Source organism: Enterobacter cloacae complex sp. GF14B, assembly GCF_004136805.1.
In the GTDB taxonomy this organism is placed as follows: domain Bacteria; phylum Pseudomonadota; class Gammaproteobacteria; order Enterobacterales; family Enterobacteriaceae; genus Enterobacter; species Enterobacter hormaechei_C.
The window spans coordinates 1-56,427 of sequence record NZ_QFRV01000028.1 but is presented as its reverse complement, the minus strand read 5'-3'; the positions used below and the strand labels follow the sequence as shown (position 1 = coordinate 56,427).

Annotated in this window: 54 protein-coding genes and 1 other RNA gene; 30 read left to right on the top strand and 25 right to left on the bottom strand. The window is 55.0% G+C overall.

Going from position 1 to position 56,427, the window contains the following annotated elements:
• From chuS to ppsR, 5 genes are all read right to left on the bottom strand, one after another.
• Entirely contained in the window at positions 1–1,029 is a 1,029-nt protein-coding gene (gene chuS, locus DD606_RS11540; RefSeq protein WP_022650911.1) for a hematinate-forming heme oxygenase ChuS, read from the bottom strand.
• 35 nt (positions 1,030–1,064) lie between these two features.
• On the bottom strand, positions 1,065–3,047 hold the full coding sequence (locus DD606_RS11535) for a TonB-dependent hemoglobin/transferrin/lactoferrin family receptor (protein ID WP_126296628.1): 1,983 nt from the start codon (positions 3,045–3,047) through the stop codon (positions 1,065–1,067).
• A 76-nt stretch (positions 3,048–3,123) separates the two neighbouring features.
• A complete protein-coding gene (gene hemP, locus DD606_RS11530; protein ID WP_015570723.1) occupies positions 3,124–3,312 on the bottom strand; it encodes a hemin uptake protein HemP in 189 nt (62 codons plus the stop codon).
• Positions 3,313–3,523: 211 nt separating this feature from the next.
• Positions 3,524–4,570 carry a 3-deoxy-7-phosphoheptulonate synthase AroH gene (aroH, locus tag DD606_RS11525; RefSeq protein ID WP_129258660.1) on the bottom strand — a complete coding sequence of 349 codons (1,047 nt, stop codon included), beginning with the start codon at positions 4,568–4,570 and terminating at the stop codon, positions 3,524–3,526.
• Between the two features lie 150 nt (positions 4,571–4,720).
• Positions 4,721–5,554 (bottom strand): posphoenolpyruvate synthetase regulatory kinase/phosphorylase PpsR, encoded by an 834-nt coding sequence (gene ppsR, locus DD606_RS11520; protein WP_017384644.1) that lies wholly within the window; start codon positions 5,552–5,554, stop codon positions 4,721–4,723.
• Between the two features lie 335 nt (positions 5,555–5,889).
• Here ppsR and ppsA point away from each other — a divergent pair, with 335 nt between their 5' ends.
• The 3 genes from ppsA to DD606_RS11505 all read left to right on the top strand — a co-directional run bounded on the left by ppsA (position 5,890) and on the right by DD606_RS11505 (position 12,282).
• Entirely contained in the window at positions 5,890–8,268 is a 2,379-nt protein-coding gene (ppsA, locus tag DD606_RS11515) for a phosphoenolpyruvate synthase (protein WP_045350508.1), read from the top strand.
• Positions 8,269–8,502: 234 nt separating this feature from the next.
• A complete protein-coding gene (locus DD606_RS11510; RefSeq protein ID WP_003857776.1) occupies positions 8,503–9,903 on the top strand; it encodes an MFS transporter in 1,401 nt (466 codons plus the stop codon).
• 3 nt (positions 9,904–9,906) lie between these two features.
• Positions 9,907–12,282, top strand: coding sequence for a glycoside hydrolase family 3 N-terminal domain-containing protein (locus tag DD606_RS11505; RefSeq protein WP_129258658.1), 2,376 nt, complete (start codon positions 9,907–9,909; stop codon positions 12,280–12,282).
• A 5-nt stretch (positions 12,283–12,287) separates the two neighbouring features.
• Here the strand turns inward: DD606_RS11505 and rprA are convergent.
• Together rprA and ydiK are read right to left on the bottom strand one after the other, a co-directional pair.
• Positions 12,288–12,395, bottom strand: an RNA gene (gene rprA, locus DD606_RS11500) — antisense sRNA RprA.
• Between the two features lie 209 nt (positions 12,396–12,604).
• A complete protein-coding gene (gene ydiK / locus DD606_RS11495; RefSeq protein WP_015570721.1) occupies positions 12,605–13,720 on the bottom strand; it encodes an AI-2E family transporter YdiK in 1,116 nt (371 codons plus the stop codon).
• A 199-nt stretch (positions 13,721–13,919) separates the two neighbouring features.
• On the opposite strand from ydiK, the gene DD606_RS11490 reads away from it, so the two are divergent.
• From DD606_RS11490 to DD606_RS11480, 3 genes are all read left to right on the top strand, one after another.
• Complete coding sequence (locus tag DD606_RS11490; protein WP_129258656.1) at positions 13,920–16,976, top strand: FAD-binding and (Fe-S)-binding domain-containing protein; 3,057 nt, start codon at positions 13,920–13,922, stop codon at positions 16,974–16,976.
• A complete protein-coding gene (menI, locus tag DD606_RS11485; protein WP_003857767.1) occupies positions 16,973–17,383 on the top strand; it encodes a 1,4-dihydroxy-2-naphthoyl-CoA hydrolase in 411 nt (136 codons plus the stop codon). Before DD606_RS11490 ends, menI begins: the two co-directional genes overlap by 4 nt.
• A gap of 85 nt (positions 17,384–17,468) precedes the next feature.
• Positions 17,469–17,663 (top strand): YdiH family protein, encoded by a 195-nt coding sequence (locus DD606_RS11480; RefSeq protein ID WP_003857766.1) that lies wholly within the window; start codon positions 17,469–17,471, stop codon positions 17,661–17,663.
• A 46-nt stretch (positions 17,664–17,709) separates the two neighbouring features.
• On the opposite strand, the gene DD606_RS11475 is transcribed toward DD606_RS11480, so the two are convergent.
• Positions 17,710–18,339, bottom strand: coding sequence for a helix-turn-helix domain-containing protein (locus DD606_RS11475; RefSeq protein ID WP_045336603.1), 630 nt, complete (start codon positions 18,337–18,339; stop codon positions 17,710–17,712).
• Positions 18,340–18,416: 77 nt separating this feature from the next.
• Complete coding sequence (locus DD606_RS11470; RefSeq protein WP_003857763.1) at positions 18,417–19,076, bottom strand: winged helix-turn-helix transcriptional regulator; 660 nt, start codon at positions 19,074–19,076, stop codon at positions 18,417–18,419.
• 353 nt (positions 19,077–19,429) lie between these two features.
• Here DD606_RS11470 and DD606_RS11465 point away from each other — a divergent pair, with 353 nt between their 5' ends.
• From DD606_RS11465 to DD606_RS11440, 6 genes are read left to right on the top strand one after another with little or no spacing between them, the layout of a single operon-like run.
• Positions 19,430–19,960 (top strand): fimbrial protein, encoded by a 531-nt coding sequence (locus DD606_RS11465; protein ID WP_022650915.1) that lies wholly within the window; start codon positions 19,430–19,432, stop codon positions 19,958–19,960.
• A 57-nt stretch (positions 19,961–20,017) separates the two neighbouring features.
• The gene (locus DD606_RS11460; RefSeq protein WP_023315939.1) at positions 20,018–20,695 is read left to right on the top strand and encodes a molecular chaperone; all 678 of its coding nucleotides are present in this window, start codon (positions 20,018–20,020) and stop codon (positions 20,693–20,695) included.
• A 27-nt stretch (positions 20,696–20,722) separates the two neighbouring features.
• A complete protein-coding gene (locus DD606_RS11455) occupies positions 20,723–23,266 on the top strand; it encodes a fimbria/pilus outer membrane usher protein (RefSeq protein ID WP_129258654.1) in 2,544 nt (847 codons plus the stop codon).
• A gap of 1 nt (position 23,267) precedes the next feature.
• On the top strand, positions 23,268–24,215 hold the full coding sequence (locus DD606_RS11450) for a fimbrial protein (protein WP_032609044.1): 948 nt from the start codon (positions 23,268–23,270) through the stop codon (positions 24,213–24,215).
• Between the two features lie 11 nt (positions 24,216–24,226).
• Positions 24,227–24,739, top strand: coding sequence for a fimbrial protein (locus tag DD606_RS11445; protein WP_022650916.1), 513 nt, complete (start codon positions 24,227–24,229; stop codon positions 24,737–24,739).
• 41 nt (positions 24,740–24,780) lie between these two features.
• A complete protein-coding gene (locus DD606_RS11440) occupies positions 24,781–25,434 on the top strand; it encodes a LuxR C-terminal-related transcriptional regulator (RefSeq protein WP_023324523.1) in 654 nt (217 codons plus the stop codon).
• A 51-nt stretch (positions 25,435–25,485) separates the two neighbouring features.
• Here DD606_RS11440 and fdhF read toward each other — a convergent pair whose 3' ends face one another.
• From fdhF to ycgZ, 4 genes are all read right to left on the bottom strand, one after another.
• Entirely contained in the window at positions 25,486–27,636 is a 2,151-nt protein-coding gene (gene fdhF / locus DD606_RS11435; protein WP_129258653.1) for a formate dehydrogenase subunit alpha, read from the bottom strand.
• A gap of 193 nt (positions 27,637–27,829) precedes the next feature.
• Complete coding sequence (locus DD606_RS11430) at positions 27,830–28,108, bottom strand: biofilm/acid-resistance regulator YmgB/AriR (protein ID WP_003857748.1); 279 nt, start codon at positions 28,106–28,108, stop codon at positions 27,830–27,832.
• Between the two features lie 29 nt (positions 28,109–28,137).
• Entirely contained in the window at positions 28,138–28,458 is a 321-nt protein-coding gene (locus tag DD606_RS11425) for a hypothetical protein (RefSeq protein ID WP_032658210.1), read from the bottom strand.
• A 4-nt stretch (positions 28,459–28,462) separates the two neighbouring features.
• Entirely contained in the window at positions 28,463–28,702 is a 240-nt protein-coding gene (gene ycgZ, locus DD606_RS11420; protein WP_003857747.1) for a regulatory protein YcgZ, read from the bottom strand.
• A gap of 339 nt (positions 28,703–29,041) precedes the next feature.
• On the opposite strand from ycgZ, the gene DD606_RS11415 reads away from it, so the two are divergent.
• Together DD606_RS11415 and DD606_RS11410 are read left to right on the top strand one after the other, a co-directional pair.
• Positions 29,042–30,262 carry a diguanylate phosphodiesterase gene (locus tag DD606_RS11415; RefSeq protein ID WP_003857746.1) on the top strand — a complete coding sequence of 407 codons (1,221 nt, stop codon included), beginning with the start codon at positions 29,042–29,044 and terminating at the stop codon, positions 30,260–30,262.
• 189 nt (positions 30,263–30,451) lie between these two features.
• The gene (locus DD606_RS11410; RefSeq protein ID WP_003857744.1) at positions 30,452–31,180 is read left to right on the top strand and encodes a MerR family transcriptional regulator; all 729 of its coding nucleotides are present in this window, start codon (positions 30,452–30,454) and stop codon (positions 31,178–31,180) included.
• Between the two features lie 109 nt (positions 31,181–31,289).
• On the opposite strand, the gene DD606_RS11405 is transcribed toward DD606_RS11410, so the two are convergent.
• Complete coding sequence (locus tag DD606_RS11405; protein ID WP_059370751.1) at positions 31,290–31,745, bottom strand: DUF3828 domain-containing protein; 456 nt, start codon at positions 31,743–31,745, stop codon at positions 31,290–31,292.
• Positions 31,746–32,122: 377 nt separating this feature from the next.
• Positions 32,123–32,338 carry a hypothetical protein gene (locus tag DD606_RS11400; RefSeq protein ID WP_255573097.1) on the bottom strand — a complete coding sequence of 72 codons (216 nt, stop codon included), beginning with the start codon at positions 32,336–32,338 and terminating at the stop codon, positions 32,123–32,125.
• Positions 32,339–32,377: 39 nt separating this feature from the next.
• On the opposite strand from DD606_RS11400, the gene sufA reads away from it, so the two are divergent.
• From sufA to DD606_RS11365, 7 genes are all read left to right on the top strand, one after another.
• Entirely contained in the window at positions 32,378–32,746 is a 369-nt protein-coding gene (sufA, locus tag DD606_RS11395) for a Fe-S cluster assembly scaffold SufA (protein ID WP_003857741.1), read from the top strand.
• Between the two features lie 8 nt (positions 32,747–32,754).
• Positions 32,755–34,245: a Fe-S cluster assembly protein SufB gene (gene sufB / locus DD606_RS11390; RefSeq protein ID WP_003857739.1), complete on the top strand. Its 1,491-nt coding sequence runs from the start codon at positions 32,755–32,757 to the stop codon at positions 34,243–34,245.
• A gap of 9 nt (positions 34,246–34,254) precedes the next feature.
• A complete protein-coding gene (gene sufC / locus DD606_RS11385; RefSeq protein ID WP_003857736.1) occupies positions 34,255–35,001 on the top strand; it encodes a Fe-S cluster assembly ATPase SufC in 747 nt (248 codons plus the stop codon).
• Complete coding sequence (gene sufD / locus DD606_RS11380; protein WP_022650922.1) at positions 34,976–36,247, top strand: Fe-S cluster assembly protein SufD; 1,272 nt, start codon at positions 34,976–34,978, stop codon at positions 36,245–36,247. Before sufC ends, sufD begins: the two co-directional genes overlap by 26 nt.
• Positions 36,244–37,464: a cysteine desulfurase SufS gene (gene sufS / locus DD606_RS11375; protein WP_063855503.1), complete on the top strand. Its 1,221-nt coding sequence runs from the start codon at positions 36,244–36,246 to the stop codon at positions 37,462–37,464. The genes sufD and sufS overlap by 4 nt, the downstream gene beginning before the upstream one ends.
• A 14-nt stretch (positions 37,465–37,478) precedes the next feature.
• Positions 37,479–37,895 carry a cysteine desulfuration protein SufE gene (gene sufE, locus DD606_RS11370; RefSeq protein ID WP_003857730.1) on the top strand — a complete coding sequence of 139 codons (417 nt, stop codon included), beginning with the start codon at positions 37,479–37,481 and terminating at the stop codon, positions 37,893–37,895.
• Between the two features lie 97 nt (positions 37,896–37,992).
• Entirely contained in the window at positions 37,993–39,006 is a 1,014-nt protein-coding gene (locus tag DD606_RS11365; RefSeq protein WP_022650923.1) for a L,D-transpeptidase family protein, read from the top strand.
• A gap of 60 nt (positions 39,007–39,066) precedes the next feature.
• Here the strand turns inward: DD606_RS11365 and lpp are convergent, their stop codons facing one another.
• The 4 genes from lpp to DD606_RS11345 all read right to left on the bottom strand — a co-directional run bounded on the left by lpp (position 39,067) and on the right by DD606_RS11345 (position 43,943).
• The gene (lpp, locus tag DD606_RS11360; protein ID WP_001082307.1) at positions 39,067–39,303 is read right to left on the bottom strand and encodes a murein lipoprotein Lpp; all 237 of its coding nucleotides are present in this window, start codon (positions 39,301–39,303) and stop codon (positions 39,067–39,069) included.
• A 312-nt stretch (positions 39,304–39,615) separates the two neighbouring features.
• Positions 39,616–41,037, bottom strand: a complete 1,422-nt coding sequence (gene pykF, locus DD606_RS11355; RefSeq protein ID WP_003857687.1) for a pyruvate kinase PykF — start codon at positions 41,035–41,037, stop codon at positions 39,616–39,618.
• A gap of 377 nt (positions 41,038–41,414) precedes the next feature.
• Entirely contained in the window at positions 41,415–42,560 is a 1,146-nt protein-coding gene (locus tag DD606_RS11350) for a PLP-dependent aspartate aminotransferase family protein (RefSeq protein WP_032609047.1), read from the bottom strand.
• 12 nt (positions 42,561–42,572) lie between these two features.
• Positions 42,573–43,943: a cystathionine beta-synthase gene (locus tag DD606_RS11345; RefSeq protein ID WP_129258649.1), complete on the bottom strand. Its 1,371-nt coding sequence runs from the start codon at positions 43,941–43,943 to the stop codon at positions 42,573–42,575.
• 400 nt (positions 43,944–44,343) lie between these two features.
• On the opposite strand from DD606_RS11345, the gene DD606_RS11340 reads away from it, so the two are divergent.
• The 4 genes from DD606_RS11340 to fumD all read left to right on the top strand — a co-directional run bounded on the left by DD606_RS11340 (position 44,344) and on the right by fumD (position 47,181).
• On the top strand, positions 44,344–45,366 hold the full coding sequence (locus tag DD606_RS11340; RefSeq protein ID WP_022650926.1) for a methionine ABC transporter ATP-binding protein: 1,023 nt from the start codon (positions 44,344–44,346) through the stop codon (positions 45,364–45,366).
• Positions 45,359–46,027, top strand: coding sequence for a methionine ABC transporter permease (locus tag DD606_RS11335; RefSeq protein ID WP_045332075.1), 669 nt, complete (start codon positions 45,359–45,361; stop codon positions 46,025–46,027). Before DD606_RS11340 ends, DD606_RS11335 begins: the two co-directional genes overlap by 8 nt.
• A 23-nt stretch (positions 46,028–46,050) precedes the next feature.
• On the top strand, positions 46,051–46,863 hold the full coding sequence (locus DD606_RS11330) for a MetQ/NlpA family ABC transporter substrate-binding protein (RefSeq protein WP_003857677.1): 813 nt from the start codon (positions 46,051–46,053) through the stop codon (positions 46,861–46,863).
• 108 nt (positions 46,864–46,971) lie between these two features.
• A complete protein-coding gene (gene fumD, locus DD606_RS11325) occupies positions 46,972–47,181 on the top strand; it encodes a fumarate hydratase FumD (protein ID WP_003857676.1) in 210 nt (69 codons plus the stop codon).
• On the opposite strand, the gene DD606_RS11320 is transcribed toward fumD, so the two are convergent.
• The 4 genes from DD606_RS11320 to DD606_RS11305 are packed head-to-tail and all read right to left on the bottom strand — an operon-like array spanning position 47,162 to position 50,225.
• Positions 47,162–47,848: an amino acid ABC transporter permease gene (locus DD606_RS11320; RefSeq protein ID WP_032609051.1), complete on the bottom strand. Its 687-nt coding sequence runs from the start codon at positions 47,846–47,848 to the stop codon at positions 47,162–47,164. The two genes, fumD and DD606_RS11320, sit on opposite strands and share 20 nt — an antisense overlap.
• Entirely contained in the window at positions 47,832–48,578 is a 747-nt protein-coding gene (locus tag DD606_RS11315) for an amino acid ABC transporter permease (protein ID WP_045346414.1), read from the bottom strand. Before DD606_RS11315 ends, DD606_RS11320 begins: the two co-directional genes overlap by 17 nt.
• Complete coding sequence (locus DD606_RS11310) at positions 48,578–49,393, bottom strand: amino acid ABC transporter ATP-binding protein (RefSeq protein WP_023324533.1); 816 nt, start codon at positions 49,391–49,393, stop codon at positions 48,578–48,580. Before DD606_RS11310 ends, DD606_RS11315 begins: the two co-directional genes overlap by 1 nt.
• Before the next feature lies 1 nt (position 49,394).
• Positions 49,395–50,225 carry an ABC transporter substrate-binding protein gene (locus DD606_RS11305; RefSeq protein ID WP_129258647.1) on the bottom strand — a complete coding sequence of 277 codons (831 nt, stop codon included), beginning with the start codon at positions 50,223–50,225 and terminating at the stop codon, positions 49,395–49,397.
• Between the two features lie 245 nt (positions 50,226–50,470).
• Here DD606_RS11305 and DD606_RS25935 point away from each other — a divergent pair, with 245 nt between their 5' ends.
• Together DD606_RS25935 and DD606_RS11300 are read left to right on the top strand one after the other, a co-directional pair.
• On the top strand, positions 50,471–50,638 hold the full coding sequence (locus DD606_RS25935; RefSeq protein ID WP_032653328.1) for a hypothetical protein: 168 nt from the start codon (positions 50,471–50,473) through the stop codon (positions 50,636–50,638).
• A gap of 144 nt (positions 50,639–50,782) precedes the next feature.
• Positions 50,783–52,189: a DUF1996 domain-containing protein gene (locus DD606_RS11300; RefSeq protein WP_063855509.1), complete on the top strand. Its 1,407-nt coding sequence runs from the start codon at positions 50,783–50,785 to the stop codon at positions 52,187–52,189.
• A gap of 56 nt (positions 52,190–52,245) precedes the next feature.
• Here DD606_RS11300 and DD606_RS11295 read toward each other — a convergent pair whose 3' ends face one another.
• Positions 52,246–52,386 (bottom strand): hypothetical protein, encoded by a 141-nt coding sequence (locus DD606_RS11295; RefSeq protein ID WP_003857665.1) that lies wholly within the window; start codon positions 52,384–52,386, stop codon positions 52,246–52,248.
• A gap of 125 nt (positions 52,387–52,511) precedes the next feature.
• Here DD606_RS11295 and DD606_RS11290 point away from each other — a divergent pair, with 125 nt between their 5' ends.
• Positions 52,512–53,294, top strand: a complete 783-nt coding sequence (locus DD606_RS11290) for an MBL fold metallo-hydrolase (RefSeq protein WP_003857664.1) — start codon at positions 52,512–52,514, stop codon at positions 53,292–53,294.
• Positions 53,295–53,366: 72 nt separating this feature from the next.
• Positions 53,367–54,002, top strand: a complete 636-nt coding sequence (locus tag DD606_RS11285) for a carbonic anhydrase (RefSeq protein ID WP_003857662.1) — start codon at positions 53,367–53,369, stop codon at positions 54,000–54,002.
• A gap of 28 nt (positions 54,003–54,030) precedes the next feature.
• On the opposite strand, the gene DD606_RS11280 is transcribed toward DD606_RS11285, so the two are convergent.
• On the bottom strand, positions 54,031–55,626 hold the full coding sequence (locus DD606_RS11280) for an FAD-NAD(P)-binding protein (protein WP_129258645.1): 1,596 nt from the start codon (positions 55,624–55,626) through the stop codon (positions 54,031–54,033).
• 596 nt (positions 55,627–56,222) lie between these two features.
• Here DD606_RS11280 and DD606_RS11275 point away from each other — a divergent pair.
• Positions 56,223–56,427 (top strand): type VI secretion system contractile sheath small subunit (locus DD606_RS11275; protein WP_139158309.1); only part of this gene is annotated, 205 nt, incomplete at its 3' end.

The following is a 56,427-nucleotide window of genomic DNA, read 5'->3' as shown; positions in this document are numbered from 1 at the left end:
TCATGCGGCCAGCCCTTCTGGCGTCAGGGCGTCAATCTGGCGACGCCACTGGCTCTGCTCAGGCTCGCCTTCGGTACGCTGCCCATAGAGCTGGGCGATTTGGGTGCCATCCGCCGCAAACAGCTCCAGGCTGGTGACGTGACCGTCCGCCGTCGGCTTGCGCGTTACCCACGTCTCCGCGACGGCCTCCTCCAGCAGGTGCAGGGTAAAGGTTGGGTTGAAGATGTTCAGCCAGCCTTTCATGGGCGTCAGTTTTTCCACCACACCGGTGAAAATCTGCACGCAGCCGCGGTTGCCGACGAAGATCATGATTTCGTTTCTGTCCTGTCGCGCCGTCTCCAGCAGCTGTGCCAGCGCGCTGTTATCCACCTTACAGGCCAGATCGTCACTCACCAGACGAAACGCCTGCTGGCGGCTCAGGTTATGGCGCTTCAGTAAGCTAAAGAACTGATGCACGTCGGTCATGGCGCGCCACTCTTTCTCCACCGAGCCTGCATCAGCACCGTCGGAATGCGCAGGGGCCTCGACAGCCTTTAGCGCCAGAGCGGGGTTATCGGCAATGATAAAACGGGTCAGCACGTCGCCCCAGGCGGCAACGTCGGTGTGATCCGTGGTGTAGACCTTAAGTAAAGCGTCGCCCTGATGATCGAAGAACTGAATGCTCTGACGTTCGCCGCGGGAGGTCGTTTCACTTATGTGAAACGCGCTCGCCCACTGGTTGAGGAACAAACGCAGATCCAGCGCACGCGGATTTAGCACCAGCCCGGCGTGGCCGCCGAGGTGCTGGTTAGTAAACGCTCCGATCTGTTCATGAACGGCGTATTCGTTACGGCAGATGCATTTGGTTTCCCCCACCGACTCCAGCGCCGCCAGAATCTCACGGATTTCACCGCGCAGCCGCCAGGCGTCGTGTCCCACGCGCGCAAATGCCAGCTCTGCTTCGCTGATGTGCATTAATCCGGCGATATCACGGGCGTACTTACCCGGATGTTCTTCTTTAAGCTCAAGCCAGCGTGTGTAGTGACCCATAATCTTATCCTTCTGAATCGTTGCCCCGAAGGGAATTACCATTGATAACTGACGAAGATCTTGCCGTTGCGGCCATCCTGCGGGATGCCCTGCGGTGACCAGTAGGCTTTGTCGAAGGCGTTCCCCAGCACGAGGGTGGTGGTGATGCCTTTGAACTGCTGCTGACCTTTATAGCTGACGTAGAAATCATTCACTGCGTAGCCAGGCTGCTCGCTGTAGCTGCTGCTGATATGCGTTGAACGTTCGACGAAGGTGCCGATCCAGCCCACGGAGAATCCGCTTTGCGCCACCGGGATATCCAGCTTGCTGGTGACGGTGTCCGGGTTGATGCTGGAGATGTATTCGCCCGTGTCGGTATCTTTCCCGCGCGTGCGGTTGTAGGCCACGTCCAGGTTGAACAGGCTGGTCGCGTAGGTTGCCATCATGTCCCAGCCCCAGATTTTGGCATTTGGTACGTTATAGGACATGGTGGTGGCCGCCGCAAAATCGACGGTAGTGGAGATGTAATCTTTCGCTTTGGTGTCGAAGTAGCTGGCTTTGAACTCCAGCGCGTCGTTGGCGAGCAGCAGATCGTCAAAACGTAGCCCAAAACCGAACTCCTGGGTTTCGTTAGTTTCCGGACGCAGGTTCGGGTTCGGCACCCAGTAGTTGGTGTAGAAGCTGCCGATAGAGAAGTGCTTCGAGTCGTTATACATCTCGCCCATCGTTGGCGCGCGGAAGGCCTGGGCGTAAGAGCCGAACAGCATCAGCCAGTCGGCTGGACTCACGGTTAACCCGGCGCGTGATGACCACTTATCCGCATCCACGTCATCGTAACCGCTGCTGCTGCCGCGGTAGTTGTCGTAACGCGTCCCGCCGAGAAGCGTTACCGGCAGGTCGCGCAGGGTAATCTCATCCTGCAACCAGCCGGAGCTGAAGTCGATTTTAGCGTCCGGGAAGCCGGTGGTCGCGCCGCCAGGGTGTTGCTCCTGACGATAGTATTCCCCGCCGTAGGTCAGCAGGTGCGAGGCGAAGGAGTCGCTGAACAGGCGGGTGCGGTTTTCGACTTTGCCGCCTTTGGTGGTCTGCTTACGGAACTCACCGCTGGCGTCGATGTTCTGGGCGTTGATCCGCGCTTCGGACCAGTAAATTTTCGCATCGGCGTTCAGCCAGTTGTTTCCGGCTGGCGCAATGCGGTAGCCAAGCTGGGCATCGCGCTGAATGGTGGAGCGATCGGTCATCGGGTTACTGCTGCTGGCATCCGTGGTCTGCGGATTTTTCGGCTCCTGCGCGTCGTTGTTGTAGTAGCGCAGGGAGCCGCTCAGCGTCTGCGCCGGATCGATTTTCCAGCTGCCTTTCGCCAGCATATTGTTGATGGATTCGTCGTTTGGCGCCCTCGCGCCGTCACTCTGGCGAATGTCGCCGCGATCGCGGCTGGACCAGGAGACCACACCGTCCAGGGTATCGGTGCGGCCATAGGCGCTGGCGCCCATCCCGATGCTGTGATCGCCCGTTGCACCGGTAGCAAATACGCGATAGCCGCTGTTTTTACCTGCATCCAGCAGATCGCTGGCGTCGACGGTGTCATACGAAATTACGCCGCCCAGCGCGCCGCTGCCGTACAGCAAGGCGGAAGGGCCGCGCACCACTTCGATACGTTTGATCAGCGCCGGATCGAGGAACGTGCTGTTCAGGTGTCCGGTATCGGTGCCCTGGCGCACGCCATCCACCAGCACCAGCACGCCACGGCGGTCATAGCCACGGAGGTTAACGTCCTGACCGTTGGTGCGCCCGGTGCCGTCCAGCGTCAGACCGGGCACCTTGCGCAGCAGGTCGGCAGCGGAGCTGGCGGTCTGGTTTTCCGGCGCGGTGGCGTCAATCACGCTCACCATCATGGGGGCTTCAAAGGCGCTGCGGGCATTGCCGGTGGCGGTGACGGTGATCTCGTCTGCAGCGGCAACCGTAACGCCCGGCAGGGTGCTGACAATCGCCAGCGCCAGAAGAGACGGGCGTAAAGACGCGGATTGCAGGTGTGGCATAGCAACTCTCCATAAGAATTGAAAAGCGCTGGCTGCCTGGGGATCACCTGGGTGGCTGGCGAATGTGTTGTCTGGTTTATTTAGTCAGGATCAGTTTTCCGGCATTGGTCTGGCGCAGCAGGTAGTGCTGGCCGTCATGCTCGATAATGACCCGTCCCTCCTCACCCAACAGGCTTTTACTGTCGATTCGGCGATCGGTGGGAGCAGGGGACGGCGCTGTGTGTGTTTTTGTTGGCGTTGCCGCGCTGTTATCGGTCGGTGACATAATGTTTATAAATAACAATCAATGTAACAATGATAATCATTATCAATAAACTGCAAATTCACAGCAAGCGTTTTTGTGAAAATTGTATGACGGGATCAAATTTGGGGGAGAGATGCGGTCTGACGCCCTCACCCCGACCCTATCCCACGGGGAGAGGGAGAAGGGCACGAATCGTAGGCCGGGTAATGCAAAGCCGCTACCCGGCAAGGGGTTAGAAGCGCGAATCTACCGCAGACGCCAGCATCTCCAGCAGCCGTTCGCTGTCTTCCCAGCTCAGGCACGGGTCGGTGATTGACTGGCCGTAGACCATTTGCTGTCCGGCGACGATCTTCTGCGTGCCTTCTTTGATAAAACTCTCCGCCATAATTCCTGCAATGGCGGTCGAGCCGCTGCGGATCTGCTGGCAAACTTCCTCGCAGACGTCTAGCTGGCGGCGGTGCTGTTTCTGACAATTGCCGTGGCTGAAATCCACCACCAGATGCTCCGGCAGGTCAAATTCCGCCAGCGTTTCGCAAGCGTCGGCAATATCTTCTGCATGGTAATTCGGTTTTTTACCGCCACGCATAATGATATGTCCGAACGGGTTGCCGCTGGTCTGGTAGATGGTCATCTGGCCATTTTTATCCGGCGAGAGGAACATATGGCTGGCGCGTGACGCGCGGATGGCATCTACGGCAATTCGGGTATTACCGTCCGTTCCGTTTTTGAAGCCCACCGGACAGGAGAGCGCCGACGCCATTTCACGGTGGATCTGACTTTCGGTGGTACGCGCGCCAATCGCGCCCCAGCTTATGAGGTCGGCAATAAACTGTCCGGTCACCATATCCAGAAATTCGGTGGCAGTCGGCACGCCCAGCTCGTTAACCTGTAACAGCAGCTTGCGCGCCAGCGCAATACCGTGATTCACCCGGTAGCTACCGTTCAGATCCGGATCGGAAATCAATCCTTTCCAGCCCACGACGGTACGCGGCTTTTCAAAGTAGGTACGCATCACGATCTCCAGGCGATCCTGATACGTGCCGCGCAGCGTCTGAAGGCGTTGTGCATAATCCATTGCCGCGTCCAGGTCGTGGATGGAGCAGGGGCCAATCACCACCAGAAGACGTTTGTCTTCACCATTGAGAATTTTTTCGATGCGGCGACGGGAGGCCGTCACATGGTCCGCCACCTCGGCGGAAACGGGATGCTGCCTGGCCAGTTCAGCCGGTGTGACCAGGCTATCAATGCGCGCGGTGCGCAGTTCGTCGGTTTTGTTCATGGAATGTCTCAGAAATTTTTTGCTTCATCGGCAGACTACCGGGAAGTGATGGGCATCACCTTAAACCAATCCCTGCTGATTTCAAGTTCGGGGCACGTCGCCCCGAGGATGGCATGATAATAACTGAAACTGAATTAATGTACTAGCGTATTAGTACATGCGGCGATTTAGCCCCATGATATCGAGGATCTTGGTGGCAATTTCTTCTACTGAATAGTTGGTACTGTTCAGCCAGGGAATTTGATTTTTCCGGTACAGCGCTTCGACTTCAGAGACTTCCATTCGGCACTGGCGCATCGAGGCGTAGCGGCTGTTCTCGCGACGTTCTTCGCGGATCGCCGCCAGTCGTTCCGGGTTGATGGTCAGCCCAAACAGCTTATGCTGGAGCGGCTTGAGCGCGGCGGGCAGCACCAGGTTATCCATATCATCGGCAATAAAGGGGTAGTTGGCGGCGCGAATGCCAAACTGCATTGCCAGGTATAGGCTGGTGGGAGTTTTACCGCAGCGCGACACGCCGAGCAAAATCACCTGCGCCTGGTCGAGATTGCGCAGCGAGATCCCGTCGTCGTGCGCCAGGGTGTAGTCAATAGCGGCAATACGCGCATCGTATTTGGTCAGGTTACCGGGGTTCAGCCCGTGGGTACGGTGGGCGATCGGCGTCGGATCGAGCTTCAGCTCGCTTTGCAAGGGGGCAACCAGCGCCTGCACGATGTCCTGACAGAAGCCCTCGCTTTGCAGAATGATATTGCGGATCTCAGGGATCACAATGGAATAGAACACCAGCGGACGAACGCCGGTCTGCTGGTAAATGGCGTCGATCTGATCCTTGACCGCTTTGGCCCGGCTCTCATTTTCCACGAACGGCAGCGTGATGCTGTTTATCGATACCGGAAACTGCGACATCACCGCGTGTCCCAGCACCTCGGCGGTAATCGCCGTCCCATCAGAAATATAAAAAACGTGGCGATCGACAGCATTATCCATTTTATCCACCCTGAATAGCGTACGTAATTGCCTGAAAGCATAAATTAAAAAAGTTAATTTCACAGCAAAGAACTTATCTGAATTTAAAATGAAATGGTGTTTTTGATTTTCCTGAAAAGTGGATTTCATTTTTCGATTAGCGGCTTTATTTCTAAGGTTTTTGCCGGAATCTATAGGAATCATCGGGTTAGCGAATGGCGGGAAACTGTCCGAAAAGTTGAAAATTTAAATTGCTTACACGATTCACCGTTTTTTTAGCGGAAATAAATATGCCAGTATAAATACGTAGTCAGGTGTTTCTTACTCCGATCAAATATCACAAAAGGATTGTTTCGATGTCCAACAATGGCTCGTCACCGCTGGTGCTTTGGTATAACCAACTCGGCATGAATGATGTAGACAGAGTTGGGGGCAAAAATGCCTCCCTGGGTGAAATGATTACAAATCTGTCCGGTATGGGTGTCTCCGTACCTAACGGGTTTGCCACAACCGCCGATGCGTTTAACCTGTTTTTAGACCAGAGCGGTGTAAACCAGCGCATTTACGACCTGCTGGATAAAACGGATATTGATGATGTCACCGAGCTTGCCAAAGCCGGCGCGCAAATCCGCCAGTGGATTATCGACACACCTTTCCAGCCGGAACTGGAAAAAGCCATCCATGACGCCTACAACCAGCTCTCCGCTGACGACGCGCAGGCCTCCTTTGCCGTGCGCTCTTCCGCTACCGCAGAAGATATGCCGGATGCCTCTTTCGCCGGGCAGCAGGAAACCTTCCTCAACGTCCAGGGTTACGAGGCGGTACTGGTGGCGGTGAAGCATGTGTTTGCTTCCCTGTTCAACGACCGCGCCATCTCCTATCGCGTCCATCAGGGCTATGACCACCGCGGCGTCGCGCTCTCCGCAGGCGTACAGCGCATGGTGCGCTCCGACGTGGGCTCTTCCGGCGTGATGTTCTCTATCGACACTGAATCCGGCTTCGACCAGGTGGTGTTTATCACCTCCGCATGGGGTCTGGGCGAGATGGTGGTGCAGGGGGCGGTGAACCCTGACGAATTCTATGTGCACAAGCCTACGCTGGCGGCTAACCGTCCGGCAGTGGTACGCCGCACCATGGGCTCGAAAAAAATCCGCATGATCTATGCCCCGACGCAAGAACATGGCAAGCAGGTCACCATTGAAGATGTGCCGCAGGAGCAGCGGGATCGCTTCTCACTGACCGACGCCGAAGTGGAAGAGCTGGCGAAGCAGGCGGTGCAGATTGAAAAACACTATGGCCGTCCGATGGACATCGAGTGGGCCAAAGACGGACACACCGGCAAGCTCTTTATCGTGCAGGCGCGTCCGGAAACCGTCCGTTCACGCGGTCAGGTCATGGAGCGCTACACCCTGCACGCGCAGGGCAAAATTGTCGCGGAAGGCCGCGCAATCGGCCACCGCATCGGTGCCGGTCCGGTGAAAGTGATCCACGACATTAGCGAGATGAACCGCATTCAGCCCGGCGACGTGCTGGTGACCGACATGACCGACCCGGACTGGGAACCGATCATGAAGAAAGCGGCTGCCATCGTCACCAACCGCGGTGGCCGTACCTGTCACGCGGCAATCATTGCCCGTGAGCTGGGGATCCCGGCGGTAGTCGGCTGTGGTGACGCGACCGAACGCATGAAGGACGACCAGAACGTGACGGTCTCCTGTGCCGAAGGCGATACCGGTTACGTGTATGCTGATATCCTCGACTTCAGCGTGAAAAGCTCCAGCGTGGATACCATGCCGGATCTGCCGCTGAAGATCATGATGAACGTCGGCAACCCGGACCGCGCGTTTGACTTCGCCTGCCTGCCGAACGAAGGCGTGGGCCTGGCGCGTCTGGAATTTATCATTAACCGTATGATCGGGGTGCACCCGCGTGCGCTGCTGGAGTTCGACGACCAGGACGCAAAACTGCAAAACGAAATCCGCGAGATGATGAAGGGTTACGACTCGCCGAGAGAGTTCTATGTTGGTCGTCTGACGGAAGGGATCGCCACGCTCGGCGCGGCCTTCTACCCGAAACGCGTGATCGTGCGTCTGTCGGACTTTAAGTCCAACGAATACGCCAACCTGGTGGGCGGCGAACGCTACGAGCCGGAAGAAGAGAACCCGATGCTGGGCTTCCGCGGCGCCGGACGCTACGTGTCGGAAAGCTTCCGCGACTGCTTCGCGCTGGAGTGCGAGGCGGTAAAACGCGTGCGCAACGACATGGGGCTGACCAACGTGGAAATCATGATCCCGTTCGTCCGTACCGTGGATCAGGCGAAGGCAGTGGTAGATGAGCTGGCGCGTCAGGGGCTGAAGCGCGGCGAGAACGGGCTGAAGATCATCATGATGTGTGAAATTCCGTCCAACGCCCTGCTGGCAGAGCAGTTCCTGGAGCACTTCGACGGCTTCTCCATTGGCTCGAATGACATGACGCAGCTGGCGCTCGGCCTGGACCGCGACTCCGGCGTTGTCTCTGAGCTGTTCGATGAGCGTAACGAGGCGGTGAAAGCGCTGCTCTCCATGGCCATCCGCGCGGCGAAGAAACAGGGTAAATATGTCGGGATTTGCGGGCAGGGTCCTTCTGACCATGAAGACTTTGCGGCCTGGCTGATGGACGAGGGAATTGATAGCCTCTCCCTGAACCCGGACACCGTGGTGCAGACCTGGCTGAACCTGGCAGAGCTGAACAAGTAAAACCTGCATAATCTGAAAAAGGCGAGGATATCTGTCCTCGCCTTTTTTATTTTCCTGCGAATATGCTCACCATCACAAATAAAGCAAAAAACCAAATATCATAATTTATCTGTTAATTTAGACAATTGTTAGCGGGCAGGGCGTTGCTAATACTTGAGCCTTACCGCGTTCATCCGTCGGGATGATGCGCGACTGGTTGAAATACGTTTTAACCTGATAAAAAGGCAAATAACAATGACAATCTCCTCTGTATTACGTACCAAAGATAAAATAGGTTATGGCCTCGGCGATATGGCCAGCGCGCTGGTCTGGCAAACGGCAACGTTATTTCTCGCTTATTTCTATACGGACGTATTCGGTTTGCCTGCCGCCATTATGGGCACCATGTTTTTAGTGGTGCGCGTGGTCGATGCGTTTGTCGACCCGTGCATTGGCGCGCTGGTGGACCGCACTCAGACCCGCCACGGTCGTTTTCGTCCCTGGCTGCTCTGGTTTGCCATTCCGTTTGGCGTGAGCTGCCTGATTACCTTCTACGTACCGGATGCCGGGCAGACGGCAAAAATTGTCTATGCCTGCGTAACCTATGCCATCCTGAGTCTGATCTATTCTGCGATTAACGTCCCTTACTGTGCCATGCCCGGCGCGCTGACGCTCGACCCGCGCGAACGCCACTCGCTGCAATCCTGGCGCTTTGGCCTGTCGTTTATCGGCGGGTTGATTGTAACGGTCATCGCGCTGCCGCTGGTCTCATTATTAGGCCAGGGGAATGTGCAAAAAGGCTATTTCTATGCCATGAGCCTGATGGGGCTGCTGGGCATTGTTTTATTCTTCTGCTGCTTCTTTATGACCCGGGAGCGTTACTCGCCGCGCAATGACACCTCCGGTTCGATGCTGACGGATTTAAAACTGCTGGCCGCCAATAGCCAGTGGCGAATTGTTTTTCTGTTTAATATTTTACTGTTAACCGCCGTCGTGACGCGTGGCTCTGCGACCATGTATTACGTTAACTATGTTCTGTTACGTCCGGAACTGGTTTTTGCCTTTATTGTTTCCGGCATGGTGGCCTCCTTAAGCGGCGCATTATTATCTGAACGCCTGCTGGGGAAATTTGACCGGGTGCGTGCCTATCAGTGGACCATTATTTCTTTCGTTATTTTTGGCGCGCTGATTTTCTTCATTCCGCCTTCGCAGGTGTGGCTGATATTCGGTCTGAATATTGTGTTTAGCTTTATTCAGAACCTGACCACGCCGCTGCAATGGACCATGTTCTCCGATGTGGTGGACTACGAAGAACACCGTAGCGGCCGCCGCCTGGACGGGCTGGTCTTTTCTACCGCCCTGTTTGCCATCAAGTTTGGGCTGGCGCTGGGTGGGGCGGTGGTCGGTTGGGTGCTTGGCATGGTGGATTACGCTCCGGGTCAGGCAAACCAGGCGCCTCATGTTCTTGCAACCATCAATGCCCTGTTCACCCTGATCCCCTGCGCGCTGTTCCTCTGCATGGTGGCGCTCCTTGCCATCTACAAACTTAACAGCCGGCTGGTGGACAGCATCGCCCGCGAGCTGGCCAGCAAACGCGATAGTCGAAACGATGCGGGGCAGCTCAGCCCGGCAACCCAATCCGCACTACAGGAGTAAACCATGACTGCGATCTACAAGGACGCGGGACGTCCCGTACACGAGCGTGTCGCTGATTTACTGGCGCGTATGACGCCGGAAGAGAAATTTGCCCAGATGCACGCGTACTGGCTGATCCTCGATGAACACGGCAACCACCGCGAGCGCAGCGATCTGAGCGATGAATTCGCTGGCGTGAGCGAACAGGCGTCCCTCAACGAAAGGCTGAAGCTCGGCGTCGGGCAGATCACCCGCCCGCTCGGCACGCACATTGTTAATGCAAAAACCGGCGTGCGTGCCGCCAACCGCCTGCAACGCATGATGATGGAGGAGACCCGGCTCGGCATTCCGGCGCTGTTTCATGAGGAGTGTCTGGTGGGGCTGCTGTGCAAAGATGCAACCCTGTTCCCGTCGTCGCTAAACTACGGTTCCACCTGGGACCCGGCGCTGGTGCAGCGCGCGGCGGAGCAGATTGGCAAAGAGGCCCGATCCGTCGGGTGCCAGCAGGGGCTGGCCCCGGTGCTGGATGTCTCGCGCGATGTGCGCTGGGGACGGACGGAAGAGACATTTGGGGAAGATCCTTGGCTGGTAGGGGTGATGGCGACGGCGTACGTGAAGGGGTTGCAGGGCGATAAGCGCGATCTGCTGGCGACCCTGAAACATTACGTCGGCCACTCCTTCAGCGAAGGGGCGCGCAACCATGCGCCGGTCCATCTCGGTTTCAGCGAGCTAAACGATACCTTCCTGCTGCCGTTTGAGATGGCGGTGAAGCTGGCCAACGCCGGTTCGGTGATGCCAGCCTATCACGACATTGATAATCAGCCAGGGCACAGCGACCATTTCCTGCTCACTACCGTGCTGCGTGAACAGTGGGGCTTCGACGGCATTATCGTGGCGGATTACGGCGGCGTCAGCCTGCTGCACCAGCACCACGGAATTTCTCACGATCCAGCGGAATCGGCGGCGCTGGCGTTTAACGCCGGGCTGGACGTGGAATTGCCGAAGGATGACTGCGCGCGTCATCTGGCAGAAGCGGTAGAGCGTGGGCTTATCTCAATGGCGAAAGTGGATGAGATTGTGGCGCGCGTGCTAAGTGAAAAATTCCGTCTCGGGCTGTTTGAAAAACCGTACGCCGCCGAAGACGGCATCGATTTGCAGAGTGAGGCGACCCGGCAGGTGGCGCGCGAGGTGGCAACAAAATCGATCACGCTGCTGGAAAATAACGGCATATTACCTCTCGGCGGAAAACCCCGTGTAGCGGTGGTGGGGCCGACGGCTGACGATCCGCTGGCGCTGCTGAGCGGCTACAGCTTCCCGGTTCACCTGATCATCAGCGATATGGTTGAAGAGACCTCACAGGTAACGACGCCGCGCGCGGCGCTGGAGCAGTATCTTGGCGCATCGCAGGTTCGTTACGCGAAAGGGTGCCACATTATCGAAAAACGGATGGCGGGGGCGCCGGTATTTCCGGGCGACAGCGGCGGTAAACCGATGCAGCAATCGCCGGTTTCACAACGTATGGATCTGATCCCCGACGCCGTGAGCGCGGCAAAAGAGAGTGACGTGGTGGTGGCCTGCGTGGGCGACCTTGCCGGGCTGTTCCAGAGCGGCACCGTGGGGGAAGGATCTGATACCGACTCGCTGGATCTGCCAGGCGTGCAGCAACAGCTGCTGGAGGCGCTGGTGGCAACCGGTAAGCCGGTGATTGTCGTCATGACGGGCGGGCGTCCTTATAACCTTCAGGGGCTGGAAGAGAAGGTGGCCGCGCTGATGATGGCCTGGGCGCCGGGGCAGGAAGGGGGCTGGGCGATTGCAGATGTCTTAACCGGCCGCGCGGAGCCGCAGGGCAGGCTGGTAGTGAGCGTGCCGAAAAACGCCGGGGCGATGCCGTACTACTATAACCACAAGCTGAAAAGCGGCGGCACGCCGTTTGCGTTCCATTTCGGCGCACTTTACCCGTTCGGTTACGGTCTCGGCTGGACGCAGTTTCGCTGGGGCGCGGCCCGCCTGGCTGAAAGCCGCGTCCCGATCGACGGAGAGGTGGCGTTAAGCGTCGATATCACCAACACCGGCGAGCGCAGCGGCAGCGAAGTGGTACAGGTGTACGTACGCGATAAGGTCGCCACGCAGGTGCGTCCGCTTCAGGAGCTGAAAGCGTTCCAGCGCGTTACGCTTTCACCGGGAGAAACCGCCACGCTGACCTTTACCCTGCCGGTGGAGATGTTTAATTTCACCCGCCGGGACGGGAAGCGGATTGTCGAGCCAGGGGAATTCGAGCTACAGGTTGGCGCGTCCTCGGCGGATATTCGCGAGGTGGTGAACGTGCTGGTGACCGGGGAAACGCGGGTGCTGGCGGGGGATTGGCGGATGCTTAGTCGCTGTGACATTACACTGGCGTAAAAAGGATAAAAAAAAGCCCATCGTGGGAGATGGGCAAAGACTACACACAGCAATTCGTTGTTTCACTCAGGGGATTTCCATGCTTATAAATCAAGGTGTTGATTTATAACCGTGTCTTAATAGTAGGCATGCCAGGATTTTGAGTCGATCGGATTCGTCTCAATAGTTAAAGGCAGGTAAAGATTTCTTGAAGAGAATGACGGTTTTAGGCAGGAAAAGGCGGGTCTGACCAGTGTGCAGAGAATAAATAGTTTAGCAACGTTTAAGTATTGCTGTGGAGAGTGTAGGCCGGGTAAGCGTTAGCGCCACCCGGCATCCGTTCTTACTGCGCGTTCTTATCTTCCAGCTCTTCAAGTTCGCTTAAGATGACGTCTGGATCGGTTCCCGGCGGCGGTACTTCATGCACCCAGGCGGAGAAGAGACGCCAGGTCACCGCTAGCAGAACCGGACCGATGAACAGGCCAATCATGCCGAAGGCAATTAACCCCCCGATTACCCCGGACAGGATCAGAATCAGCGGCAGGTCAGCGCCCATGCGGATGAGGAGGGGACGGATCACGTTATCCATGGTGCCCACCACGCAACTCCAGACCAGCAGCACCGTGCCCCAGGTCGTATCCCCCGTCCAGTAAAGCCAGATAATGCAGGGAACCAGCACCAGCAGCGGACCGAGCTGCGCCAGACAGGTCATCAGCATGACGACGGTGAAAATGGTGGCATAAGGTACGCCGGAAATCGCCAGCCCGATTCCGCCAAGTACAGCCTGCACCAGCGCTGTGACCACCACACCGAGCGCCACCGCGCGGACGGCCTGGGCTGCCAGCAGCACGGCCGCATCGCCGCGTTTACCTGCCAGTCGGGTGGCGAAATGACGTACCCCCAGCGCAACCTGCTCGCCGCGCCAGTACAGCAGGGCGCTGAAGACCAGCATCAACGTACAATGCATCATGAAGCGACCAATGTGCGCAGCCTGCCCCACAAACCAGGTGGTGGTTGTGCCGATGTACGGACGCACTTTGGCCATCAGGGCGCTACCGCCCATCTCCAGCAGGCTGTGCCAGCCGCTGTACAGTTTTGCGCCCACAACAGGAATACTGTTCAGCCACGCGAGATCCGGCAGCGTCATATCACCGCTGGTGACCGCGCGAATAACCGGGCCGCTACTGTCAACCAGGCTGTTAACCAGTAGTGCAATGGGAATAATAAACAGCAGGAACAACAGCAACGTCATCACCAGCACGGCCAGGCCGCGGCGACCAAACAGCAGTTTCTGCAAACGCAAGAGTAAAGGCCAGGTGGCGACGACGACGGTCGCGGCCCAGGCAAATCCGAGCACGAAAGGACGAACGATCCACAGACACGCAATAATCATAATGGCTAAGAACAGCACCGACAGCAGTATCTGCGCGACATCCCTGGGCTGACGAAGATTGACCATAAACGAAACTTTCCTTAAATGAACACCAGCAAGGCTGATGGGAATATAAACCGCATCTCTCTAATCATTAGTGATTTCAGCGATTTTTGACAGGCGGATTTTGCCCGTAATTCTACGAAGCACATAAGAAAAAAATGTGATAAAACTTTCCAGACACAACGCAAACGATTTCACACTATTCTCATTAGGGTCGACAGCAATGATCCCACAGATTTCTCAGGCACCGGGCGTCGTTCAGCTGGTGCTTAATTTTTTGCAGGCACTGGAGCAACAGGGTTTTACAGGTGACACCGCTACCGATTATGCCGACAGGCTGACGATGGCGACCGATAACAGTATTTACCAGCTTCTTCCCGATGCCGTCGTTTTCCCGCGCTCTACCGCCGATGTGGCGCTCATCGCCCGTCTGGCATCGCAGGAGCGTTTCAGCTCCCTGGTCTTCACCCCGCGTGGCGGCGGGACGGGTACCAATGGGCAGGCGCTGAACCAGGGCATCATCATTGATATGTCCCGCTATATGAACCGCATCATTGAGATCAACCCGGAAGAGGGGTGGGTGCGTGTGGAAGCGGGGGTGATCAAAGATCAGTTGAATCAGTTTTTGAAACCTTACGGCTATTTTTTTGCGCCGGAGCTTTCCACCAGTAACCGCGCGACCATTGGCGGGATGATCAACACCGATGCCTCGGGGCAGGGCTCACTGGTGTACGGCAAAACCTCCGACCACGTTATGGGTGTGCGGGCGGTGCTGCTGGGGGGCGATATCCTCGATACCCAACCGATGCCGATCGAGCTGGCCGAAACGCTGGCAAAAGAGAGCACCACCAGCGGACGGATTTATCGCACCGTGCTGGAGCGCTGCCGCGAAAATCGCGAGCTGATCCTTGACAAATTCCCGAAGCTAAACCGCTTCCTGACGGGCTACGATCTGCGACATGTCTTCAATGACGATATGAGCCAGTTTGATCTTACCCGCGTACTGACCGGGTCAGAAGGGACGCTGGCCTTCATCACCGAAGCGCGTCTGGATATCACCCGGTTGCCAAAGGTGCGCCGTCTGGTGAACGTCAAATACAACTCCTTTGACTCCGCGCTGCGTAATGCACCGTTTATGGTGGAGGCGCGGGCGCTGTCGGTGGAAACCGTCGATTCAAAAGTCCTGAACCTGGCCCGGGAGGATATTGTCTGGCATTCGGTGAGCGAACTGATTACCGACGTGCCGGATAAAGAGATGCTCGGCCTGAACATCGTCGAGTTCGCCGGGGATGACGCAGAGCTGATTGAGAGCCAGGTAAACACGCTCTGCCAGCGTCTGGACGAGCTGATTGCGCAGGGGGAAGGCGGCGTCATTGGCTGGCAGCTGTGTAACGATCTCTCCGGCATCGAGCGAATCTACGCGATGCGTAAAAAGGCGGTGGGGCTGCTCGGCAACGCGAAAGGGGCGGCGAAGCCGATTCCGTTTGCGGAAGATACCTGCGTGCCACCGGAACATCTGGCGGATTATATCGTGGAGTTTCGCGCGCTGCTCGACGGCCATGGTCTGAGCTATGGCATGTTCGGGCACGTTGACGCGGGCGTGCTGCACGTGCGCCCGGCGCTGGACATGTGCGATCCGCAGCAGGAGATCCTGATGAAGGCGATCTCCGACGAGGTCGTGGCCCTGACGGCCAAATACGGCGGTTTGCTGTGGGGCGAGCACGGCAAGGGGTTCCGCGCCGAGTACAGCCCGGCCTTTTTTGGCGAACAGCTCTACGCCGAGCTGCGTAAGGTGAAGGCCGCGTTCGATCCTGATAACCGCCTCAATCCGGGAAAAATCTGCCCGCCAGAGGGCGTTGATGCGCCGATGTTGCAGGTGGATGCCGTTAAGCGCGGCACCTATGACCGCCAAATTCCGATTGCGGTACGCGCTTCCTGGCGCGGCGCGATGGAGTGTAACGGCAACGGGCTGTGCTTTAACTTCGATGTGAAAAGCCCGATGTGTCCGTCGATGAAAATCACCAGCAACCGCATCCACTCCCCAAAAGGGCGTGCCACGCTGGTGCGCGAATGGCTGCGCCTGCTGGCCGACCGCGGCGTTGACCCGCTCAAGCTGGAACAGGAGCTGCCGGAAAAACGCGCCAGCCTGCGCGGGCTTATCGAACGCACCCGCAACAGCTGGCATGCGAACAAAGGCGAATACGATTTCTCGCATGAGGTGAAAGAGGCGATGTCCGGCTGCCTGGCGTGTAAGGCGTGTTCAACCCAGTGCCCAATTAAAATTGACGTACCGGAATTCCGTTCCCGCTTCCTCCAGCTGTACCACACGCGTTATCTGCGCCCGATGCGCGATCATCTGGTAGCAACGGTGGAGAGTTACGCGCCGCTGATGGCCCGTGCGCCAAAAACCTTTAACTTCTTTATCAACCAGCCACTGGTGCGAAAACTGTCTGAAAAACATATCGGCATGGTGGATCTGCCGCTGCTGTCGGTGCCATCGCTCCAGCGTCGGCTGGTGGGGCACCGCTCGGCGAATATGACCCTGGAACAACTGGAAGCATTAAGCCCTGAGCAGAAAGCGAAGGTGGTGCTGGTGGTGCAGGATCCATTTACCAGCTATTACGATGCGCAGGTGGTGGCCGATTTTGTCCGACTGGCCGAGAAAATCGGCTACCAGCCGGTGGTGCTGCCGTTCTCGCCGAACGGCAAGGCGCAGCACATTAAAGGCTTCCTCACCCGCTTTGCGAAAACCGCGCAGAAAACTTCAGATTTTCTGAATCGCGTGGCGCAGCTCGGCATGCCGATGGTGGGCGTCGATCCGGCGCTGGTGCTCTGTTACCGGGACGAATATAAGCAGACTCTCGGCGATAAGCGCGGTGATTTTCAAGTCTTACTGGTACACGAGTGGCTGCCTGCGGTGCTGACGCAAACGCCCCCTCAGGAGGTCAGCGGAGAATCCTGGTACCTGTTTGGGCACTGCACCGAAGTGACGGCGCTGCCGACGGCGCCTGCCCAGTGGGCTTCTATCTTCTCCCGGTTTGGCGCGAAGCTGGAAAGCGTCAACGTGGGCTGCTGCGGTATGGCCGGAACCTACGGCCATGAAGTCAAAAACCACGCTAATTCGCTCGGCATTTACGAGCTGTCATGGCATCAGGCGATGCAGCGCCTGCCACGCAACCGCTGTCTGGCGACGGGCTACTCCTGCCGCAGCCAGGTGAAACGGGTGGAAGGTAACGGCGTCCGCCATCCATTGCAGGCTTTACTGGAGATTATCGGATGATCTGGAAACGTGCGGTCACGCTGGAGGCCTTAAATGCCATGGGCGCGGAGAACATGGTCGGTTTGCTGGACATCCAGTTCACGCGCATTGGCGACAACGAACTGGAAGCGACGATGCCGGTAGACTGCCGTACTCATCAACCGTTTGGCCTGTTACACGGCGGCGCGTCCGTCGTGCTGGCCGAAACGCTGGGATCGGTGGCGGGCTACCTGTGTACGGAAGGAGAGCAGAAGGTGGTGGGTCTGGAGGTCAATGCCAACCACATCCGCTCCGTTCGCAGCGGGCGCGTGCGCGGCGTCTGCCGGGCGCTGCATGCTGGAAGCCGCCATCAGGTGTGGCAGATTGATATCCTGGACGAGCAGGATCGCCTGTGTTGTTCATCAAGGCTGACGACGGCCGTTGTGTAAAGTTTCCGGATGTCTTGCTTTTGGTCAAAAATTAGCCGCCTGATTGTGATATACTGGTCACGTTTTGAACATAAGCGAGGACATCATGGATACTGAAATAACCCCAACACAGCTGGCAATTGAATATTTACGTCGCGATAAAAGCAATCTGTCTCCAGCGCAGTACCTGAAAAAGCTGAAACAGCTTGAGCTGGAATTTACGGATTTGCTGGCGCTCTCTTCAAACGAACTGAAAGAAGAGATCTACTTTGCCTGGCGGTTGGGCGTTCACGTCCATTAAGCAGTGAAGAAAAGGCCGCAAGCGCGGCCTTTTTTGTGTCTGACAGTCAGTATCTGGCAGGCAGTTTATTAATTTTAATCAGCCGGCCTTCTTCCATTTCGATGAACCCGCCCGTTTTCAGGTCAGCCAGGATCCGCATTACGCCGCTGCGGGAAAGCTGGGTTTTATCCCTGATATACCTTTCCGCCGTCACGCTACGTCGGTAGCTGTCATCTTCCTGCATCAGCAGCACGAGCTGCTGGCGAATCATCTCGTACGCGGTTGGCGCGCCTTTCGGCATGACGTTGTGATAAAGCCGGTTATAGACAAACATTAGATGATTAGAAAGCAGCCCCCACAGCGCCTTCTCTTTGATAATTTCAGCCACCCGATCGGTCGTGAGCACACCAATCAGGCAAGGCGTTACCGTTCGAAGGTAGTCGGTAAAATAGATGTCCGTCAGGTTAGCGAGGCCAAACAGGGCGGGACTGCGCGCCGTCGAAAGCATCATGTCGTCGCTTCTTCTGTATATGGCGACCGTGCCGTCAAGAATTAAATAACACATGCTCTGCCCGTTTACCTGGAGATCAAGTTGCTCGCCGGGATCGGTTTTATGCGTGGTGCAGTGCGGCTGTAAATGAGAAATCAGTTCCTGAGCATAGGGAGATCCGCGATGCGATGGTTTGTCAGAAGACATAGCGTTAACCTGGAAAGAGACTGTACTCTCTATAGTGTCGCTCTTCTTTTCCACCTTCTCCAGAGATAAATACAGCCTCAGTATTTACGGGGTAAGTGATGGATCTCTACTAGAACGCCACGCTCCATGGTGATGTATTTCCCCGTCCGCAACTCCGCGAGGATCCGCATAATGCCACTGCGTGAAAGATAGGTGCGGCTTTTGATATAGGCTGCGGCGGTAATGTTTTGTCTAATGGCTTCAGGCTCCTGCATCAACTCAACCAGCTGAAAGCGGATAATGTCATAAGCCGACATTTGCGATATCTGGGCGCAATGTTCGTAAACGCGCGATGCGGTATAGATCAGCAGGTTTGAGAAGTGCTCCCATAAATTCTGTTGTGCGACAACATGATTGAAACGCGCCAGCGAAACGCTGGCCACCTCTGAGGTTTCCAGCGCTCTGACGTACAGGTGCTCAGACGATAACTGGCTGCTCACGCCGAGTATAAATGGCGCAGATTCAGAATTTAAGACGATACCGTCCCCGCGACGGTGCAACGCCACGCTGCCATGCAACAGTAAAAAGCATTGACGGGTATCGCCGGAGCAATAATGGATAATTTCTCCTCTGGCAATAATGCCTCTCTCCGCATGCGGCAAAACATTATCGATTATTTTTTCAATGTGCTTAAAAGGCTTAGCGCCGAGCACTGTTGATTTATCAATTTCTGACTCAGGCGCGAATCGGGTATTCATTTGAGACCTCACTGACTGATGCGATCATTTTTGATCGGCATAAAGAATTATCTTAAAAAACAGCAGGTCAGGGAATGTTAGCAGCGAGTCTAATTATAGACTTATCTTTTTTTAAGTGTTAATTAATTGAAATTGCAACTTTTTTTGTTCAGGTCTAAAAGTAGACTGTGGACATTATTCTTAAGCTATTCCCGAGTGAATATGTTTTTTATTTGTTAAAAGAGGGTCTACAGCTAGACCTCAAAATTGATTGTATGCGGAAAAGGAGTTGTATAAATTTTGACTCGTCGGAAGGGGTTTAATTTCTGCAACTGAATGTCGGTAATAAATAGAGTAATACGGGATATAAAATTATGAATAAGAAATTGATGATGGCAATGTTAGCGGCAGGTTCTGTACTCACTATGACCAATGCATTGGCAGCGGCCGGTACCGTTAATTTTAACGGAAATATTCTGGATTCTGCATGCGACGTTGATGTGGCATCCCAGAATCAGGTGGTGGTATTGGGCGATTATTATAAAACGGAATTCCCGACAACCGGGGCGAGAACGGCTGCGACGCAGTTTAATATTATTTTGAAAAACTGTCCGGTAACGGTCACCAATGCAAAAGTCCGTTTTGATGGCACGCCGGATTTAACCAACGCCAGCCTGCTGGCGATTGATACGTCCGTGGCGGGAGCGGCTACCGGGGTGGCGATTAACCTGATGACGGCAGATAAAGCCGATCTGCCGCTGCACGGCAGCAACAGCTATACCTACGCACTCAGCAGTACGGCTGATAATACGTTGAGCTTCTACGCGCAGTATATTTCCACCGCGGCATCCGTTACCGCGGGCCCGGCTAACTCGGTCGCGAACTTCTCTGTGGTGTACAACTAAGTCAATGGCAGTAATTAGCAGGGGGCCGCCTGGCCCCTTGTTTTATGAGGTAAAAAAATGCGTTTTATCACCACAACGGGCCTGGTTATGGCGCTGTTACCGCTGACGTTAACATCCGCCAGTGCAGGAGTAATTATTGGCGGCACCCGTGTTATTTTTGATGGGGCTAAAAAAGAAGCGTCAATAAATATTACGAATCCTGATAACGGTCCTTATTTAATTCAGTCGTGGATAGATGTTCAGGATGAACAATCGGGTAAAGCGCCTTTTATTATTACTCCTCCGCTGTATCGGCTGGACGGCGGACAAAAAAACCTCGAGCGTATTGTCATGACAGGCTCTCTGCCTCAAGGGCAGGAGAGTTTATTCTGGCTGAACATCAAAGCTATTCCGTCAGCCTCTAAGCAGATGAACTCGCTGCAAATTGCCGTCAAAACGCGCATCAAATTAATTTATCGACCAGAGGCTCTTCGTGCGTCTACCCCCGAGGAGCAGGCCAATAAATTAACCTGGCGTCGTGCGGGAAATACCCTTCTGGTTAATAATCCAACGCCGTACGTTATCAATTTCAATGAAATTACGTTGGGTAATAAGAAACTTGACGATGTCACGTATGTGATGCCTTCGGGCACAGCCCGTTTCCCGTTACCGAATGGAACCAGTGGCAATACGCTGACGTTTAAAGTCATTAACGATTATGGCAGCCCTGGTGAATTACACCGGGCCAGTTTGTGATCCTTACGCGTTAATCAGGTGCTCGTCATGACAACGGCATTGAATACAATGCAGCCTGCGCGCCTGGCAATATTTATTGCCCTCGCGCTTGCTGGTGTCTCTCCCACACTGTATGCCAGTGAGACGTTTAATACGGAACTGGTAGAGCTGGATAATCCCGGAATGGGGAAAGCGGATTTATCTGCCTTTGAATCCGGCTCGCAGGCGCCCGGGACATACCATGTTGATATTATTCTTGACGATCGGCTGCTGGAAACGCGGGATATTCGTTTCATGGCAGTGAAGGATGCTAACGGCAGTGAAACGTTGCAGCCGTGCCTGAGTATCGGGCAGTTAAAAGCGTGGGGCGTGAAAACGGCGCTTTTCCCGCAGCTCGCCGCCGGGGAAGGTGAATGTGCCGATCTCAGGGCGATTCCACAGGCCAGCGCGGATTTCCAGTTTGGCGCTCAGCGTCTGGCGATCAGCATCCCACAGGCGGCCATAGACCTGCCAGCGAGAGGTTACGTTCCGCCGGATATGTGGGATGAAGGCATTACCGCGGCCATGCTCAACTACAGCCTGAGCGGGGCAAACAGCCGGGCAAGAAGCGGGGCAGGCACCCGCAGCGACAGCCAGTATGCAAACCTGCGGCCGGGGATCAACGTCGGTCCCTGGCGGTTACGCAACTACACCACCTGGTCCCGCGATGCGTCCGGCCAGGATAAGTGGGACAACGTCTACACCTTGATGCAGCGCGCGATTATTCCCCTGCAAGCCCAGCTTACGCTCGGAGACAGTTCCGCGCCTGCCGATGTCTTTGACAGCATGCCGTTTCGCGGCGTCCAGCTGGCGTCCGACGACGATATGCTGCCGGATTCCCTGAAAGGCTATGCGCCGGTGGTGCGCGGTATTGCGCGAACTAACGCGCAGGTCGTGGTGCGTCAGAATGGCTATCAAATCTACCAAAGCTACGTGGCGCCGGGCGCGTTTGAGATCGCGGATATGTATCCCACCGGCGGCGCGGGCGATCTTGATGTCACGATCGTCGAAGCCGATGGCAGTGAGCAACATTTCACCCTGCCGTACGCTTCGCTGCCGGTCCTGCAACGGGAGGGGCGACTGAAATATGCCCTTACCGCCGGGCAATATCGCTCGTATAACCGTAGCGTGGAGAAAACCCCCTTCGGGCAACTGACCGGAATTTACGGCCTCCCTCACGGGATCACGCTCTATAGCGGCGTCCAGGGGGCAGATAAGTACCAGTCGGTGGCTCTGGGGATGGGCAAGAACATGGGCGATCTCGGGGCAGTATCCGCAGACGTCACCCAGAGCTGGTCAATGCCGGAGCATACCGCGAAAACAAGCGGTCAGTCGTGGCGGGCCAGATACAGCAAGAATTTTATCACTACCGGGACCAACTTTTCGATTGCCGGGTATCGCTACTCGACCCGCGGCTATTACGGGATGCAGGACGTCCTCGGTTCGTACGGAGACAGCAGCGCGCTTCAGGACAGGCGACGTAACCGTGCCGAGCTGACGATGAGCCAGACGCTGGGGGACAACCTGGGCGCGCTTACCCTCAGTGCGGCGCGGGAAGATTACTGGAATGACGGTAAGTCGATGGCTTCGTGGAGCGTCGGCTATAGCAACTACTGGCACAACATCAGCTATGGCCTGACATGGACCTACAGCAAAAATGTCCGCTCAGCGTCAGAAAACCGCAAAAGCCAAAAAAACGCTGACCACGACCAGCTTCTGTCGTTCAACGTCAGCATTCCGCTGGATAAATTTTTGCCGCAGACATGGGCTAACTATGGCATGAACGCCAGCAGCAATAACGGGACGACGCATAACGTCGGCCTGAACGGGGTGGCACTCGAGAACCGTGCCCTGAGCTGGAACGTCCAGCAGGGATATGGCACAGAGGGCGTGGGGAATACCGGCAACGTGAACGCGGACTATAAAGGCACCTATGGCGAAGTCACGGCAGGTTATGGTTATGACAAAAACAGTGAACGCCTGAATTACGGGCTGCAAGGCGGCATTCTCGCCCATGCTGATGGCATCACGCTTTCCCAGCCGCTGGGGGAGACCAGCGTCTTAATCAAAGCCCCAGGCGCCTACGACGTGGATATCCGCAATCAGCCCGGTGTACGGACAGATTTTCGCGGATATACGGTCGTGAGCAACCTTTCTGTCTACCGGAAAAACGATCTCACCCTCGACCCGGAAACGATGCCGGACGATGTCGAGCTGGAGATCAACACCCGCACGGTGACGCCGACGCGGGGAGCGGTGGTGAGAGCCGATTATCTGCCGAAGTCAGGTCGCCGGGTGCTGATGACCTTGACCGACAACGACCGCGCCGTTCCGTTTGGGGCGGTGGTCACCCTTGTGGGTGATGAAAGCGGCAGTTTTATTGTCGGCGATCGCGGTCAGGTCTATTTAACCGGGATGCGCGAGCAGGGAACGTTAGTCGCCACATGGGGAAGTCAATCCAGCCAGCAATGCCGCGCTGATTTCACGCTGCCGAATCACTCAATGTACGGTGGGATCGCTGATATGCGCGCCACCTGCCGTCAGGAACGCTAACATGAAATGTCTTAACTCGATGCTGCTGCTCTGTTTGCTCGCGGCGGGAAGTATCGCTCGTGCCGGTACCTGCACCACCATCATCCCGCAGCTTTCCACCCTGTCCGTGGGGACGATCAACGTGCAGCGCGATGCGCCTGTCGGCACGGTGGTATTTTCCGGCGCGGCGTCAGCCACAGGCTCCTATCTTACCGGGTGTACGAATCCGCTGATGCTGGGATTCAGCATGCGCTACAACAGCGCCACGTTGAGCAGCTACGGCAACCATGTTTACAACACGAACGTCATCGGGATAGGGATACGCTTTTCCTCCAACGGCTATTTTGAAAACCCGAGCAATACGTTCTCGTACAATGCGCAGACCTCCTATGTGGACTGGTACGGCGGGAGGATTGAGCTGGTGGTGACCGGCCCGGTCTCATCGGGGGCATTAACCCCGGGGGTGATTGGCGTCGTGACGCTTCAGGGAAGCGACGGCCTCTACCGTGACGGTCTGACCACGCAGCTCACCTCCGGCAACATCAATGCCCTGGCGTGCACGGTGAATACGGCCCAGCTGACGTTTCCGATAGGGGATATTCCCGCTTCGGCGTTCGGCACCGTGGTGGGCACCACGCCAGCGGGAGCACAGAACACGCAAAACCTGGGCTTAACCTGCGCCGCCGGAACCAATATTACGGTCTCGCTCAGTGGAATACAGAATCCGGACAGCGCCAATACCAGCGTGATGGCCTTAACCGGGCAGGGAAATGCCGGCACTGCAAAAGGGGTGGGGGTGCAGCTAATCTATAACGGTGCACCGCTGGCGATGAACAGCCGACTATTTTTGCGACAGTCTGCCGGGGGGCAAGAGACGTTGCCATTAACGGCCCGATATTACCAGACGTTAACCCGCGTGGAGTCAGGTTCAGCGAATGCCTCCGCCACCCTGAATTTGACCTACCAGTAGCAGGTAAGAAGATGAAAATAAGATGCAGGACACTGCTGTTACTTGCCTTACTCAGCGGGAAGGTATGCTCCGCTGATAGCGTCAACATCGGTGTGACGGGAAATATCGTGGCGTCGCCATGCATATTTAATGGCGGCAATAACAATCTCGATGTCAATCTGGGCAATATTCAGGCAACCAATATGGCGACGCCGGGCTCAACATCGGATCCGGTGCCTTTCAGTCTGCTGTTTACCCAGTGCCCAACGGGAACGCAGAGTGTGACCGTCGCTTTCACCGGCAGCCCCGATCCTGAGGCGGGCGCGGACTATTTTATGAACAGCGGTTCGGCCACACATGTGGCGATAGCCATGCGCGATGCCCAAACCGGTGCGCTTAAAGGAACAGGCTCCAGCATGACCCAGACCATTGCCGCGGACAGAACCGCGACATTAGCTATGCTGGCCTCGGTAAAATCCATGACGGGGGGCGCCACGCCGGGAAGCATCCGCGCGGTTGTGGTGATGACGATGCAGTACAACTGAATGCCGGTGATAAGCCTTTTTTAAAGACGTTGGTGTGAACTATGTTAAATATTCTGATTCAGGAAACGGATCTGTTTTTTCAGGCTGGGCTACAGAGCTTTTTCGAAGATTTTTTTAAGCATAACTTTCATCGCTCCATCACTTTTCACCTGGCGCTGACCAATGAAAACGTCAGCCAGGCCGATATTATTGTTCTTTCATTATGTCAGGGGGAAACGCTGACCTGTTTTCCGGAATTACTGGCCCGGCAAAAAGGAATTGTGATAGGTCTCGTCGACGATGAGCTGCGCTTTTCGGCGCTGCCTTCCTGCTTTCAGGACATTATTTTTCTTCCTCGCCGGGCATCGCTTGATCGTATTAGCGGCGTTCTGTTTATTGCGTGGTTCACGACGCAATTACCGGGTTACACCTGGAATAAAAAGACCTGTTTCGACTGCCAGCATAAAGGTTTATCCCGGCAACAAATTCGTATTCTGGTCAATTTTTACCGAGGGCTGTCGGTAGTGCAGACCGCTCAGGCGCTGGAGATGAGCGAAAAAACGGTCTTTACCCATAAATATATGATGATGCAAAAATTTAATCTGCGAAGCGATTACGAGCTGATCGTACTGTTGAGAAGGCTGATGGAGAAAAAGAGCCGGCCGAACCTGCTTCGCGATTACCTGGAAAATAATTATGCACAACAAATAGCCTGAAACGGCAGCGGATAGCTGGCCGGGCAGCGATAGCCGCCACCCGGCAAGCATTTAAACGTTAACCGCAGCGATCAACCGCGTCTTCATGGTCTGGTACGCGGAAGCCGCAAAATCCTCCGCCCAGCGCTGGTCCTCGATTGCCTCAAGCTGCACGGCGCAATACTTCGTTTCCGGCGTTCTGGAGATCGGGTCGAGATTATCCTGCGTCAGCTCATTACAGGCGCCAATCCACCACTGGTAGGTCATATAGATTGCTCCCGCATTGATGCGCTCGCTGATGCTGGCGCGGGTGATCACTTTACCCCGGCGTGAACGTACCCAGACCAGCTGGCCTTCGGCAATCCCCCGTTCATCCGCGTCGGCCGGGTTAATTTGCACCCGGCCCGGCTCGTCGGCCAGGCTTTGCAGCGCGGCGCAGTTCCCGGTCATGGAGCGGCAGGAGTAGTGGCCCACTTCGCGCACTGTGCACAGTACCAGCGGGTAATCCGCATCCGGTGTCTCCGCCGGGGCGCGCCAGGGGGCGGCAAATAGCTGGCCTTTGCCAGTGGGGGTGTCGAACTGATTATCCTTGTACAGGTAGGGAGTGCCGGGATGATCGAGGGTTGGACAGGGCCACTGCACATGGCCCATCTCGCCCATTTTTTCGTAGGTCACGCCGTAGAAGAGGGGGCACAGCTCGCGCATTTCGTCCCAGATCTGCTGGTTATCCTCGTAATGCATGGGATAGCCCATTTCCGTGGCCAGCAGGCTGATGATCTCCCAGTCGCGCCTGACATTGCCGCTGGGCTCAATGGCTTTGCCGAAACGCTGAAAGCCGCGATCGGCACAGGTGAACACACCGGCGTGTTCTCCCCATGAGGTGGCAGGGAGCAGCACGTCAGCCAGCTCTGCCGTTTTGGTCATAAAGATGTCCTGAACCACCACAAAATCGAGCGCCTCAAAGCCGCGGCGGACCAGACCCAGATCGGCTTCTGTCTGAAGCGGATCTTCCCCCATGATGTAATACGCTTTGATCTTACCTTCCAGCGCGAGATGCGGCACTTCGGTGATACGCGTTCCGACGCGATCGTCCATCCGGTTGACATTGATTTTCCACGCATCGGCAAATTTCAGTCTGACCGCCGGATCAGTGACGTCCTGGTAGCCGGGGAACATATTGGGCAGAACACCCATATCGCAGGCGCCCTGAACGTTATTTTGCCCGCGAACCGGACCCACGCCGACGGCAGGGCGGCCCAGATTGCCGGTCAGCAGTGCAAGGCTGGAGAGACCTTTCACCACATCGACCGCCTGACCAAACTGCGTGACGCCCATACCCCACATCACCGTTGCTGAAGGCGCCGCTGCGAACATGCGCATTGCCTGACGAACATCCCGCGCGGGGATCCCCGTCAGATGTTCAACCTGCTCGGGTGCGTAATCTTTTACCGTCAGTCGGTACGCCTCAAGCCCTTCTGTAAAGCGAGCAACGTAGTTTTTGTCGTACAATTCCTCTTCAAGCAGGACATAGCCAAAGGCATTGACCAGCGCCATGTTACTGCCATTTTTTAACTGAAGATGAAGATCGGCAATGCGTGCCGTTTCAATATGACGCGGATCGCAGACAATGATTTTAGCGCCATTTTCACGTGCTTTAAGCACGCGTCGGGCGACTATGGGGTGAGAGTCGGCGCAGTTATAGCCGAATACCAGCAGGCATTTTGAGTTTTCAATATCGTTAATGGAATTGCTCATGGCGCCGTTGCCGAGGGTCTCCTGTAAACCGGCAACGGACGGACCGTGACAGACGCGGGCGCAGCAGTCGACGTTGTTAGTATTCAGCACCGCACGGGCAAATTTTTGCATCACATAGTTGGTCTCATTGCCCGTTCCCCGCGAGGAACCCGTGGTCATAATGGACCGAGGGCCGTACTGATCTTTGATGCTTTTAAGCCTGTAAGCGGTATAGCGAATGGCCTCTTCCCAGGTAACAGGGGTAAAGGCCTCCCCTTTGCTGTAGCGGATCATGGGCTGCGTCAGGCGGGGGGTAAGCAGCCGAGTATCATTAAGAAAGTCCCAGCCGTAGAACCCTTTCAGGCAAAGCGTGCCCTGATTAGTTACGCCATCAGCGGCTTCGGCACGGATAATCCGGTTATTTTTAACGACGAGGTTAAGTTTGCAGCCTGCACCGCAGTACGGGCAGACGCTGGCGATTTTTTTCATCAATAACAGACCTGTTAAGAAATGAAGCAATGTTTACTGGAAAGCCCAGTCCCTTAGCGGACTAAGCAGGATCCATGCCACATTCGGCGTGCTTGATTAACAGGGCGTTAGGGGAGAGAGGACGTGTCATCGTCAGTCCGTTCGTCAGAATTGACGATGACACGCTATCCGAAGAGATGGGAAGAGAGAGGCGTTAAAGATCGTCCATGGTGTAACCGACGACAATTTCCAGCGTCTTGCGGATCACATCCGCCTTAACGACATCGTCGGTGGATTCCAGCGTCTGGATCAGCCAGAGAATGATCGCTTTGTTGGTCAGATGACCTTCGGAAGCAAGAACACAACGAACCGCAGTCGAAAAAATGGCAGACTCTTCAGCAAAGCGATCGCCTGCGTGACGGAAATACTCCGACAACGCGCTATCTAAAAAGGCGGAGTGGTATTCGGGTTGAAGCTGAATATTTTGTCTCATTTGTTCTCACCGTAGCTGTAAAGTTGTAGTCAATGTATCTTTTTGGGATCGGACGGTTTTCCATTTCCAAATAACGGCACTACATTGTCTCGGTTATTTTTGAGAGATCCCTCTCTCTGAATTCGTCCTTGTGCGGTTCTGCGACCTTTAAAAGCGACCGTGCCAGAGCTGATTTCAGCTATCACCCTCGCTAATGTCTCCCGCCGCTGGGGATCCGTCTCACAGGCTTGCATGTTACGCAGACGCTGAACCAAACCCTCGGTCGTTACAGGACCGCGCTCCTTCAAAAGTGAAAGAGCGGCTTCTCCAATAAGCTGGTCGATCAGTCTGTCCGCATCACTGCTGTTCATAACATTAACGTTCGAAGAGCAGGCCAAGAAGCATGTGATAATGATGCTCCTCTTCCGGGCCATTGGCCTTTTCAAGGCGACTTAACAGTTTTGTGCAGAGCGATTTGCGATTCAGATTCCGCCCGTCGCTAAGGATTTCAACAACAACCTGACCCAATGTTTCCTGTTGGGTTGGAAGCGCGGCTTTTTCGAAGTACTGCGCAATTGCTGTTGCTGTGTCTGCGAGGTGTCCGTTCTGCTGCATGTTTCGCTCCTGTAAATTTTCGTAATCAGTAACGTTACATTTAAGGTATACATAATTTTCAAATCTGTACATTAAAAATGTACAATTTTTTAAATATTTTATAATATATTTGATAAAGTATATATTTATCATATGGTTATATGTATACAGCTTACTGCTAAATTCACAAAATATATTGTACAATTCGAAGTGGCGTTGCAGAGTTGTACAAGCCCGGAAAAGGCGCAAAGAAGTCATGTAAATTGTTGAGATGTAAATTATTTATTGGGTAATTAATGTGCTATAACAGAGTTCTCCCCACGTGTTTTCGTGGTCACCCCCTCAATCTTCAGGATTAGCATGCTCACAACCATTATTTACCGCAGTCATATCTGCGAGGACGTTCCAGTGAAAGCGCTGGAAGACATGGTCGCTGCTGCAAATTGTAGAAATCGCCAGTTCGATGTGACGGGGATTTTGCTGTTTAACGGCACACACTTCTTTCAGTTACTTGAAGGGCCCGCTGATAACGTTAAGGAGATCTATCAGCTCATCTGCCGTGACCCACGGCATCACAACGTGGTCGAATTATTAAGCGATCACGGGCCTTCAAGACGTTTTGGCAACGTAGGTATGGAGCTCTTTGACCTTCGTCAGTACGACACCGACGAAGTGCTACAAAAGGTACTCGATAAAGGCACAACCCGCTATCAGCTGACCTATAACGATCGCGCCCTACAATTTTTCCGCACCTTCGTTGAGGCCACTGAAAAAGCCAACTACTTTGAGCTGCCTCCGGCTGACGCCTGGGAGTTTGTCACCGAAAACACGCCATTATCCTCCCAGCCAACGGTAGTGGCAAAGGGCGCGGACTGTAGTTTCGCATTTCAACCTATCGTCGATCCGTTTATGCAGCAGGTGGTTTCCTGGGAAGCCCTGATCCGCACGCCGTCCGGTGAGTCCCCGGAAAGCTACTTTGCCAACCTGTCGCGTGAGGCGCTGTACGAATCGGATCTGAAGAGTAAGCAGGTGGCTTTGTCGATGGCCAGCGCGCTGGGCCTACAGACTCAAACGTTGTCCATTAATCTGTTGCCGATGACGCTGGTCAATGTTCCTGGCGCCGTCGATTTTTTACTGACGGCAATTGAGGCGAACGGTTTTGTGCCGGAGCAAATTGTGGTCGAGTTCACCGAGAGCGAGGCGATCTCGCGCTTCGAAGAGTTCACCAGCGCGGTCAGACAGCTTAAAAGCGCCGGGATCAGCGTGGCCATCGATCACTTTGGCGCGGGATTCGCCGGTCTGCAACTGCTGGCCCAGTTCCAGCCGGACAGAATCAAGATCAACCGTGATTTGATTGCTAACGTGCACAAGAGCGGCCCGCGTCAGGCAATCATTCAGTCAATCATTAAATGCTGCGCCTCCCTGGAAATTCTGTTCTGTGCGGTAGGCGTAGAGCTAGCTGAAGAGTGGATGTGGCTGGAATCTGCCGGGATTTCTCAGTTCCAGGGTCACCTTTTCGCCAGCCCGCGTCTGGGGGGCATTCCGGCGATTGCCTGGCCCGAGAAAAAGTACGATTTATAAAAAACCTGTACGTAACTGTTAAAAGTGACCTGTACGTACGGCTAAATTTATACAACAATATATTAACGAGTGAGTGGTTCTTTGAGCCATTCACTTGTCTCAGAACGAGGAGTTAGTTATACAAATGATTTGTACAATCTGATAAGGTTGGTTTGGTTAGGTATGGAAGTATTGTGCGTGAGGGAGTTAATGGCCTATTACAGTATCGGCGAAGTGGCCGAACGATGCGGTATCAACCCCGTTACGTTGCGTGCCTGGCAGCGCCGTTATGGATTGTTGAAGCCGCAGCGAAGCGAAGGGGGCCATCGTCAGTTTGACGATGAAGATATCCTGCGTATCGAAGAGATCAAACGCCTGATGAAAACGGGTGTTTCGGTCGGTAAAGTAAAAGCGCTTCTTGAAAATACAGAAGTGATGACTCAGGGGAACTGGGCATCGTTTCAGGAAGAGATGTTAACCGTTCTGCGCTATGCCAGCCCGGCAAAACTGCGCGCCAAAATCGGCGAGTTCCGCCGTGACCATGCGATGGATGTTCTGATAGATAACATCATCACCCCTGTGCGGCAGCGAATGAACCAGGACCAGAATACGGTGCGTCACATGGCGAGCCTGCTGGACGGTGTCCTGATTGAGTTTGCCGTTGCAAGCCTGGGTGAGTCGCGAAAAAAAGCAGGTAAGGATGCGCTGCTGATTGGGTGGGAGTGCGACGACCGTACGCATTTGTGGCTGGAAGCGGCCCGTCTTGCCTACAAAGGCTGGCATATCGACGTGCTGGCTGAGCCGATTGATTCTCCACGTCCTGAACTCTTCCCCGGGCAAAAAATCTTCGTCTGGACCGGTAAAGCGCCTACGCCTCGTCAACAGGAGCAGCTCGACCACTGGCGTGAACAGGGTTTCGCCGTTTCGATCCATCACTGATGTTAAGGGGGCCAACGGTAAACCGCCAGTGCGGGATTTTGCCTTCTGGCGATACGACAGGGGTATCCGCGAAGATGCATAGCATCAGTACCCCTGTCATATCGTCGGTTTATTCCATCATCAGGTTGTCTGAAATATTCATACTGGCCACGGATTCAACTTTCCACACGCCATCTTCCTTGACCATGCAGTCAATCACGGTGTGATCCCGCTTTTTGCCGAATGAGATATAAACCTGCATACAGGCGGCATCGTAATCCAGCGCCCGCGCACTGACGATGCCCCAGTCATCTTCATATCCCTGAGCCTTGATGAACATATCGACGTCAGGCACGTCATATTCATCTGGATCCAGCTTATCCATGGCTTTGAGTTTGCTGATAGTTTCGCGGGTTACATATGGCCTCAGCGCTTCATAGTTTTTCAGGGGCTCTTTCCCGATAATAATTTGCGAGATGTACCACTTATTAAACTGAAGGGCAGCGGATACCTCAGGGGGTAACTTCTGTGCAGCTGATGCGAGAGTGGGCAGAAGCAGGATCGCCAGAATTAAATTGCTTTTCATATCTTTAACATAATGTGTTCTGTAGATTAGCACCGCCGGAGCGAATGGATTTTGAAACAAATTCTGCACATCTTTTTTGGCTATACTGACCTGCATGCTGGCGAGCATGAACTGCGGCTTTATGGGCACTACACATAATTTAATCCCTTATTGAATAAATGGTTAACAAGGGAAACATTACGCCGAAAAGGGATGAGTTTATGTAAATAATCATGAGCGGAATTTAACCACTATCAGACTGATAAATAATGGTTAACTCATCCATTAAACGTCTTTATGCGCACCCAGGTAAGGCAAAAAAGGATTAAAAAGAACCTGGCTTAAGGGGGAGGCATACGTAAATAATGTATTTGGTGCCTGGGTGTACTTTAGCTATCTTAAAAATAGGTATTTCCAATACAATTTTTATCATTGCCCGCCACCTTACCGCCTTTCTTATGAAATGCATTATTTATCAATGCATTGAACAAATCTAACCATCCCATCCGCATCCCGTCACAGGGTCTATGCTTAATTAAAGTAGCCAAAAAGGGCGGTTTAGCCCAAAGCCCCTGCTCGCAGGGGGTTGAAGTGATAATCGTTATCACTAACATGGTGTTATGCCCTGGTGGCTTATCAGATGAGGTGGACCTATGGAACTGCATTCAGAAACCTTCAATCCGGCCGATTTTGCCTGGCGTGGCTTAACGCTGACGCCCGCGGCGGCGGCGCATATTCATGAGCTGGTGGCAAAAAATCCCGACATCCTCGGCGTACGCTTAGGCGTTAAGCAGACTGGCTGCGCGGGATTTGGCTACGTGCTGGATACCGTAACCGAACCTGAAAAGGACGATCTGGTCTTTGAAACCGACGGTGCAAAGTTATACGTCGCACTACAGGCGATGCCGTTTATCGATGGAACCGAAGTCGACTACGTTCGGGAAGGTTTAAACCAGTTATTCAAATTTCATAACCCGAAAGCCCAGAACGAATGCGGCTGCGGCGAAAGCTTTGGGGTATAGGCGGTACTATGTCTCGTAATACTGAAGCAACGAGTGATGTAAACACCTGGAGCGGCGGACACCTCAACTATAAAGAGGGTTTCTTCACGCAGCTGCAAACCGATGAACTGGCGAAAGGCATCAACGAAGAGGTCGTGCGCGCCATTTCGGCGAAACGTAACGAGCCGGAGTGGATGCTGGAGTTTCGCCTGAGCGCATTCCGCGCGTGGCTGGAGATGGAAGAACCCCACTGGCTGAAAGCGCATTACGATAAGCTGAACTATCAGGATTATAGCTATTACTCTGCGCCCTCCTGCGGCAGCTGTGATGATACCTGCGCCTCGCAACCCGGTGCGGTACAGCAAACCGGTGCCGAGAACAGCTTCCTGAGTAAAGAGGTGGAAGAGGCGTTCAATCAGCTCGGCGTGCCTGTGCGCGAAGGCAAAGAGGTGGCGGTAGACGCCATTTTTGACTCCGTCTCGGTGGCAACCACCTACCGTGAAAAACTGGCGGAGCAGGGGATCATTTTCTGCTCCTTCGGGGAAGCCATTCACGATCACCCGGAGCTGGTGAAAAAGTACATTGGCACCGTGGTACCCAGTAACGATAACTTCTTCGCGGCACTGAATGCGGCGGTGGCGTCAGACGGTACCTTTATCTACGTGCCGAAAGGCGTGCGCTGCCCGATGGAACTCTCGACCTATTTCCGCATCAACGCGGAAAAAACCGGCCAGTTTGAACGCACCATCCTGGTGGCCGATGAAGGCAGCTACGTTAGCTACATCGAAGGGTGCTCCGCTCCTGTGCGCGACAGCTACCAGCTGCACGCGGCGGTGGTGGAGGTCATCATCCATAAAGATGCGGAAGTGAAGTACTCTACGGTACAGAACTGGTTCCCGGGCGACGGTAACACCGGCGGTATTCTGAACTTCGTCACCAAGCGTGCGCTGTGCGAAGGCGAAAACAGCAAAATGTCCTGGACGCAGTCAGAAACCGGCTCCGCCATTACCTGGAAATACCCGAGCTGTATTCTGCGCGGCGACAACTCAATCGGTGAGTTTTACTCCGTGGCACTGACCAGCGGTCATCAGCAGGCCGATACCGGCACCAAGATGATCCACATCGGTAAAAACACCAAATCGACCATCATCTCCAAAGGGATCTCTGCCGGTCACAGCCAGAACAGCTATCGCGGGCTGGTCAAAATCATGCCGACGGCAACCAACGCGCGTAACTTCACCCAATGTGACTCCATGCTGATTGGCGCGGACTGCGGGGCGCATACCTTCCCGTATGTCGAATGCCGCAATAACAGCGCCCAGCTTGAGCATGAGGCAACTACGTCACGTATTGGTGAAGATCAGCTTTTCTACTGCCTGCAACGCGGGATCAGTGAAGAAGATGCGATTTCAATGATCGTTAACGGCTTCTGTAAGGACGTGTTCTCTGAACTGCCGCTGGAATTTGCCGTTGAAGCCCAGAAACTCCTCGCCATTAGTCTTGAACACAGCGTCGGTTAAGGAAAGCACATGTTAAGCATTAAAGATTTACAGGTTAGCGTGGAAGAGAAAGAGATCCTGCGTGGCCTCAATTTTGACGTCAAACCGGGTGAAGTTCACGCCATCATGGGGCCAAACGGCTCCGGGAAAAGTACGCTTTCAGCGACGCTGGCAGGACGCGAAGATTATGAAGTTACCAGCGGCTCCGTTGAGTTTAACGGCAAAGATCTGCTGGAGATGTCGCCGGAAGAGCGTGCCGGCGAGGGCATCTTTATGGCCTTCCAGTATCCGGTGGAAATTCCGGGCGTCAGCAACCAGTTCTTTCTGCAAACCGCGCTGAACGCGGTGCGCAAGTATCGCGGCCTTGAGGCGCTGGATCGCTTTGACTTCCAGGATCTGATGGAAGAGAAGATCAAGCTGCTGAAAATGCCGGAAGATCTGCTGACCCGCTCGGTAAACGTGGGTTTCTCCGGCGGTGAGAAGAAACGTAACGATATTCTGCAAATGGCGGTTCTGGAGCCAGCGCTGTGCATTCTCGATGAGACCGATTCAGGGCTGGATATCGATGCCCTGAAGATCGTTGCCGACGGGGTGAACTCCCTGCGTGACGGCAACCGCTCATTTATCATCGTGACACATTACCAGCGAATTCTGGACTACATCAAACCGGACTATGTCCACGTGCTTTACCAGGGACGCATTGTGAAATCCGGTGACTTTACGCTGGTTAAACAACTGGAGGAGCAGGGTTATGGCTGGCTTACCGAACAGCAGTAATGCACTTCAGCAGTGGCACCGGCTGTTTGAAGCGCAGGCTGGAGCGCGCTCTGAACAGGCTCAGCACCATCTCCAGCAGATGCTGCGTCTCGGTTTACCGACGCGTAAACATGAGAACTGGAAATATACCCCGCTGGATGGCCTGCTGAACGGCGAGTTTGTCACCCGTCTGGCGCAGGTCAGCCCCGATCAGCGCGACATGCTGGCGCTGAGCGTGGATGCCGTGCGTCTGGTGTTTGTCGACGGTCTGTTCCGTGCGGAGCTGAGCGACAGCGTGCAGGAGAGCGGGTTCGATATCGTCATTAACGATGAACGTCAGTCGCTGAACGCGCCCGTTCAGCCTGAAGTCTTCCTGCACCTGACAGAGAGCCTGTCGCAATCTGTCACCCATATTCGCGTTAAGCGTAACCAGCGTCCGGCGAAACCGCTGCTGCTGATGCATATCACCCAGGGCGTTGCGGGTGATGAGATTAACACCGCCCACTATCGCCACCATCTTGAGCTGGCAGAAGGGGCGGAGGCGACGGTGATCGAGCATTACGTCAGCCTTAACGACACCCGTCATTTTACCGGTTCGCGTCTGACGATGAACGTGGCGGCCAATGCCCAGCTGCACCACATCAAGCTGGCGTTTGAGAATCCGCTCAGTCACCACTTCGCCCACAACGATATTCTGCTGGGCCAGGATGCCGCGGCGTACAGCCATAGCTTCCTGCTTGGCGGCGCGGTGCTGCGCCACAATACCAGCACCCAGCTGAACGGTGAAAACACTACGTTGCGTATTAACAGCCTGGCGATGCCGGTGAAGTCAGAAGTGTGCGACACGCGCACCTGGCTTGAGCATAACAAAGGCTACTGCAACAGCCGTCAGCTGCACAAAACCATCGTCAGCGACAAAGGACGTGCGGTGTTCAACGGCCTGATCAACGTGGCGCAGCACGCCATCAAAACTGACGGGCAGATGACCAACAACAACCTCTTGCTGGGACGTCTGGCAGAGGTGGACACCAAACCACAGCTGGAAATCTATGCGGACGACGTGAAATGCAGTCACGGCGCGACGGTCGGGCGTATTGACGATGAGCAGATGTTCTACTTGCGCTCGCGCGGGATAGACCAGCAGGCCGCGCAAAAGATGATTATTTACGCCTTTGCGGCTGAGCTGACGGAAGCGCTGCCCGATGGCGGACTTAAACAGCAGGTGCTGGCCCGTATCGGTCAGCGACTGCCTGGAGGCGAAGCATGACATTTCCCGTAGAGAAAGTCCGGGCAGATTTTCCGGTACTGACCCGTGAAGTGAACGGTCTGCCGCTGGCCTATCTCGACAGTGCGGCCAGCGCGCAAAAACCAAATCAGGTGGTGGATGCGGAAGCCGAGTTTTACCGCCACGGTTATGCGGCGGTACATCGCGGGATCCACACCCTGAGCGCCGAGGCGACCCAGCGCATGGAAAACGTGCGCACGCAGGTTGCGGCCTTCCTCAACGCGCGTTCGCCGGAAGAGCTGGTGTTTGTGCGTGGCACCACCGAAGGGATCAACCTGGTGGCTAACAGCTGGGGTAATGCGCAGGTGCACGCGGGGGATAACATCATCATCACCCAGATGGAGCACCACGCCAACATCGTGCCCTGGCAGATGCTCTGCGAGCGTGTGGGGGCGCAACTGCGGGTGATCCCCCTGAATGAAGACGGCACGCTCCAGCTGGAAAAGCTGGACGCTCTGCTGGACGACAGAACGCGGCTTGTGGCGGTGACCCACGTTTCAAACGTGCTGGGCACGGAAAATCCGGTGGCGCTGATCGTCGACAAAGCCCATCAGGCCGGTGCGAAAGTGTTGATTGATGGTGCCCAGGCGGTGATGCACCATGCGGTTGACGTTCAGGCCCTGGACTGCGATTTCTACGTCTTCTCCGGGCACAAGCTGTATGGCCCGACGGGCATCGGCGTGTTGTATGTGAAAGAGGACATTCTCCAGGCCATGCCGCCGTGGGAAGGGGGCGGGTCCATGATCGCCACCGTCAGCCTGACGGACGGCACAACATACGCCCGTGCGCCCTGGCGCTTCGAGGCGGGTACGCCCAACACGGGCGGGATCATCGGGCTGGGCGCGGCCATTAGCTACGTCTCTGAAACGGGGCTGGCGGCGATTCAGGAGTACGAACAGTTGCTGATGCATTACGCCTTGCAGGAGCTGGTCAGCGTCCCGGACCTGACCTTATATGGTCCTGCTGACCGTCTGGGTGTGATAGCCTTCAACCTCGGCAAGCATCACGCCTATGATGTGGGCAGTTTCCTTGATAATTACGGCGTCGCCGTACGTACCGGGCATCACTGCGCGATGCCGCTGATGGCGTATTATCAGGTACCGGCTATGTGCCGCGCATCGCTGGTGATGTACAACACAACGGAAGAGGTCGACAGACTGGTGGCGGGACTAAAACGTATTCACCAGCTGCTTGGCTAACGGAGAGGCGAGAGATGGCAGATTTGCCGGACAGAGATAAATTGCTGCGCAACTTTGGGCGTTGCGCGAACTGGGAAGAGAAATACCTTTATATCATCGAACTGGGTCAGCGCCTGCCGCCGCTCAGCGAAGAGGCGCATAACCCGGACAACATCATTCAGGGCTGCCAGAGCCAGGTCTGGATCCAGATGCAGCAGACGGATGATGGCGTAATCGATTTACAGGGTGACAGCGATGCCGCCATTGTGAAGGGGCTTATTGCCGTCGTATTTATTCTTTATCACCAGATGTCGGCGCAGGATATTGTCGCCTTTGACGTTCGCCCGTGGTTTGAAAAAATGGCCTTAACCCAACACCTCACCCCGTCCCGATCCCAGGGACTGGAAGCGATGATCCGCGCCATACGCGCCAAAGCCGCAATCCTTAGCTAAACTGACAGAACAGCATTCATTCTGTTTCGCGGGGTGGTTTCCACCTCGCTGGTTTTTCAGCTTTCTGACGTTTGGTCAGTGAATAAGGAATCTCAGCATGAAGCGCGCGTCTCTAATAACTCTATTACTCCTTGGTTCGCTCAGTGCTGTTAATTCAGCCAGGGCGGTTGATTATCCTTTACCGCCCGCAGGCAGCCGCCTGATTGGGCAAAACCAGACATACACCATTCAGGAAGGGGACAATAAACTTCAGTCTATCGCTCGTCGGTTTAATACCGCCGCACAGCTCATCCTTGAAACCAATAATACCATTGCACCGGTGAATCCTGCGCCAGGAACGGTCATTACGATCCCTTCCCAGATGCTACTGCCGGACACCGAGCGTGAGGGCATTGTGGTGAATCTGGCGGAGCTGCGTCTTTACTTCTATCCGCCTGGCGAAAATATCGTGCAGGTCTATCCGCTGGGTATTGGTCAGCTTGGGCTGGAAACACCGGTCAGCACCACCCGTGTGAGTCAGAAAATCCCTAACCCTACCTGGACCCCCACAGCGGGCATCAGAGCGCGCTCACTGGCCCAGGGAATTAAACTGCCGCCTGTGGTACCCGCAGGGCCAAATAACCCGCTGGGGCGCTTTGCGCTTCGTCTGGGTATCGGGAATGGGGAATATCTTATTCATGGCACCAGCGCGCCGGACAGCGTAGGGCTGCGGGTCAGCTCGGGCTGTATGCGGATGAACGCGCCGGATATCAAAGCGTTGTTTGAGCAAGTGCGCGTCGGCACGCGGGTGCAGATTATCAATGAGCCGGTGAAGTTCTCCGTCGAGCCGGACGGCAAACGTTATATCGAAGTGCACAGGCCGCTGGCGCAGGCAGAGGGCGAAAACCCACAGACGGTGCCGTTCACGCACTCGGCGGCGTTTACCGCTTTTGCAGCGGAGTCAGGTAGCGATAAAACGCTTATCGATAAAGCCCTGGCGCGCAGAGCCGGGATCCCGGTTGCCGTTTCAACAGGCAATGGTTCGTCAGCCAGCAATTCTGTCCTGTCGGTTCAGAATAGTCGTGTCTCAGCGGCGGTGGCGGAAGACGAGGGAGAGAAAGCGCTTCAGTAGAGGTTTGACTAAGGCAAAAAAAATGGCGCACAATGTGCGCCATTTTATTAACAGGTACTATTACTTACGGTATTTAGTAGCCTGGTTGTCCAGACGCTGGTTAGCGCGAGCTGCGTCGTCTTTAGCAGCCTGAACGTCGGAACGCATTGCGTTCACGTCGTTGCTCAGCTGGTCAACTTTAGCGTTCAGAGTCTGAACGTCAGAAGACAGCTGATCGATTTTAGCGTTGCTGGAGCAACCTGCCAGCAGAGTAGAACCCAGGATTACCGCGCCCAGTACCAGTTTAGTACGATTCATTATTAATACCCTCTAGATTGAGTTAATCTCCATGTAGCGTTACAAGTATTACACAAAGTTTTTTGGGTTGAGAATATTTTTTTGATGGGATTACGCCTATTTTTGATCGTTCGCTCAAAGAAGCAACGAAATCGGCAATTTTGACGAAAAAGCTATGTTAAAAAAGGCATTTTTCATCGGATTCATCTTAGATAAATCGCGATTAAATAGAAAAACCCGATTTGCTTTTTGAATAGTTCTGGTTAAAGGCGGGAATAAAAAAAGCGCCCCGAAGGACGCTTTTTAACAAAACAATAATTTGTTCGTGAAATATTACAGCACGTGGACAGATGCCGTGTTGGTGGTGCCGCTTGGAACCAGCGCGCCAGAAACCATAACCACCACGTCGCCTTTCTGAGCCAGGCCACAATCAACCAGTTCCAGAGCCACTTCTTTACCCAGACGATAGAAATCATCGGTAGAGGCAATCTCTTTCACCAGGTGTGGGATCACGCCTTTGCTCAGCACCAGCTGACGCGCGGTGGTTTCGTTGGTGGTCAGCGCCAGAATGGTCGCATCCGGGAAGTATTTACGCACGGCACGCGCAGATTTACCGCCCTGGGTCGCCACGACAATCAGCGGGGCTTCCAGTTTCTCGGCGGTTTCTACCGCACCACGGCACACGGCTTCGGTGATGCGCAGTTTACGGCTGTCGTTGTTGTAATCCAGACGGCTTTTCATCACGCGGTCGGTACGCTCACAGATGGTCGCCATGATGCTGACCGCTTCCAGAGGGTATTTCCCTTTTGCAGATTCGCCAGACAGCATAACGGCATCGGTACCGTCGAGGATGGCGTTCGCAACGTCGCCTGCTTCAGCGCGGGTAGGGCGTGGGTTTTTGATCATGGAGTCCAGCATCTGCGTTGCGGTGATAACCACTTTACGCGCGCGAACACATTTCTCGATCATCATCTTCTGCGCGAAGATCACTTCTTCAACCGGGATTTCAACGCCCAGGTCGCCACGCGCTACCATGATACCGTCAGACGCTTCGAGGATTTCGTCGAAGTTGTTCAGGCCTTCCTGGTTTTCGATCTTGGAGATGATCTGGATGTTCTCGCCGCCGTGCGCTTTCAGGTGCTCACGGATCTCAACCACGTCAGAACGTTTACGGATAAAGGAGGCAGCAACGAAGTCCACGCCTTGTTCGCAGCCGAAGATCAGGTCTTGTTTGTCTTTTTCAGCCAGCGCTGGCAGAGCAATGGACACACCCGGCAGGTTGACGCCTTTGTTTTCGCCCAGATCGCCGTTGTTCAGCACTTTACAGATAACTTTGTTACCTTCGATAGCGGTCACTTCCATGCCGATCAGGCCGTCATCTACCAGCACGGTGTTGCCAACAGACAGGTCGCTGGTGAAGCCTTCGTAGGTCACGGCAACGATTTCGTTATTACCCACAACGGATTTGTCGGTGGTGAAGGTGAAGGTCTGGCCCGCTTTCAGGGAAACGTCGTTACCGCCTTCCAGTTTGATGGTGCGGATTTCAGGACCTTTGGTGTCGAGCAGGATTGCCGCTTTTTTCCCGGTCTTGCTCATCACGTTGCGCAAGTTCTGGATACGCTGGCCGTGTTCAGCATAGTCGCCGTGGGAGAAGTTCAGACGCATCACGTTCATGCCGGCATCCAGCATTTTGCTCAGCATCTCTTCGGATTCGGTTTTCGGGCCGATAGTACAAACAATTTTCGTCTTTTTCATGACAGTCTTAGTCTTTAAGTTGGGAAGGATATGGAAATCTCGCTCCGGGGGCGCACCGCCGCGGAGTCAAACCTGTGTTGCGAAAGAGTATATGACACGCACTAAGAATAGGTGACATCAAATGAGCGTGCAGAAGAAAGTGTGCCTGAGTGCCAGCCCAACGAAGGAGAGGAGAAGTTGTACGTTGTTTTTTGTATTCCAAGCGCTGAAACCATTCACCAGGGATTTGGCGCGCATTATACGCTGATTTACAGTAAAAAGGAAAATGGAAACAGCGTTTCAAAAACAATCTGTGCAGATTCACATAAGTTTGTTATCAAGGCGTTAAGGCCTAATGTCATCTTATGACGGCAGGCGCAACGCCCGCCGTTTTTTGCTCACTTTTTCAGCGCTTGTTTAAGGTCGGCGATCAGATCCTTCGCATCTTCAATCCCCACCGACAGGCGGATAAGCTGCGGCACAATGCCGTTTGCAAGACGCTGCGCCAGTGGAATGGAGGCGTGGGTCATGCTGTAGGGCTGGCTCACCAGACTCTCCACACCGCCAAGGCTTTCCGCCAGGGTAAAGAGCGTAAGATGACGGATCACCTCTGTCGCGCGCTGCGCATCGCCTTTAATCACAACGGAGATCATGCCGCCCGGCAGCGCCATTTGTCTGCGGGCCAGCGCATACTGGGGATGTGACGCCAGCCCGGGATAGAACACGCTGTCTACCTGCGGATGCTGCTCCAGCCATTGCGCAATCGCCAGCGCATTGGCGCTGTGCTTCTCAACGCGCAGTGAGAGGGTGCGAATGCCCCGCAGCGTCAGGAAGCTGCTGAACGGATCCAGAACGCCGCCAATCGCGTTTTGCAGATAGCCCAGACGCTCCGCCAGATCCTTATTCGCCCCCACAACAGCCAGCCCGGCAACCACGTCTGAATGACCGTTGAGATATTTGGTGGCGGAGTGGACCACTATGTCGAACCCCGCCTCCAGCGGCCGGTGAATGACCGGGGAGGCGAAGGTATTATCCGCCACGCTGATCGCATTATGGCGCCGGGCAATGTCCGCGATGGCCTCCAGGTCGGCCAGTTTCAGCAGCGGGTTCGTTGGCGTTTCCACCCAGATCATGCGCGTGTCCGGGCGAATGGCGGCCTCAAGTCCGGCTACATCGTCCGGCTTAACCCAGCTCACCTGTAACCCGGTGCTGCGCTTGCGCACGTTTTCGATCAGGCGATACGTACCGCCATACACGTCGTCAATGGCGACGATATGGCTGTCTTGATCCAGCAGTTCGAGCACGGTGGAAATGGCCGCCAGCCCTGACGCGAAGGCGTACCCGCGCGTGCCGCCTTCCAGTTCGGCGATGGCGGTCTCCAGCGCATGGCGGGTTGGGTTGCCGCTCCGGGAGTATTCGTAGCCGGTATGTTCACCCGGTGCCGGTTGCGCAAACGTCGACGTGGCGTAAATTGGCGGCATCACGGCGCCGTGCGGGTCGTGATACTCACCACTGTGAACGCTGAGGGTGGCCAGGTTTTTCATCTTTTGCTCCTTTTATTTTTTCAGGCGGTTACGCCAGGCGGTGAGTACGTCACTGCGTGTGATCAAACCCAGAAAGCGGTTTTCGTCATAAATAATCGCCACCAGGCCACGGTCAAAGATGGCGTACAGGGCGCTCTCCGGGGCCTGCCTATCCAGATATTCGACCTGACGCGTCATGGCCGCCGTCACGGGGAGGGAGAAGCGATCGGCATCTCCCCCGATGTGTCGCAGCAGGTCCCACTCGTCGATGATGCCGACGACCTTGTTGTTATCGAGCACCGGCAGCTGAGAGATGTCGTACAGGCGCATGCGGGCCAGCACGGTGGAAAGCGTGTCGTCCGGGGCGGCAGTCACCGTCGCGCCTTCATCGTGGCGCAGGGCAATATAGTCCGAGAGATCGCCTGCCTGCGGACGCGAAATCAGCCCCTGCTGGCGCATCCAGTCGTCGTTGAACATCTTCGAGAGGTATTTATTGCCGCTGTCGCAGGCGAAGGTGACCACACGTTTTGGCGTAGTCTGCGCCTGGCAATATTTCAGCGCTGTCGCCAGCAGCGTGCCGGTGGAGGAGCCTGCCAGGATCCCTTCCGTTTTTAGCAGATCGCGGGCGGTGGTGAACGCCTCGCGATCGGTAATGCGCCAGGCGCGGTTAACCCCCTCGATGTGCGCCAGCGGAGGAATAAAGTCTTCGCCAATCCCTTCAACCAGCCACGAGCCGGCATCGTGATAGCGTCCGGTCTCAACCTGGTCCGCCAGTACCGACCCGGCCGGATCGGCAAGCACAAATTCCGTCTGCGGCGAATGTTCTGCAAACCACGCCTGTAAGCCGCCCAGCGTACCGCCGGACCCCACGCCGACGACGATGGCATCGATCTGGCCGTCAAGCTGTTCAAACAGTTCCGGTGCGGTAGTGGTGCGATGCGCCAGCGGATTGGCCGCGTTACTGAACTGGTCGATATAAAACGCGCCTGGCAGTTCGTTCGCCAGCCGCCGGGCATAATCCTGATAATAGGCCGGATGCCCTTTGTTCACATCCGAGCGGGTCAGCACGACCTGCGCCCCTAACGCGCGCAGGTGGAAAATCTTCTCGCGGCTCATTTTGTCCGGCACCACCAGGATCAGCGAGTAGCCCTTCTGCGCCGCAATCAACGCCAGCCCCAGGCCGGTGTTCCCCGCCGTAGCTTCAATAATGGTGCCGCCGGGCCTTAGCTGGCCCGTACGCTCGGCTTCGTTAATCATCGACAGCGCGACGCGGTCTTTAATCGAGCCGCCGGGATTCTGGTTTTCCAGCTTCAGAAACAGCGAGCAGGTGCCGGTGTCCAGCTTGTGCAGCTGGATGAGCGGCGTACGGCCAATCAGTTCGGTGACGGAGTGGTAAAGCGTCATGGTCATGTCCTGTGAAGAGGTGATGACCGGATGATAGAACCATGAAATTTTCTCAATAAAGAACGTTTCACCAGGTTTAAGAACAGAAAGGAATAATCCTTGTGTTTTCAGATGGAAAGACAGCAAGACGTAAAGTTGTCCGGATGTGAGGATGGCTAAATCCGCATAAAGTGCTGCAAAATTAACCGATTTCGCCGGGTGAGTGTGACCTGATATGCAAATGGCAGATAATTATTGCTGATATTCATCTAAATGCTTTTTCACCCGCCAGTTCGCTGCTTATTCCGCAGAATTATAAGAAATTCTTTTTTGGTCATTTAAAAGCTGATAACGGCTGTTTACTATCTTTTGGACATCCATACTGCTAAACCGCTATATGCGTAACGGATAACGAATAAGAATGATCGTACTCAGCAATATTTCGAAGGTCTTTGACAACGGAAAGCTGGCGCTGACAGCCGTTGATAACGTCAACTTGACGATAGAGCAGGGACAGATTTACGGGATCATCGGTTACAGCGGGGCCGGGAAAAGTACGCTGATCCGTCTGCTGAACGGTCTGGAAAAGCCCAGCGCCGGCAGCGTCACCATTAACGGTCAGGATATCTCCGCCGCGAAGGGAGAAGCGCTGCGTCAGGCACGCCTGAAAATCAGCATGGTGTTCCAGCACTTTAATCTGCTCTGGTCGCGCACGGTGAAGGAAAACATCGCCTTTTCAATGCAAATTGCCGGTGTGCCAAAAGCGCAAATTCAGGCTCGCGTTGCCGAGCTGGTGGAGCTGGTCGGCCTGAAGGGACGCGAGAATGCTTACCCGTCGCAGCTGAGCGGCGGGCAAAAACAGCGTGTGGGCATTGCCCGCGCGCTGGCCAATCATCCGGACGTACTGCTGTGTGATGAAGCCACCTCGGCGCTGGATCCACAAACCACCGATCAGATCCTCGATCTGCTCCTGGACATTAACCGTCGCTTTAACCTGACCATCGTACTCATTACGCATGAGATGCACGTGGTGCGCAAAATCTGCGACCGCGTGGCGGTTATGGAGAACGGTAAGGTGGTGGAAGAGGGGGACGTACTGAGCGTGTTTACGCATCCGCAGCAGCCGATCACCCGGCAGTTTGTCCGCCAGGTGAGCCAGTACGCGGAGGAAGAGACCTTCAATACCGAACTGGCAAACGATCTGGAAGGCACGGTAATCAGGCTGACCTTCACCGGGCACAGCACGCACAGGCCGATCGTCGGTGAACTAACCCTGCGCTACGGCCTGCCGTTTAACATTCTGCACGGCAAAATGACGCAAACCGCCCACGGTGTTTTCGGCCAGCTCTGGGTGCACGTGGTGGCATCGGATGAACAACTGAACAATATCCTCGCCGACCTGAAGCAAAGCGATATTGAAGGCGAGGTAATCAAGCATGGCTGAACAACTCTTTCCGCACCTGAAGTGGGATCAACTTTGGGCTGCAACCCAGGAGACGCTCTACATGACTGCGCTTTCCGGCGTGGCGACGTTTGTTTTGGGGATCGCGCTCGGTCTGGCGCTGTTTCTAACCGCCCGCGGCGGGTTATTCCACAACCGCACGGTCTACAGCGTGATGTCGATTGTGGTGAACGTGTTCCGCTCGATTCCGTTCATTATTCTCATTGTTCTGCTGATCCCGTTCACCAAGACCGTTGTGGGGACCATTCTTGGCGCTAACGCCGCGCTGCCCGCCCTGATTGTGGGCGCGGCGCCGTTCTACGCCCGTCTGGTCGAGATTGCCCTGCGAGAAGTGGACAAAGGGGTCATTGAGGCCACGCGTTCGATGGGCGCGCGGCTGAGCACGTTAGTGTTTCGGGTTTTATTGCCGGAATCCTCACCCGCACTGGTTTCAGGTATGACGGTGACGCTGATTGCGCTGGTGAGCTACAGCGCAATGGCAGGGGTGATAGGTGCCGGCGGTTTGGGAAATCTGGCTTATCTGGAAGGTTTCCAGCGCAACCATGGTGACGTCACGCTGGTGGCAACGGTGACCATTCTGATCATCGTGTTCATTATCCAGTTCTGCGGCGATGCCATTACTTCACTGTTAGATAAACGCTAATAAATACACACAGGAACCACATCATGAAAAAGACACTGACACTGATCGCCGCCGCAACCCTGAGCGCCCTGAGCTTTGCCTCCTGGGCGGACACGCTCACCGTGGGGGCGTCCAATACCCCCCACGCGGAAATTCTGGAGCAGGCTAAGCCGATTCTGGCGAAGCAGGGGATCGATCTGGAGATTAAACCCTTCCAGGACTACATACTGCCAAACACTGCGCTGGCGGGGCATGACATTGACGCCAACTATTTCCAGCATATCCCTTACCTGAACAGCGTGCTGAAAGATCACGCGGGCGATAAGGATTATGATTTTGTCAGTGCGGGCGCAATCCACATTGAGCCGATCGGTATCTATTCAAAAAAATACAAATCGCTGAAGGATCTGCCGGAAGGCGGCAAAATCATCATGCGTGATGCGGTTTCCGAGGAAGGGCGTATTCTCTCTATCTTCGAAAAAGAGGGCGTGATCAAGCTGAAGCCGGGCATCGATAAAGTGACCGCGCGCATCAGCGATATCGTGGAGAACCCGAAAAAGCTGCAATTTACCCCTAACGTCGAAGCGTCTCTGCTGCCGCAGATGTACAACAACGACGAAGGTGCTGCGGTGGTGATCAACGCCAACTACGCGATTGATGCTGGCCTGGATCCGGTCCACGATCCAATTGCGGTTGAAAGCGGTGAGAATAACCCGTACGCCAACATCATTACCGTTCATCGCGGTGACGAGAAGAAGAAGGATATCGTCGCGCTGGTGAACGTGCTGCACTCCAAAGAGATTCAGGACTGGATCCGCACCAAATACAAAGGCGCAGTCATCCCGGTTAACAACTAATCGACTGATTTTCCAGACGAAGCCCGGCGAACAACACGCCGGGCTTCTTTTTTGTATCCAGCCGACGAATGATTTAAGCTGACGGTTTAGGGCAACGGAGTGATGGCAATGGGCAATGTGACCAAAGACGAAGCGCTGTACCAGGAGATGTGTCGGGTGGTAGGCAAGGTCGTTCTCGAAATGCGTGATTTAGGGCAGGAGCCGAAACATATTGTCATTGCGGGCGTACTGCGTACCGCGCTGGCGAACCAGCGCGTTAAGCGCAGTGAGTTGACCACCAAAGCGATGGAAACGGTGGTTAAAGCGCTGGCCGGCTAACGCGCCAGCGCTTCGCGAGCAGCTCAAGCGAGCTGCAGAGCAGGTAATAGATCACACCCGTAAAGATAAAAATGGCCGCCGGGTAAATTTGCACCCGGTTGTTGACCTGTCCCGCCACCGTGGTCAGTTCAGGAACGTTCACGATAAACGCCAACGACGTATCCTTCAGCAGGCTGATAAAAATCCCCACCAGCGACGGCAGAATATTTCTCAGCGCCTGCGGCAGCAGCACGCGCCACAGCGTTTGCTGCGTACTGAACCCTTGAGAAAGCGCGGCCTCATTCTGGCCCGACGGTAGAGCTCTCAGTCCGGCTAATACCGAATGCATCACCGCAGCCGCGGTAAACCAGGCCAGCGCCAGCGTGACGGTCGTCGCGCCAGGGAGATCCCTGCCGGTTATCAGCGGCAGCAGATACCACATCCAGAATATTACGAAGATCAGGGGGATCCCGCGAATCAACTCTGCCCACGCAAACAGCGCACTGCGCACCACGCCGGGATAGCGCCAGGCGACGCATGCCAGCACAATCCCGCCGGGCAGGGCAAGCGCGGCGGCGCCAGCGGCCATCAGCAGTGAGAGCAGTACGCCGCCGGGTTCTCCCGCAATCGCACGTCCCCAAAGCAGATAATCCAGGTTTTCGACAATAACGTTAAATCCGGGGATCATGATTTTTCCTCCCTGAATGGGGGCCGAGGCGCCCCAGCATGCTCCCCGTCACCATCCCGGTAAGTAAGTAGAGCACCGTACCGACGGTAAAGGCTTCCAGGGCATGGGCGTTGTAACTTTCTATCTGGCGAACCTGGTAGGTCAGTTCGGCGAAGCCAATTCCGCTCGCGAGCGAGGAGAGCTTCATCAGGTTAAGGTACTGGCCAACGACGGGTTGCCAGGCGTTAGCGAGCCCCTGTGGCAGAAGAATGTAGCGAAACAGACGCCATGAGGAAAATCCCTGGGCGAGCGCCGCCTCCCGTTGCCCGGCAGGTACGGAACGGAGCCCCGATTCGACTTCTTCAATTAAAAACGCCGAGGTAAATACGCCTAACCCCCAGGCGGAGCATAAAAATTCGGGCGTAAACCACCAGACGTCACCGGGCAAAATGGACCAGCTGTGGTCTGCATTCACCGCGTCACGCAGCTCCTGCGGCAACCCGTTCCAGGCGGCGAAATACCAGAACAGCAGCTGCACCAGCAGCGGCGTATTGCGAAACAGCGATACCCAGCCGCTGACGAACGAGGTCCCGAGACGTCCCCCGGAAAGCCGTAAAAGCATAAAGAACAAGGCGAGCAGGCTTGCCAGCATAATCCCCGCCAGCGTCACCCACAGAGTGGTGAGAAATCCGGAGAGGATCCAGTGCAGGGGCTGTTCGGCCAGCACCCCCTGCCAGTCCAGAGCGGGCATTACAGTTGCTCCTGACGCAGCGGATCCAGCACTTTTTGCAGGAACCGCCTCGCACGCGGATGCGACGGTTGGTTGAAAAATTGCGCCGGGGACGCGGTTTCCAGAATGTGTCCACCGTCGATAAAGACGATTCGATCGGCAATTTCCCGGGCGAACTGCATCTCATGGGTGACGACAATCATGGTGATCCCGCTGTGGGCAAGGGCTTTCATCACCAACAGCACTTCGCCAATCATCTCCGGGTCGAGTGCCGACGTTGGCTCGTCAAAGAGAATGATTTGCGGCGACGAGGCCAGAGCGCGGGCAATCGCCACGCGCTGCTGTTGTCCGCCGGAAAGTTCAGCAGGGTAGCGGTGCGCCTTCTCCAGCATGCCGACCTTCTCCAGCAGCGCCAGCGCGCGCTCCTGGGCGGGCAGGGGTTTCCAGCCGTGAACGTGCTCCAGTGCCAGGGTGATGTTCTGGCTGGCGGTAAGGTGGGCATAGAGATTGAACTGCTGGAATACAAACCCGACGCGGCTGCGTAACTGACGTAGCCTGCTGCCGGAAAGCTGTCCGGTCGGCTTGTGGTCGACCAGAATCTCCCCGCCGCTCAGGCTCTCAAGCTGGTTGATAAGCCGAATCAGGGTCGATTTTCCGGAACCCGAAGGGCCGAGAATGGCAACCACTTCACCCGGCATGATGGTGAGATTAATGTCGGTTAAAACCGGATGGTCGCCGTAGCGTTTGTCCACATGGCGAAACTCAACGCTGGCCTGTTCCAGACGTGAAAAATCCGCGGCATTGGCCGCGGAGTGCGAAAATAAACCTGAGAGCATATTACCGGGCTTCTATTTTAAAGTTACGAGGCTGTGGAGCAGGGCTGCCTGGACCGAACCAGACGTCATAGATTTTTGCCGCCTGGCCGTTTTTCTCCAGGTTAACCAGCTCATCGTTAACGGCTTTCAGCAGCGCCGTTTCACCCTTTTTCACCCCCACGCCAATCTCTTCTTTACTGAGCAGGTCGGGCAGGATTTTGAAGTCGGCTTTATCCGGCGCCTGCGCCAGCAGACCAGCCAGAATGGTGCTGTCCTGGGTAATGGCCTGCACGTTACCATTGCGCAGTGCCGTCAGCGCCAGCGGGATGTCATCGTAAGAGAGGACGCGGGACTGCGGAAAACGCTGGTGCAGCGCCTGTTCACCCGTCGTACCTTTTACGGCGCCAATGCGTGCCCGGCTATAGTCATCAAGCTTGTCCGGTGATTTTACCGGGACCAGGAACTGCTGGCCGGTGACGAAGTAAGGCGTCGAGAAATCAATGACCTGTGCGCGTTCCGGGGTGATGGTGATATCCGCCACGATGAGATCCGCTTTTCCGGACTGTAGCAGCGGAATGCGGTTAGCCGGATTGGTGGTGACCAGTTCAAGCTTGACGCCGAGCGATTTCGCCAGCGCTTTGGCGAAGTCCACATCGTAACCCACGATCTCATGCGTTTTGGCATCAATCGAGCCAAAGGGTGGATTAGCATCAAACGTGGCCACCTTCACCACGCCTGCTGCCTTGATATCCGTCAGCCGATCGGCCTGCGCCTGCGCTGAAACCAGGCCCCAGGCAGCCACTAATCCCAGAACCTGCGCCCGTTTTTTAAACCCTTTCATTTTTGCAGCCATAGTCATACGCCATCCCGTTGTTTTTGTTTTACCCCGTTACGCTCCCATAAGGGAAAGCTATCGCCAAATAAGAAATCGTTCTTTGCTATGAGAAAAAAAGCATGAGTGAACAAGGTGTTAAAGAAGAGAGCAGACGGCGGGGCGCTATTTGCAGATCCTGCACATCGACAGTGGATTTTGATATTTCCCCCGGGCGCAATTTGGGTGTTTAACTGAGGACAGGTTAAGCGAGAAGGGTAATGACGATGAAAAAATGGATAAGCACGTTACGGCGGTTTTTTGCGCCCCGACCAGTGAATGCGGAGAACAGCGCGCAACGTGTTCTTGAGTCAATACTGCCTGTCGCCAGCCTGTATGGCGTGGACGTAGCCAACATCGACCCGGAGTGGTTCCATGATAAAACGTCACGCTGAACTGCGCCGGACGCGCGAAATGTACTGGAATGAGCTGTGCGTGGTGCCTGTAAAGCGGGGATGAAGGGAAAAATACCCAGGCTAATCCTCGGTAAATGATGGCCGTTTTGTTACCACTATCTCCTTTCACAGATGGAGATAATAATGAAACGGACAGTATTAACCCCCGCGCTTTCTGCCACCGCACTTCTGCTTACCATGCAGGCGGCACACGCTGGACCACAGGCACATGTTGTATGCAGTTATTCCCACACCCTCGGCGATGATGCCATTATGATGTTCGGCATGCCCAACGAGGCTATGCTGCACGATTTTTTTGGTAACGTGCATACGGATGCTTACTCCAGCCGTGAATCGCTGCGTACCCAGGAAAAGACCACCTGCGATAACAAAGCAGACAGCTCGGCCTACTGGGCTCCGTCGCTAAAATTGCCGGACGGAACGGTGGTCAAACCCGCCTATCAAAAAACCTATTATCAAGCATCGAACGTTGACGCCTGGCCGCTGCACCCGTTCCCGGCGGGGCTGTCGCTGCTGGCGGGCGATCACCACGGCACCGCGCCAAATCTGCATATCACCTTTTTATGCGCCAATGGCAAGGGTTACACCACCAGAACGGGTGAAGTCTGCGGCTTACGCAAGGCGAAGGATGCCGTGCAGTTTAATATCGGCATTCAGTTCCCGAACTGCTGGGACGGGGTCAACCTGAAGCCCGCCCACGGCCTGGCTAACGCCACCTACGATACGAAAGGACAGTGTCCGTCCGCCTTCCCGGTGAAGATCCCGACGGTGAACATGAATATTGCGTACGTGCTCCCGACAATTAGCTCTCTGGATACCAGTAAAGTCCAGCTTTCCCTCGACCCCATCATGCATGGCAGTGAGCGTGAAGAGCGGTGGGGTAGCCTGTATACGGCACATGCTGACTTCATGAACGGCTGGACGGAAGATGCCGCGCGCTTTATGACCGACCTGTGCATGAACCGCGGAATGGATTGCGGCACCACCGTGCCGTATGGTTATTCAAAAGCGAAGGCCAACGTCTGGCTCAGCAGCATAGAACCCGCACTTTCACAGCCCGATCCCCAGGTCTTACTGGCGCAGGATAACTGGAAGAACGGTGGACGCACGAAAAACAGCGAAACATTGTCGCTGGTGAAGTTCCACATTCCACCGCTGCCTGCCGGACAGGATCCTGCCCAGTTTAAATACCGCGTAAGAATTTTTGGCGGGAAAGTGGAAACCAACGGCGCGGATCAAATTTTCTTCTATCCGGCGAGTAACGACTGGGATCCGGCCACCGTAAGCTGGCATTCACGGCCGTCCTGCAACTACCGCTCGGATGCGGTGCTTTACCTGAACCACTCCCGCGAATACCGGATGGTGGACGTGGATAAAGCGGTGCGTAAGGCGCTGGCAGAAGGGAAAACCGAAATTTCGTGGTATATCGGCGGCGATCGTCAGGGAAATCACTATCAGTTTGAGACGGGCTCATCTCCCCAAAGCCTGATCCTGATGCTGACCGGGTTTAGCAAAACGCCGGAGATCTGATATTGGGTAGCAAAAGGCATTCATAAAAAAGCACCGGGGAGCCCGGTGCTTTTTCTTCAGATCTTGCAGGCATCGCCGCAGTCGTCATCGGCGACAATCGCCTGGGCTTTTTTATCCGCATCGTCGAGACGTTCCGCGTTGCGCTCTTCTGCTTCATCCAGCCCGTTAAAGACTAAGTTATCGAGATCAATTTCCATGTGCCACCTGCGTTATTCAGTTTTTGATACTGGCACAGTATAAGTCAAAAAAAGCGGGCCAGGCACCCCTCAGCACATATGGATAATCCCTGCCATACTCAGTGCTTTATTGCTGAGGAAAGCCGATGATTACACTCTGTAAAACCTGCGGTACCGCTTACGATGAACAGCCCAAAAACTGCCCGATTTGCGACGATGAGCGCCAGTATGTCCCGGTGACGGGCCAGGCATGGACGGACTTCGACAGCCTCACGACCACGCACACCAACAAATGGCAACAGCTGGAGCCGCAGCTGTTCAGCATCAAAACCGTTCCCGCTTTTGCCATCAACCAGCGCGCGCTTCTGCTGCGTACGCCACAGGGCAATGTTCTGTGGGACTGCATCGCCAATCTTGACCCGGCGACCAGAGCGTTAGTTGACGCGCTCGGGGGCATCAGCGCGATCGCGATTTCGCACCCGCATTACTACACCACCATGCAGGAATGGGCCGCCGCGTTTAACGCGCCGATCTACCTGCACGCCAGCGATCGGCAGTGGGTGATGCGTGACAGCCCGGCGATACGCTTCTGGGAGGAGGACGCCCTGGAGATTATGCCTTTGGTGACTCTGCTGCGGCTGGGCGGGCATTTTGCAGGCGGCACGGTGCTGCACTGGCAGTCAGGCGACGGCGTGCTGCTGGCCGGTGATATTTTGCAGGTTACACCCGGGAAAGACGCCGTGTCGTTTATGTGGAGTTATCCGAATATGCTGCCGCTGCCTGCCCGCACCGTTGAGTCGGTGATCGGCCGACTGACCGGGAAAACGTACCAGCGCCTGTACGGGGCCTTTGAAGGGCAGAACATCCCGGTGAACGCAGATGAGATCGTGCAGCGGTCGGGCCAGAAATATATTGCTTGTCTCCGCTAAGACGCGGTGGTTAAATTTTACGAGTGTGATCGCGATCATACCTAAACTAAAACAGATAAAAGAGAAATGGCTATGCAACATATCATTGAAGGTTTTCTCAGCTTTCAAAAAGAGATTTTCCCGCAACGTAAAGAGCTTTTTCGTAGTTTAGCGTCCAGTCAGAATCCCAAAGCGCTGTTTATCTCCTGCTCCGACAGCCGTCTGGTTCCGGAACTGGTTACGCAACAGGAGCCAGGACAGCTCTTTGTCATTCGAAACGCGGGCAACATTGTGCCTCCGTTCGGGCCGGAGCCTGGCGGTGTCTCTGCGACCATCGAATATGCGGTAGTGGCCCTGGGCGTGACCGATATCGTTATTTGCGGCCACTCCAACTGCGGCGCGATGAAGGCGATTGCTGACAACGCCGATCTGGAGCCGATGCCGGCCGTTTCCCACTGGCTGCGCTATTCTGATGCGGCAAAAGCGGTGGTGGAGAAGAAAACCTGGGATAAGCCAATCGATAAAGTGAATGCGATGGTGCAGGAAAACGTCTTTGCGCAGCTGAGCAACATCAAGACCCATCCGTCGGTGGCGGTAGGCCTGCGCAACAATGCCATTCGCCTGCACGGCTGGGTATATGACATCGAAAGCGGCAAAATCCTTGCCCTGGACAAGAACACTAAATCGTTCGTGTCGTTGTCGGAAAACCCGGAAGTCTTCTTCGAGTAATCCGACACCGCAGGGCAGGGAAGCCCTGTTAAAACTCCATGTAAGGTAACTTCCTTCGCACGCCCGACGCAGGTTTTCCAGCTGCTTCCGCCATCGCTTTACCAATTTCAGCGCACTCAGACAAACCCTGAACAAACGGATGATCGTGCATCAGCCAGGGGATCGCCCCAAAAGCGATACGCCCCCGCAGTGATGCCGGCGCCAGCAACGTATAGTCTTCTCCCACGTCCGGAACGTCATCGCCGGTTCCCGCAAGCTGTTTACGCAGGGTGGGGAAGGGAATGTCCTTGTTTCTGAGCGGCTTTTGTCCGCGCGCGTCGATAAACACGTCGAAGCGGTAACTTTTTTTTGCCGTGGTGATGACGGTCTGATCGCTGCCGATATCCAGATCGTAATCATCACCGAGTGCGACCACGCTAATGATCCCTGCCTCGCGCAGCGCCAGTAACCGGCGGATAGACTGCGGTGGAATGGCGGCATAATTATCGATAAACACACGCTCCAGCCCCGATTTAAACCGCTCTCTGTCATGCTCATTGAGTGAAGGGACGATGGCCTGTACCACTTCATGCAGACGAAGCACGGTATAGCGCCAGGCAACGGTGCGTTTTTCGCGCTTGTTGCGCTCCACTTCTTTCAGATTCGCTTCGGCCCAGGTGAAAGGACCGTGCTTTTTACGATCCTCAAACCAGGCATCACGGAGCGTGTCGGCATTCAGCGTGCCGAGCGCTATCGCCTGACACCATCGCGGATCGGCCAGCTCAAGCTCTTTCACCATCAGCGCAAAGATGCGGTCAAGCAGCCCATCCGGGCCTTTGTCGATTTCGCTTGCCACCACACAATCCGTTAACACCGACAGTGGTTCATAAGGGATAGGGCAGTAAAAATCGGCCTCCGGCAGAACGCCCGTGCGGGACATCAGCATGATTTTTAGCCCTTCGCTGCCTTTATTGACAACGAACTGCTTCCCGCTAAACCGGCCATGCTGCATCACAACCGCCATTGCAGCGTCCAGCCCGCTGAGGGATGTACCCATGATCCCCACTTCACAGGCGCGGATCTCCGCGTCCATCAGCCCTGACCATGGGCTTGGGAAATATGCGCGGGTGGTTTCATCTTCATCAGGCCAGACGTGGCCGGTGGCAACAACCGCAAGATCAAACCGCCTTGAGAAAGGGGCATCGTTCACTGAAAGGGCCACGCCGTCTGCATCAGCCTTAATATCAGTGACTTCTGCGTTGGGGTGAACCTCGATATGAAACCCAGCCTTTTTCGCCTCGGCAGCGACAGCGAGAAACCGGTCGTGGAAATATTCACCCAGCAGAATACGGGGCAGAAATTGCCGGTCGTGCAGCTTCTCACTGTCGACGTTATAGCGGGCAAGGCGGGCCGCATTCTGCTGTTTGAGCCAGTCCAGGTAAGTGATGAAAATGGGCGGTATTTCAATACTGGCGATGTTCGCCAGCATCAGCCGGGAATTATCCTCGTCGCTGTAGGGCATTCCGACACCGGGTTGGTCTGCCTTTTCGAAAACGGTGATCGAAAGCGGCGCTGCGTTGTTAAGAAGTGTGTAAAAGGTGTAAATCCCTGTTGGGCCTGAGCCGATAATGGCGATTTTTTTCATCGAAAGCGTTCCTGCGTTTCTGAACCATACAACAAGCGTAGCAGGAGAAAGGCTAAGTCATTCAATGAAGGGAGAAATTAAGACGTTTAGAAGAGGGGATGTTGCGCCCCTTCCTGAATTTATGGGAAAGTCAATTCAATTGACCCTGCTGATTAGATATAATTCTGCCTGATTTTCTGAAAGGAATAACTGTTTGGTCCCAGGTTTATCGATTATCTGTATGTGATAGGGGTTAAAAAAAGAGATAGGATATTTAAATATATAGTGGGGCCAATATTATCCTTATTTTTTATAACTGTGAGTGATGGAATGGTCCGTGGCTGGACTATTCCATCACTTCGATAAAGTAACAAAATAATCTGGTAGCCAACCTTTGAGCAACTTTTTGTCAGGCTCACAAAAAGCGCGCAAGGGCATTTCGGCAGGCCGCTACGCGGCGTTCTTTTTTATTCTTGTTGGTGGAATATTCTTAAGAAAAGTCTAATTGTAGATCTTTGATCTGAAAAGTTGATTTCAAATGGACATTTGCTCTAATATGGCTTTGTAAAGAAACGTCACTCACTTAACATTTATTTCTTTTAAAGAAAGGGATTGCTATGGCCGATTCATTCCAGAATGAGGTGCCCAAGGCACGCATAAACTTAAAGCTGGCTCTGCATACAGGTGGCGCGCAGAAGAAAATCGAACTGCCGCTTAAACTCCTCACCGTCGGTGATTTCAGTAATGGAAAAGAGAATCGCCCATTATCGGAAAGGGAGAAAATCAACGTCAATAAAAATAACTTCAACAGCGTACTTTCGG

What these genes read in the sequence shown, in the direction of transcription:
- chuS (WP_022650911.1), bottom strand. Translation starts at nt 1,029, where the DNA reads ATGGGTCACTACACACGCTGGCTTGAGCTTAAAGAAGAACATCCGGGT.
- DD606_RS11535 (WP_126296628.1), bottom strand. Translation starts at nt 3,047, where the DNA reads ATGCCACACCTGCAATCCGCGTCTTTACGCCCGTCTCTTCTGGCGCTG.
- hemP (WP_015570723.1), bottom strand. Translation starts at nt 3,312, where the DNA reads ATGTCACCGACCGATAACAGCGCGGCAACGCCAACAAAAACACACACA.
- aroH (WP_129258660.1), bottom strand. Translation starts at nt 4,570, where the DNA reads ATGAACAAAACCGACGAACTGCGCACCGCGCGCATTGATAGCCTGGTC.
- ppsR (WP_017384644.1), bottom strand. Translation starts at nt 5,554, where the DNA reads ATGGATAATGCTGTCGATCGCCACGTTTTTTATATTTCTGATGGGACG.
- ppsA (WP_045350508.1), top strand. Translation starts at nt 5,890, where the DNA reads ATGTCCAACAATGGCTCGTCACCGCTGGTGCTTTGGTATAACCAACTC.
- DD606_RS11510 (WP_003857776.1), top strand. Translation starts at nt 8,503, where the DNA reads ATGACAATCTCCTCTGTATTACGTACCAAAGATAAAATAGGTTATGGC.
- DD606_RS11505 (WP_129258658.1), top strand. Translation starts at nt 9,907, where the DNA reads ATGACTGCGATCTACAAGGACGCGGGACGTCCCGTACACGAGCGTGTC.
- ydiK (WP_015570721.1), bottom strand. Translation starts at nt 13,720, where the DNA reads ATGGTCAATCTTCGTCAGCCCAGGGATGTCGCGCAGATACTGCTGTCG.
- DD606_RS11490 (WP_129258656.1), top strand. Translation starts at nt 13,920, where the DNA reads ATGATCCCACAGATTTCTCAGGCACCGGGCGTCGTTCAGCTGGTGCTT.
- menI (WP_003857767.1), top strand. Translation starts at nt 16,973, where the DNA reads ATGATCTGGAAACGTGCGGTCACGCTGGAGGCCTTAAATGCCATGGGC.
- DD606_RS11480 (WP_003857766.1), top strand. Translation starts at nt 17,469, where the DNA reads ATGGATACTGAAATAACCCCAACACAGCTGGCAATTGAATATTTACGT.
- DD606_RS11475 (WP_045336603.1), bottom strand. Translation starts at nt 18,339, where the DNA reads ATGTCTTCTGACAAACCATCGCATCGCGGATCTCCCTATGCTCAGGAA.
- DD606_RS11470 (WP_003857763.1), bottom strand. Translation starts at nt 19,076, where the DNA reads ATGAATACCCGATTCGCGCCTGAGTCAGAAATTGATAAATCAACAGTG.
- DD606_RS11465 (WP_022650915.1), top strand. Translation starts at nt 19,430, where the DNA reads ATGAATAAGAAATTGATGATGGCAATGTTAGCGGCAGGTTCTGTACTC.
- DD606_RS11460 (WP_023315939.1), top strand. Translation starts at nt 20,018, where the DNA reads ATGCGTTTTATCACCACAACGGGCCTGGTTATGGCGCTGTTACCGCTG.
- DD606_RS11455 (WP_129258654.1), top strand. Translation starts at nt 20,723, where the DNA reads ATGACAACGGCATTGAATACAATGCAGCCTGCGCGCCTGGCAATATTT.
- DD606_RS11450 (WP_032609044.1), top strand. Translation starts at nt 23,268, where the DNA reads ATGAAATGTCTTAACTCGATGCTGCTGCTCTGTTTGCTCGCGGCGGGA.
- DD606_RS11445 (WP_022650916.1), top strand. Translation starts at nt 24,227, where the DNA reads ATGAAAATAAGATGCAGGACACTGCTGTTACTTGCCTTACTCAGCGGG.
- DD606_RS11440 (WP_023324523.1), top strand. Translation starts at nt 24,781, where the DNA reads ATGTTAAATATTCTGATTCAGGAAACGGATCTGTTTTTTCAGGCTGGG.
- fdhF (WP_129258653.1), bottom strand. Translation starts at nt 27,636, where the DNA reads ATGAAAAAAATCGCCAGCGTCTGCCCGTACTGCGGTGCAGGCTGCAAA.
- DD606_RS11430 (WP_003857748.1), bottom strand. Translation starts at nt 28,108, where the DNA reads ATGAGACAAAATATTCAGCTTCAACCCGAATACCACTCCGCCTTTTTA.
- DD606_RS11425 (WP_032658210.1), bottom strand. Translation starts at nt 28,458, where the DNA reads ATGAACAGCAGTGATGCGGACAGACTGATCGACCAGCTTATTGGAGAA.
- ycgZ (WP_003857747.1), bottom strand. Translation starts at nt 28,702, where the DNA reads ATGCAGCAGAACGGACACCTCGCAGACACAGCAACAGCAATTGCGCAG.
- DD606_RS11415 (WP_003857746.1), top strand. Translation starts at nt 29,042, where the DNA reads ATGCTCACAACCATTATTTACCGCAGTCATATCTGCGAGGACGTTCCA.
- DD606_RS11410 (WP_003857744.1), top strand. Translation starts at nt 30,452, where the DNA reads ATGGCCTATTACAGTATCGGCGAAGTGGCCGAACGATGCGGTATCAAC.
- DD606_RS11405 (WP_059370751.1), bottom strand. Translation starts at nt 31,745, where the DNA reads ATGAAAAGCAATTTAATTCTGGCGATCCTGCTTCTGCCCACTCTCGCA.
- DD606_RS11400 (WP_255573097.1), bottom strand. Translation starts at nt 32,338, where the DNA reads ATGTTAGTGATAACGATTATCACTTCAACCCCCTGCGAGCAGGGGCTT.
- sufA (WP_003857741.1), top strand. Translation starts at nt 32,378, where the DNA reads ATGGAACTGCATTCAGAAACCTTCAATCCGGCCGATTTTGCCTGGCGT.
- sufB (WP_003857739.1), top strand. Translation starts at nt 32,755, where the DNA reads ATGTCTCGTAATACTGAAGCAACGAGTGATGTAAACACCTGGAGCGGC.
- sufC (WP_003857736.1), top strand. Translation starts at nt 34,255, where the DNA reads ATGTTAAGCATTAAAGATTTACAGGTTAGCGTGGAAGAGAAAGAGATC.
- sufD (WP_022650922.1), top strand. Translation starts at nt 34,976, where the DNA reads ATGGCTGGCTTACCGAACAGCAGTAATGCACTTCAGCAGTGGCACCGG.
- sufS (WP_063855503.1), top strand. Translation starts at nt 36,244, where the DNA reads ATGACATTTCCCGTAGAGAAAGTCCGGGCAGATTTTCCGGTACTGACC.
- sufE (WP_003857730.1), top strand. Translation starts at nt 37,479, where the DNA reads ATGGCAGATTTGCCGGACAGAGATAAATTGCTGCGCAACTTTGGGCGT.
- DD606_RS11365 (WP_022650923.1), top strand. Translation starts at nt 37,993, where the DNA reads ATGAAGCGCGCGTCTCTAATAACTCTATTACTCCTTGGTTCGCTCAGT.
- lpp (WP_001082307.1), bottom strand. Translation starts at nt 39,303, where the DNA reads ATGAATCGTACTAAACTGGTACTGGGCGCGGTAATCCTGGGTTCTACT.
- pykF (WP_003857687.1), bottom strand. Translation starts at nt 41,037, where the DNA reads ATGAAAAAGACGAAAATTGTTTGTACTATCGGCCCGAAAACCGAATCC.
- DD606_RS11350 (WP_032609047.1), bottom strand. Translation starts at nt 42,560, where the DNA reads ATGAAAAACCTGGCCACCCTCAGCGTTCACAGTGGTGAGTATCACGAC.
- DD606_RS11345 (WP_129258649.1), bottom strand. Translation starts at nt 43,943, where the DNA reads ATGACGCTTTACCACTCCGTCACCGAACTGATTGGCCGTACGCCGCTC.
- DD606_RS11340 (WP_022650926.1), top strand. Translation starts at nt 44,344, where the DNA reads ATGATCGTACTCAGCAATATTTCGAAGGTCTTTGACAACGGAAAGCTG.
- DD606_RS11335 (WP_045332075.1), top strand. Translation starts at nt 45,359, where the DNA reads ATGGCTGAACAACTCTTTCCGCACCTGAAGTGGGATCAACTTTGGGCT.
- DD606_RS11330 (WP_003857677.1), top strand. Translation starts at nt 46,051, where the DNA reads ATGAAAAAGACACTGACACTGATCGCCGCCGCAACCCTGAGCGCCCTG.
- fumD (WP_003857676.1), top strand. Translation starts at nt 46,972, where the DNA reads ATGGGCAATGTGACCAAAGACGAAGCGCTGTACCAGGAGATGTGTCGG.
- DD606_RS11320 (WP_032609051.1), bottom strand. Translation starts at nt 47,848, where the DNA reads ATGATCCCCGGATTTAACGTTATTGTCGAAAACCTGGATTATCTGCTT.
- DD606_RS11315 (WP_045346414.1), bottom strand. Translation starts at nt 48,578, where the DNA reads ATGCCCGCTCTGGACTGGCAGGGGGTGCTGGCCGAACAGCCCCTGCAC.
- DD606_RS11310 (WP_023324533.1), bottom strand. Translation starts at nt 49,393, where the DNA reads ATGCTCTCAGGTTTATTTTCGCACTCCGCGGCCAATGCCGCGGATTTT.
- DD606_RS11305 (WP_129258647.1), bottom strand. Translation starts at nt 50,225, where the DNA reads ATGGCTGCAAAAATGAAAGGGTTTAAAAAACGGGCGCAGGTTCTGGGA.
- DD606_RS25935 (WP_032653328.1), top strand. Translation starts at nt 50,471, where the DNA reads ATGAAAAAATGGATAAGCACGTTACGGCGGTTTTTTGCGCCCCGACCA.
- DD606_RS11300 (WP_063855509.1), top strand. Translation starts at nt 50,783, where the DNA reads ATGAAACGGACAGTATTAACCCCCGCGCTTTCTGCCACCGCACTTCTG.
- DD606_RS11295 (WP_003857665.1), bottom strand. Translation starts at nt 52,386, where the DNA reads ATGGAAATTGATCTCGATAACTTAGTCTTTAACGGGCTGGATGAAGCA.
- DD606_RS11290 (WP_003857664.1), top strand. Translation starts at nt 52,512, where the DNA reads ATGATTACACTCTGTAAAACCTGCGGTACCGCTTACGATGAACAGCCC.
- DD606_RS11285 (WP_003857662.1), top strand. Translation starts at nt 53,367, where the DNA reads ATGCAACATATCATTGAAGGTTTTCTCAGCTTTCAAAAAGAGATTTTC.
- DD606_RS11280 (WP_129258645.1), bottom strand. Translation starts at nt 55,626, where the DNA reads ATGAAAAAAATCGCCATTATCGGCTCAGGCCCAACAGGGATTTACACC.